Annotated in this window: 42 protein-coding genes, 1 tRNA gene, 2 rRNA genes and 1 pseudogene (1 of these 46 running past the window's edge); 25 read left to right on the forward strand and 21 right to left on the reverse strand. The window is 53.4% G+C overall.

Going from position 1 to position 49,167, the window contains the following annotated elements:
* The 3 genes from ACLHV9_RS24315 to ACLHV9_RS24325 form a co-directional block, all read right to left on the reverse strand.
* Positions 1-2,228 (reverse strand): 23S ribosomal RNA (locus ACLHV9_RS24315); it reaches 677 nt to the left of the window's first position.
* Positions 2,229-2,420: 192 nt separating this feature from the next.
* Positions 2,421-2,496, reverse strand: a tRNA-Glu gene (locus tag ACLHV9_RS24320).
* Positions 2,497-2,581: 85 nt separating this feature from the next.
* Positions 2,582-4,121 (reverse strand): 16S ribosomal RNA (locus tag ACLHV9_RS24325).
* The 16S and 23S rRNA genes sit together here with 1 tRNA gene alongside, the layout of an rRNA operon.
* A gap of 454 nt (positions 4,122-4,575) precedes the next feature.
* On the opposite strand from ACLHV9_RS24325, the gene ACLHV9_RS24330 reads away from it, so the two are divergent.
* Together ACLHV9_RS24330 and mdtD are read left to right on the forward strand one after the other, a co-directional pair.
* Positions 4,576-5,283: a FadR/GntR family transcriptional regulator gene (locus ACLHV9_RS24330; RefSeq protein ID WP_028017749.1), complete on the forward strand. Its 708-nt coding sequence runs from the start codon at positions 4,576-4,578 to the stop codon at positions 5,281-5,283.
* Positions 5,280-6,713: a multidrug transporter subunit MdtD gene (gene mdtD, locus ACLHV9_RS24335; protein ID WP_407221156.1), complete on the forward strand. Its 1,434-nt coding sequence runs from the start codon at positions 5,280-5,282 to the stop codon at positions 6,711-6,713. The genes ACLHV9_RS24330 and mdtD overlap by 4 nt, the downstream gene beginning before the upstream one ends.
* Here the strand turns inward: mdtD and rbsR are convergent.
* The 7 genes and pseudogenes from rbsR to kup all read right to left on the reverse strand — a co-directional run bounded on the left by rbsR (position 6,679) and on the right by kup (position 14,595).
* Positions 6,679-7,670: pseudogene (gene rbsR / locus ACLHV9_RS24340) on the reverse strand (ribose operon transcriptional repressor RbsR). The gene mdtD and the pseudogene rbsR overlap by 35 nt on opposite strands.
* A gap of 3 nt (positions 7,671-7,673) precedes the next feature.
* Positions 7,674-8,603 (reverse strand): ribokinase, encoded by a 930-nt coding sequence (gene rbsK, locus ACLHV9_RS24345; protein WP_028017752.1) that lies wholly within the window; start codon positions 8,601-8,603, stop codon positions 7,674-7,676.
* Between the two features lie 106 nt (positions 8,604-8,709).
* A complete protein-coding gene (gene rbsB, locus ACLHV9_RS24350; RefSeq protein WP_028017753.1) occupies positions 8,710-9,600 on the reverse strand; it encodes a ribose ABC transporter substrate-binding protein RbsB in 891 nt (296 codons plus the stop codon).
* Between the two features lie 27 nt (positions 9,601-9,627).
* Entirely contained in the window at positions 9,628-10,593 is a 966-nt protein-coding gene (rbsC, locus tag ACLHV9_RS24355) for a ribose ABC transporter permease (protein ID WP_028017754.1), read from the reverse strand.
* A gap of 4 nt (positions 10,594-10,597) precedes the next feature.
* A complete protein-coding gene (rbsA, locus tag ACLHV9_RS24360) occupies positions 10,598-12,103 on the reverse strand; it encodes a ribose ABC transporter ATP-binding protein RbsA (protein WP_128348491.1) in 1,506 nt (501 codons plus the stop codon).
* Between the two features lie 7 nt (positions 12,104-12,110).
* Positions 12,111-12,530 carry a D-ribose pyranase gene (gene rbsD, locus ACLHV9_RS24365; RefSeq protein WP_003862392.1) on the reverse strand — a complete coding sequence of 140 codons (420 nt, stop codon included), beginning with the start codon at positions 12,528-12,530 and terminating at the stop codon, positions 12,111-12,113.
* A 196-nt stretch (positions 12,531-12,726) separates the two neighbouring features.
* Positions 12,727-14,595: a low affinity potassium transporter Kup gene (kup, locus tag ACLHV9_RS24370; protein ID WP_028017756.1), complete on the reverse strand. Its 1,869-nt coding sequence runs from the start codon at positions 14,593-14,595 to the stop codon at positions 12,727-12,729.
* Between the two features lie 223 nt (positions 14,596-14,818).
* Here kup and ravA point away from each other — a divergent pair, with 223 nt between their 5' ends.
* Together ravA and viaA are read left to right on the forward strand one after the other, a co-directional pair.
* The gene (gene ravA, locus ACLHV9_RS24375) at positions 14,819-16,315 is read left to right on the forward strand and encodes an ATPase RavA (RefSeq protein ID WP_407221158.1); all 1,497 of its coding nucleotides are present in this window, start codon (positions 14,819-14,821) and stop codon (positions 16,313-16,315) included.
* A complete protein-coding gene (gene viaA, locus ACLHV9_RS24380) occupies positions 16,309-17,760 on the forward strand; it encodes an ATPase RavA stimulator ViaA (protein WP_407221159.1) in 1,452 nt (483 codons plus the stop codon). The genes ravA and viaA overlap by 7 nt, the downstream gene beginning before the upstream one ends.
* Here the strand turns inward: viaA and asnA are convergent, their stop codons facing one another.
* Positions 17,761-18,753 (reverse strand): aspartate--ammonia ligase, encoded by a 993-nt coding sequence (asnA, locus tag ACLHV9_RS24385; protein WP_407221160.1) that lies wholly within the window; start codon positions 18,751-18,753, stop codon positions 17,761-17,763.
* Positions 18,754-18,904: 151 nt separating this feature from the next.
* Here asnA and asnC point away from each other — a divergent pair, with 151 nt between their 5' ends.
* The 20 genes from asnC (at position 18,905) to phoU (ending at position 38,769) form a co-directional block, all read left to right on the forward strand.
* Positions 18,905-19,363, forward strand: a complete 459-nt coding sequence (gene asnC / locus ACLHV9_RS24390) for a transcriptional regulator AsnC (RefSeq protein WP_008500198.1) — start codon at positions 18,905-18,907, stop codon at positions 19,361-19,363.
* 90 nt (positions 19,364-19,453) lie between these two features.
* On the forward strand, positions 19,454-19,903 hold the full coding sequence (gene mioC / locus ACLHV9_RS24395) for an FMN-binding protein MioC (RefSeq protein ID WP_108089273.1): 450 nt from the start codon (positions 19,454-19,456) through the stop codon (positions 19,901-19,903).
* 374 nt (positions 19,904-20,277) lie between these two features.
* Positions 20,278-22,167, forward strand: coding sequence for a tRNA uridine-5-carboxymethylaminomethyl(34) synthesis enzyme MnmG (gene mnmG, locus ACLHV9_RS24400; protein ID WP_014072433.1), 1,890 nt, complete (start codon positions 20,278-20,280; stop codon positions 22,165-22,167).
* Positions 22,168-22,275: 108 nt separating this feature from the next.
* Positions 22,276-22,899, forward strand: coding sequence for a 16S rRNA (guanine(527)-N(7))-methyltransferase RsmG (gene rsmG / locus ACLHV9_RS24405; RefSeq protein WP_108089275.1), 624 nt, complete (start codon positions 22,276-22,278; stop codon positions 22,897-22,899).
* Positions 22,900-23,515: 616 nt separating this feature from the next.
* Entirely contained in the window at positions 23,516-23,896 is a 381-nt protein-coding gene (gene atpI, locus ACLHV9_RS24410; RefSeq protein WP_008500194.1) for a F0F1 ATP synthase subunit I, read from the forward strand.
* Between the two features lie 8 nt (positions 23,897-23,904).
* Positions 23,905-24,720 carry a F0F1 ATP synthase subunit A gene (gene atpB, locus ACLHV9_RS24415; RefSeq protein WP_023309789.1) on the forward strand — a complete coding sequence of 272 codons (816 nt, stop codon included), beginning with the start codon at positions 23,905-23,907 and terminating at the stop codon, positions 24,718-24,720.
* Positions 24,721-24,769: 49 nt separating this feature from the next.
* Positions 24,770-25,009, forward strand: coding sequence for a F0F1 ATP synthase subunit C (gene atpE / locus ACLHV9_RS24420; protein ID WP_000429386.1), 240 nt, complete (start codon positions 24,770-24,772; stop codon positions 25,007-25,009).
* A 48-nt stretch (positions 25,010-25,057) separates the two neighbouring features.
* A complete protein-coding gene (atpF, locus tag ACLHV9_RS24425) occupies positions 25,058-25,528 on the forward strand; it encodes a F0F1 ATP synthase subunit B (protein WP_003862370.1) in 471 nt (156 codons plus the stop codon).
* A 14-nt stretch (positions 25,529-25,542) separates the two neighbouring features.
* Positions 25,543-26,076, forward strand: a complete 534-nt coding sequence (gene atpH / locus ACLHV9_RS24430; protein ID WP_028017763.1) for a F0F1 ATP synthase subunit delta — start codon at positions 25,543-25,545, stop codon at positions 26,074-26,076.
* A gap of 12 nt (positions 26,077-26,088) precedes the next feature.
* On the forward strand, positions 26,089-27,630 hold the full coding sequence (gene atpA / locus ACLHV9_RS24435) for a F0F1 ATP synthase subunit alpha (RefSeq protein ID WP_028017764.1): 1,542 nt from the start codon (positions 26,089-26,091) through the stop codon (positions 27,628-27,630).
* A 51-nt stretch (positions 27,631-27,681) separates the two neighbouring features.
* On the forward strand, positions 27,682-28,545 hold the full coding sequence (gene atpG / locus ACLHV9_RS24440; RefSeq protein ID WP_023333921.1) for a F0F1 ATP synthase subunit gamma: 864 nt from the start codon (positions 27,682-27,684) through the stop codon (positions 28,543-28,545).
* A gap of 31 nt (positions 28,546-28,576) precedes the next feature.
* Positions 28,577-29,959: a F0F1 ATP synthase subunit beta gene (atpD, locus tag ACLHV9_RS24445; RefSeq protein ID WP_003862362.1), complete on the forward strand. Its 1,383-nt coding sequence runs from the start codon at positions 28,577-28,579 to the stop codon at positions 29,957-29,959.
* A 20-nt stretch (positions 29,960-29,979) separates the two neighbouring features.
* Complete coding sequence (locus ACLHV9_RS24450) at positions 29,980-30,399, forward strand: F0F1 ATP synthase subunit epsilon (RefSeq protein ID WP_006177560.1); 420 nt, start codon at positions 29,980-29,982, stop codon at positions 30,397-30,399.
* A 138-nt stretch (positions 30,400-30,537) separates the two neighbouring features.
* Positions 30,538-31,908: a bifunctional UDP-N-acetylglucosamine diphosphorylase/glucosamine-1-phosphate N-acetyltransferase GlmU gene (glmU, locus tag ACLHV9_RS24455; protein ID WP_108089276.1), complete on the forward strand. Its 1,371-nt coding sequence runs from the start codon at positions 30,538-30,540 to the stop codon at positions 31,906-31,908.
* Between the two features lie 178 nt (positions 31,909-32,086).
* Positions 32,087-33,916, forward strand: coding sequence for a glutamine--fructose-6-phosphate transaminase (isomerizing) (glmS, locus tag ACLHV9_RS24460; protein ID WP_410397565.1), 1,830 nt, complete (start codon positions 32,087-32,089; stop codon positions 33,914-33,916).
* Between the two features lie 321 nt (positions 33,917-34,237).
* Positions 34,238-35,278 (forward strand): phosphate ABC transporter substrate-binding protein PstS, encoded by a 1,041-nt coding sequence (pstS, locus tag ACLHV9_RS24465; RefSeq protein WP_028017767.1) that lies wholly within the window; start codon positions 34,238-34,240, stop codon positions 35,276-35,278.
* 81 nt (positions 35,279-35,359) lie between these two features.
* Complete coding sequence (gene pstC, locus ACLHV9_RS24470) at positions 35,360-36,319, forward strand: phosphate ABC transporter permease PstC (protein ID WP_028017768.1); 960 nt, start codon at positions 35,360-35,362, stop codon at positions 36,317-36,319.
* Positions 36,319-37,209, forward strand: coding sequence for a phosphate ABC transporter permease PstA (gene pstA, locus ACLHV9_RS24475; RefSeq protein WP_028017769.1), 891 nt, complete (start codon positions 36,319-36,321; stop codon positions 37,207-37,209). The genes pstC and pstA overlap by 1 nt, the downstream gene beginning before the upstream one ends.
* Before the next feature lie 47 nt (positions 37,210-37,256).
* On the forward strand, positions 37,257-38,030 hold the full coding sequence (gene pstB, locus ACLHV9_RS24480; protein WP_028017770.1) for a phosphate ABC transporter ATP-binding protein PstB: 774 nt from the start codon (positions 37,257-37,259) through the stop codon (positions 38,028-38,030).
* Positions 38,031-38,043: 13 nt separating this feature from the next.
* Complete coding sequence (phoU, locus tag ACLHV9_RS24485) at positions 38,044-38,769, forward strand: phosphate signaling complex protein PhoU (protein WP_008500182.1); 726 nt, start codon at positions 38,044-38,046, stop codon at positions 38,767-38,769.
* 44 nt (positions 38,770-38,813) lie between these two features.
* Here the strand turns inward: phoU and yieH are convergent, their stop codons facing one another.
* Entirely contained in the window at positions 38,814-39,479 is a 666-nt protein-coding gene (yieH, locus tag ACLHV9_RS24490; RefSeq protein WP_128348465.1) for a 6-phosphogluconate phosphatase, read from the reverse strand.
* A 166-nt stretch (positions 39,480-39,645) separates the two neighbouring features.
* Here yieH and adeP point away from each other — a divergent pair, with 166 nt between their 5' ends.
* Entirely contained in the window at positions 39,646-40,983 is a 1,338-nt protein-coding gene (gene adeP / locus ACLHV9_RS24495) for an adenine permease AdeP (protein WP_028017772.1), read from the forward strand.
* Between the two features lie 62 nt (positions 40,984-41,045).
* Here adeP and ACLHV9_RS24500 read toward each other — a convergent pair whose 3' ends face one another.
* The 9 genes from ACLHV9_RS24500 to rpmH form a co-directional block, all read right to left on the reverse strand.
* Positions 41,046-41,612 (reverse strand): NADPH-dependent FMN reductase, encoded by a 567-nt coding sequence (locus tag ACLHV9_RS24500; protein ID WP_028017773.1) that lies wholly within the window; start codon positions 41,610-41,612, stop codon positions 41,046-41,048.
* A gap of 36 nt (positions 41,613-41,648) precedes the next feature.
* Positions 41,649-42,395, reverse strand: a complete 747-nt coding sequence (locus tag ACLHV9_RS24505; RefSeq protein WP_407221162.1) for a 4'-phosphopantetheinyl transferase family protein — start codon at positions 42,393-42,395, stop codon at positions 41,649-41,651.
* A 122-nt stretch (positions 42,396-42,517) separates the two neighbouring features.
* Positions 42,518-43,489 carry an HTH-type transcriptional regulator YidZ gene (yidZ, locus tag ACLHV9_RS24510; protein ID WP_028017775.1) on the reverse strand — a complete coding sequence of 324 codons (972 nt, stop codon included), beginning with the start codon at positions 43,487-43,489 and terminating at the stop codon, positions 42,518-42,520.
* Complete coding sequence (locus tag ACLHV9_RS24515; RefSeq protein WP_129324383.1) at positions 43,458-44,633, reverse strand: MFS transporter; 1,176 nt, start codon at positions 44,631-44,633, stop codon at positions 43,458-43,460. Before ACLHV9_RS24515 ends, yidZ begins: the two co-directional genes overlap by 32 nt.
* Positions 44,634-44,744: 111 nt before the next feature.
* On the reverse strand, positions 44,745-46,109 hold the full coding sequence (mnmE, locus tag ACLHV9_RS24520) for a tRNA uridine-5-carboxymethylaminomethyl(34) synthesis GTPase MnmE (protein WP_407221163.1): 1,365 nt from the start codon (positions 46,107-46,109) through the stop codon (positions 44,745-44,747).
* 74 nt (positions 46,110-46,183) lie between these two features.
* The gene (gene yidC / locus ACLHV9_RS24525) at positions 46,184-47,827 is read right to left on the reverse strand and encodes a membrane protein insertase YidC (RefSeq protein ID WP_028017778.1); all 1,644 of its coding nucleotides are present in this window, start codon (positions 47,825-47,827) and stop codon (positions 46,184-46,186) included.
* 2 nt (positions 47,828-47,829) lie between these two features.
* Positions 47,830-48,087, reverse strand: a complete 258-nt coding sequence (yidD, locus tag ACLHV9_RS24530) for a membrane protein insertion efficiency factor YidD (RefSeq protein WP_001307474.1) — start codon at positions 48,085-48,087, stop codon at positions 47,830-47,832.
* A complete protein-coding gene (gene rnpA / locus ACLHV9_RS24535; protein ID WP_024907873.1) occupies positions 48,051-48,410 on the reverse strand; it encodes a ribonuclease P protein component in 360 nt (119 codons plus the stop codon). The genes yidD and rnpA overlap by 37 nt, the downstream gene beginning before the upstream one ends.
* Positions 48,411-48,426: 16 nt before the next feature.
* Positions 48,427-48,567: a 50S ribosomal protein L34 gene (rpmH, locus tag ACLHV9_RS24540; RefSeq protein ID WP_000831330.1), complete on the reverse strand. Its 141-nt coding sequence runs from the start codon at positions 48,565-48,567 to the stop codon at positions 48,427-48,429.
* Positions 48,568-49,167 lie beyond the last annotated feature (600 nt).

Genomic DNA, 49,167 nt, shown 5'->3' on the forward strand with positions numbered 1-49,167 from the left:
TGTCCGCAACCCGGATTACGGGTCTACGTTAGAACACCAGCCATTAAAGGGTGGTATTTCAAGGTCGGCTCCACGCAGACTGGCGTCCACGCTTCAAAGCCTCCCACCTATCCTACACATCAAGGACCAGTGTTCAGTGTCAAGCTATAGTAAAGGTTCACGGGGTCTTTCCGTCTTGCCGCGGGTACACTGCATCTTCACAGCGAGTTCAATTTCACTGAGTCTCGGGTGGAGACAGCCTGGCCATCATTACGCCATTCGTGCAGGTCGGAACTTACCCGACAAGGAATTTCGCTACCTTAGGACCGTTATAGTTACGGCCGCCGTTTACCGGGGCTTCGATCAAGAGCTTCGCGTTGCCGCTAACCCCATCAATTAACCTTCCGGCACCGGGCAGGCGTCACACCGTATACGTCCACTTTCGTGTTTGCACAGTGCTGTGTTTTTAATAAACAGTTGCAGCCAGCTGGTATCTTCGACTGATTTCAGCTCCACCCGCAGGGGCTTCACCTACATATCAGCGTGCCTTCTCCCGAAGTTACGGCACCATTTTGCCTAGTTCCTTCACCCGAGTTCTCTCAAGCGCCTTGGTATTCTCTACCTGACCACCTGTGTCGGTTTGGGGTACGATTTCGTGTTACCTGATGCTTAGAGGCTTTTCCTGGAAGCAGGGCATTTGTTACTTCAGCACCGTAGTGCCTCGTCATCACACCTCAGCGTTAATAAGGTACCGGATTTACCTGGAACCTCCGCCTACATGCTTAAACCGGGACAACCGTCGCCCGGCTAACATAGCCTTCTCCGTCCCCCCTTCGCAGTAACACCAAGTACAGGAATATTAACCTGTTTCCCATCGACTACGCCTTTCGGCCTCGCCTTAGGGGTCGACTCACCCTGCCCCGATTAACGTTGGACAGGAACCCTTGGTCTTCCGGCGTGCGGGCTTTTCACCCGCATTATCGTTACTTATGTCAGCATTCGCACTTCTGATACCTCCAGCACCCCTCACAGGACACCTTCAACGGCTTACAGAACGCTCCCCTACCCAACAACGCATAAGCGTCGCTGCCGCAGCTTCGGTGCATGGTTTAGCCCCGTTACATCTTCCGCGCAGGCCGACTCGACCAGTGAGCTATTACGCTTTCTTTAAATGATGGCTGCTTCTAAGCCAACATCCTGGCTGTCTGTGCCTTCCCACATCGTTTCCCACTTAACCATGACTTTGGGACCTTAGCTGGCGGTCTGGGTTGTTTCCTCTTCACGACGGACGTTAGCACCCGCCGTGTGTCTCCCGTGATAACATTCTTCGGTATTCGTAGTTTGCATCGGGTTGGTAAGCCGGGATGGCCCCTAGCCGAAACAGTGCTCTACCCCCGAAGATGAGTTCACGAGGCGCTACCTAAATAGCTTTCGGGGAGAACCAGCTATCTCCCGGTTTGATTGGCCTTTCACCCCCAGCCACAAGTCATCCGCTAATTTTTCAACATTAGTCGGTTCGGTCCTCCAGTTAGTGTTACCCAACCTTCAACCTGCCCATGGCTAGATCACCGGGTTTCGGGTCTATACCCTGCAACTTAACGCCCAGTTAAGACTCGGTTTCCCTTCGGCTCCCCTATACGGTTAACCTTGCTACAGAATATAAGTCGCTGACCCATTATACAAAAAGGTACGCAGTCACACCACGAAGGTGCTCCCACTGCTTGTACGTACACGGTTTCAGGTTCTTTTTCACTCCCCTCGCCGGGGTTCTTTTCGCCTTTCCCTCACGGTACTGGTTCACTATCGGTCAGTCAGGAGTATTTAGCCTTGGAGGATGGTCCCCCCATATTCAGACAGGATACCACGTGTCCCGCCCTACTCTTCGAGTTCACAACCTGTGCATTTTCGTGTACGGGACTATCACCCTGTACCGTCGGACTTTCCAGACCGTTCCACTAACACACAAGCTGATTCAGACTCTGGGCTGTTCCCCGTTCGCTCGCCGCTACTGGGGGAATCTCGGTTGATTTCTTTTCCTCGGGGTACTTAGATGTTTCAGTTCCCCCGGTTCGCCTCGTTAACCTATGTATTCAGTTAACGATAGTGCAACGAATTGCACTGGGTTTCCCCATTCGGACATCGCCGGGTCAAAGGTTCATATCACCTCGCCGGCGCTTTTCGCAGATTAGCACGTCCTTCATCGCCTCTGACTGCCAGGGCATCCACCGTGTACGCTTAGTCGCTTAACCTCACAACCCGAAGATGTTTCTTTCGATTCATCATCGACTTGCGAAAATTTGAGAGACTCGAACACACATAACATGTGTGTCGTTTCAATTTTCAGCTTGATCCAGATTTTTAAAGAGCAAATATCTCAAACATGACTCGCAAGTCAGTTTTGAGATATGACGGCAGGTGACTTTCACTCACGAACCAGCAAGTGGCGTCCCCTAGGGGATTCGAACCCCTGTTACCGCCGTGAAAGGGCGGTGTCCTGGGCCTCTAGACGAAGGGGACGTATAAGTCTCAATCGCAAGACGCCTTGCTATTTACTTTTCATCAGACAATCTGTGTGAGCACTACAAAGGCAGGTTCTTTAAGGTAAGGAGGTGATCCAACCGCAGGTTCCCCTACGGTTACCTTGTTACGACTTCACCCCAGTCATGAATCACAAAGTGGTAAGCGCCCTCCCGAAGGTTAAGCTACCTACTTCTTTTGCAACCCACTCCCATGGTGTGACGGGCGGTGTGTACAAGGCCCGGGAACGTATTCACCGTAGCATTCTGATCTACGATTACTAGCGATTCCGACTTCATGGAGTCGAGTTGCAGACTCCAATCCGGACTACGACGCACTTTATGAGGTCCGCTTGCTCTCGCGAGGTCGCTTCTCTTTGTATGCGCCATTGTAGCACGTGTGTAGCCCTACTCGTAAGGGCCATGATGACTTGACGTCATCCCCACCTTCCTCCAGTTTATCACTGGCAGTCTCCTTTGAGTTCCCGGCCGGACCGCTGGCAACAAAGGATAAGGGTTGCGCTCGTTGCGGGACTTAACCCAACATTTCACAACACGAGCTGACGACAGCCATGCAGCACCTGTCTCAGAGTTCCCGAAGGCACCAAAGCATCTCTGCTAAGTTCTCTGGATGTCAAGAGTAGGTAAGGTTCTTCGCGTTGCATCGAATTAAACCACATGCTCCACCGCTTGTGCGGGCCCCCGTCAATTCATTTGAGTTTTAACCTTGCGGCCGTACTCCCCAGGCGGTCGATTTAACGCGTTAGCTCCGGAAGCCACTCCTCAAGGGAACAACCTCCAAATCGACATCGTTTACGGCGTGGACTACCAGGGTATCTAATCCTGTTTGCTCCCCACGCTTTCGCACCTGAGCGTCAGTCTTTGTCCAGGGGGCCGCCTTCGCCACCGGTATTCCTCCAGATCTCTACGCATTTCACCGCTACACCTGGAATTCTACCCCCCTCTACAAGACTCTAGCCTGCCAGTTTCGAATGCAGTTCCCAGGTTGAGCCCGGGGATTTCACATCCGACTTGACAGACCGCCTGCGTGCGCTTTACGCCCAGTAATTCCGATTAACGCTTGCACCCTCCGTATTACCGCGGCTGCTGGCACGGAGTTAGCCGGTGCTTCTTCTGCGAGTAACGTCAATTGCTGAGGTTATTAACCTCAACACCTTCCTCCCCGCTGAAAGTACTTTACAACCCGAAGGCCTTCTTCATACACGCGGCATGGCTGCATCAGGCTTGCGCCCATTGTGCAATATTCCCCACTGCTGCCTCCCGTAGGAGTCTGGACCGTGTCTCAGTTCCAGTGTGGCTGGTCATCCTCTCAGACCAGCTAGGGATCGTCGCCTAGGTGAGCCGTTACCCCACCTACTAGCTAATCCCATCTGGGCACATCTGATGGCAAGAGGCCCGAAGGTCCCCCTCTTTGGTCTTGCGACGTTATGCGGTATTAGCTACCGTTTCCAGTAGTTATCCCCCTCCATCAGGCAGTTTCCCAGACATTACTCACCCGTCCGCCGCTCGTCACCCGAGAGCAAGCTCTCTGTGCTACCGCTCGACTTGCATGTGTTAGGCCTGCCGCCAGCGTTCAATCTGAGCCATGATCAAACTCTTCAATTTAAAAGTTTGATGCTCAATGAATTAAACTTCGTAATGAATTACGTGTTCACTCGTTGAGACTTGGTATTCATTTTTCGTCCGAGGACGTTAAGAATCCATGTCACTTTGAGTGCCCACACAGATTGTCTGATAAATTGTTAAAGAGCAGTGCCGCTTCGTTTTCGCTGCGGCGCGGGTGTGCATATTACGCTTTCCCGCTACAGAGTCAAGCGTTTATTTTGCTTTTCTCTGCTGACCCGGCGGCGTGTGTGCCGTTGTTCCGTGTCAGTGGAGGCGCATTATAGGGAGTTATTCCGACGTGACAAGAGGAAATTTAAAAAAAGTTTTCATCCGTGTCTTTTTTCACCAACAGCGATGAAATCAAGCTACAAATTGTTCTATTTGATGTATCTGCAACCACAATCACACTCGAGGTGGCATAATTATCAGCATGAATCTTTAAGGAATAAAAGCGATGCCATTAAGCGCACAACAGCTGGCCGCCCAAAAAAACCTGTCGTATGTGCTGGCAGAGAAGCTGGCTCAGCGGATTTTAGCGGGTAAATATGCCCCAGGCAGCATCCTGCCGGGTGAAATGGAGCTGGGTGAGCAGTTTGGAGTGAGTCGTACAGCAGTTCGTGAAGCGGTGAAAACCCTAACGGCAAAAGGTATGGTGCTTCCACGTCCCCGCATCGGCACACGTGTCATGCCACAGAGTAACTGGAATTTTCTCGATCAGGAGCTGCTCTCCTGGTGGATGACGGAAGATAACTTTCATCAGGTTGTCGATCACTTTCTGGTGATGCGCAGCAGTCTTGAACCACAGGCGTGCCTGCTTGCCGCAACGCTTGGTACAGCAGAACAGAAAGCACAGCTCAACGCGTTAATGGAAGAGATGGTGTTCCTGAAAAAGCACTTCAACCGGGAACGCTGGGTTGAGGTCGATATGGCCTGGCATGAACATATCTATATGATGAGTGCCAATCCGTTCCTCACCTCTTTTGCTTCTTTATTTCATTCGGTGTACCACACTTACTTTACCTCTATTACACAAGACGAAGTGGTTAAACTGGATTTGCATCAGGCGATAGTGGATGCCATTCAGGAAAGCGACGGGCAGCGAGCCCTGAGTGCGTGCCAGGCATTGCTGGCCGCGCCAACCCACCAGCAGGTAAATAAATGACAAAGAAAAAAGCGCGCAGCATGGCCGGATTACCGTGGATTGCAGCCATGGCGTTTTTTATGCAGGCACTGGATGCCACCATCCTCAACACAGCGCTTCCCGCTATTGCGCAAAGCCTTAACCGCTCCCCGCTGGCGATGCAGTCCGCCATCATCAGCTACACCCTGACGGTCGCGATGTTAATTCCGGTCAGTGGCTGGCTGGCCGACCGCTTCGGCACCCGCAGAGTTTTCATGTTGGCCGTAACGCTCTTTACGCTCGGCTCGCTGGCTTGTGCGCTCTCCTCATCCTTAACGGAGCTGGTTATCTTCCGCGTATTACAAGGTATTGGCGGAGCGATGATGATGCCCGTGGCACGCCTTGCCTTGCTGCGAGCCTATCCTCGAAGCGAACTGCTTCCCGTGCTCAACTTCGTCACCATGCCAGGCCTGGTTGGCCCGATACTTGGCCCGGTACTTGGTGGTGTGTTTGTCACCTGGGCAAGCTGGCACTGGATCTTCCTGATTAATATTCCTATTGGCGTTGCCGGGCTACTGTATGCCCGCAAATATATGCCGAACTTCACCACGCCAAGACGCAGCTTCGACATGGGAGGCTTTTTCCTGTTTGGACTGAGCCTGGTGCTCTTCTCAAGCGGGATGGAACTGTTTGGTGAGAAGATCGTAGCAACATGGATTGCGCTCTCCGTCATCCTCAGCGGTATTCTGCTGTTCCTTCTTTATATACGTCACGCGCGCCGTCACCCGACACCGTTAATCTCACTCGGACTCTTTAACACCCGAACGTTTTCCGTAGGGATTGCAGGCAACATTGCGTCACGTCTGGGGACGGGTTGCGTACCGTTTCTGATGCCATTGATGCTGCAGGTCGGTTTCGGCTACCCGGCACTGATTGCTGGCTGCATGATGGCACCCACGGCAATGGGCTCGATTCTGGCAAAATCAACGGTTACACAGGTGCTGCGCTGGTTTGGCTATCGTAAGACGCTGGTTGGCGTAACGGTCTTTATCGGTCTGATGATTGCGCAGTTCTCTCTGCAATCCGCCGCCCTTCCCGTATGGATGTTGATCCTGCCGTTATTTGTGCTGGGCATGGCGATGTCAACGCAGTTTACGTCGATGAATACCATCACGCTGGCAGATCTGACGGACGAGAACGCCAGCAGCGGCAACAGCGTGCTGGCGGTGACGCAACAGCTGTCGATCAGTCTTGGGGTGGCCGTAAGTGCGGCGGTACTGCGGTTTTATGAAGGTTTTGACAGCACGAATACCGTCGAGCAATTCCACTATACGTTTATCACGATGGGCGTTCTCACCGTCGTTTCAGCGCTGGTCTTTATGCTGTTAAAACCGAAAGACGGCCGAAACCTGATTAAAGAGCGTCACAAAGAGAAAGCTAAACCGAACCGCGTTCCATCAGAACAGGAGTAAGCTGCAGGCGTTGCTGTTGCAGCGTGGGCTGCGCCATACGGTGGATCAACACATCGATGGCCAGCTCGCCCAGTTCATCCTTCGGCTGATGAATCGTGGTCAGCGGTGGGGTCATGTAGCTAGCCAGTTCGATATCATCGTAACCAATTACCGCCATATCATCCGGAACGCGCAAGCCTGCCTGATATAACGCCTGATAGGCGCCAAATGCCATGGCATCGTTGCCGATAAAGACGGCCTGCGGACGCTGCGGCTGCGCCAGCAAGGTCTGCATCGCTTCAAAGCCACCGTGAAACTCAAAATCACCGGTAATACGGTAGCCTTCGGGCACAGAAAACCCCGCCCGGGCCATAGCAGAGAGATACCCTTCCAGACGCAAACGCGCCGGGGTTTTATCCAGCGGACCGGTAATACAGGCAATGCGGGTGTAACCTTTATCGATCAGATACTGGGTGGCCATGTCGCCCCCAGCAGGGAGTTATCCTGAATCAGATCGCTGGTACCGTCGAACGGTGCCCAGTCCATCATCACCGTGGGAATAGAGGGATAACGCTGGATAATCTCTTTCGAGGGCTGGTGTGTTTCGGTACAGAGCAGCAGTAGCCCGTCGACGCGTTTTTGCATCAGCGTCTCCAGGTTGCGGTTCATTCTCTGCTCGTCACCTTCGGTATTGCACAGCACCAGGCTGTAGCCACGCTCGAAGCAACTAAGCTCTACACCTCGCACAAGCTCAGAATAGAAAGGGTTGGTACTGGCCGTAATCAGCATACCAATAGTGCGCGTCTGGTTGAGCTTAAGACTACGCGCCAGCGCAGATGGCGCATAGTTGAGTTCTTTTACCGCAGCTTCGACTTTCTCCCGAATCGCCTCGCTGACGAAGCGATCGTTGTTTATAACGTGAGAGACCGTCGAGGTAGAAACACCCGCCATACGGGCGACATCTTTCATTGTTGCCAAGCGTTACCCCTGCTGACTTAAGAATTCATCGATCTCTTTACGCCACGGAACGGAAGGCTGGGCCCCTTTGCGCGTCACGGCAATCGCGGCAGCAGCATGTGCAAAACGGATCGCATCATCCATTCGCTTGCCTTCCAGTAGCGCGGTCACCAGCGCACCATTGAAGGTGTCTCCAGCAGCGATGGTGTCAATCGCTTTCACCTTAAAGCCCGGCACTCGACGGCCTTCGCCATTGACGCTTGCCCACACCCCACGGCTACCAAGGGTGATAATCACGGTACCGATGCCTTTATCATGCAATGCACGTGCAGCTCGCGCGGCATCGTCATCATTTTCGACACGAATGCCTGTCAGCTTTTCCGCTTCGGTTTCGTTTGGCGTAATGATGTCCACCAGCGCCAGCAGCTCGTCTGATAATACACGGGCAGGAGCGGGATTAAGTACGACAGTGGTATGATTTTCATGCGCAATTTTGGCGGCGGCCAGCACGCTTTCAACCGGTGACTCCAGTTGCATCAGCAACGCTTCGGCATTCGCAATGATCTCACGTTGCGCTTCTACGCGCTCTGTTGTCAGAGCAGCGTTGGCACCAGCATGAATACCGATGACATTCTCACCTTCTGCGTTGACGAAAATCAGCGCCACGCCGGTAGATTCCCCTGCAACCACGCTGACCGGTGCGATATCGATATTATCGCTCGCCAGCTGTTTGCGTACGCGCTCACCGGTATCGTCATCACCCGTGCAGGCGATAAACGCAATATTCGCCCCACTGCGACCGGCGGCGACGGCCTGGTTTGCACCTTTACCGCCAAATGCCACCTGATACTGGTTACCCGTGACCGTTTCGCCCGGTGTAGGGAATGATTCAAGGTTAAGAATGTGATCGGCATTGATACTGCCAAGGACGACGAGGTTGCCTGCGGTTTTCATGGTTGGGTTGTCCATCTGAGAGCGCCACCGGTGTTACCCGGTGGCGTATGCCACACTTTTCTTTATTGGTGTCCCTCAGGCAGCCGCTGGCTGCCTGATTCGCCTTTTACTGCTTGATGACCAGTTTCAGGTCAACAGGGTATTTGGCCTGAACTTTTTCGCCCTTCAGCACTTTGTCGGCAGTTTCAACGCCAGTCGCGCCAATCTGCTCCGGCAACTGAGCGATGGTCGCAGCCAGTTTGCCATCGTTTACTGCTTTTTCACCATCCGGCGTACCGTCAAATCCGACAACCATCACATCAGATTTACCTGCAGTCTGCAGGGCACGCAGCGCACCCAGTGCCATTTCGTCGTTCTGCGCGAATACTGCCTGCACGTCAGGATGTGCGGTCAGCAGGTTCTGCATCACGTTCAGACCTTTAGTACGGTCGAAATCGGCAGGCTGGCTGGCCAGGACGTTAAATTTGTGTGCAGCAACGGCCTGCTGGAAGCCTTCGCCACGTTCACGGGCAGCAGAGGTACCCGCGATACCCTGTAATTCGATAACTTTCGCGCCTTCACCGGCTTTCTTCGCGATGTAATCACCCGCGATTTTACCGCCCAGCACGTTATCAGACGCAATGTGGCTGACCACGTCACCTTTAGAGGCCTGACGGTCCAGGGTGATCACCGGGATCTTCGCCTGGTTTGCCATTTTAACGGCATTACCTACGGCATCAGAATCAGTTGGGTTGATCAGCAGAATTTTGGTACCACGAACGGTTAAGTCCTGAACGTTAGCCAGCTCTTTCGCCGGGTTGTTCTGGGAATCCAGCACCACCAGGTTGTAGCCCAGTTTGTCCGCTTCTTTCTGCGCGCCATCCTTCAGAGAGACGAAGAACGGGTTGTTCAGCGTGGAGATAACCAGCGCGATGGTGTCTTTCGCCATAGCGTTAGCACTTACGGTTGCGCTCAGCGCGACAGCAGAAACCAGGGTAGCCAGTTTTTTCATGTTCATATCTAAGATGTCCTGTAGTGTCGTCAGTTACTGTTTTTTGTTGTCTACCAGTACCGCCAGCAAAATCACCACTGCCTTAACGATCATCTGGTAATAGGAGGAAACACCTAACAAATTCAAACCATTATTCAGGAAACCGAGAATCAGTGCGCCGATCAATGTCCCAACAATGCGACCTTTACCACCCGCAAGACTCGTACCGCCCAGAACCACTGCCGCAATGGCATCCAGCTCATAACCCGTGCCCGCCGTTGGCTGCGCGGAGGAGAGGCGCGCCACTTCGATGATGCCTGCCAGAGAAGCCAGCAAGCCGCACAGGGAATAAACGATAATTTTAACTTTATTGACGCTAATCCCGGACAAACGCGTTGCCGCTTCGTTACCGCCCAGCGCATAGATATAACGACCCAGACGGGTGTGATGCAGCATGTACCACGCCGCCAGGAAGACGATAGCCATGATCCAGACCGGGGTCGGAATACCCAGCGGGCGGCCGATACCGAACCAGCCAAACAGATCGGCGTTATCGGTAAAGCCGGTGTTCACCGGGCTGCCGTTGGTGTAAACCATGGTCACACCGCGCAGCAACAGCATCATCACCAGCGTCGCGATGAACGCCTGAACACGCCCTTTCGCCACAATCACGCCGGTCACGGCACCGATTGCCGCCCCAGCAGCCAGCGCTGCAGCCACGGCCACCAGCGCGTTAACCTCAACACCGACAAGGGAAGCGGCGATCGCACCGGTGAGCGCCAGCAGGGAACCAACGGACAGATCGATCCCTGAGGTCAAAATCACCAGCGTCATCCCGACCGCCATAATGGCGTTTACAGAAGTCTGCTGAAGGATATTGAACAGGTTATTAACGGTGAAAAAGTTCGGACTCATGGTCGACACAATCGCGATCAGCACCAGCAGGGCAATCAGCGATTTTTGTTCCATCAGCCATGCCTTTGTGAAATAACGGCGACCAGAAACAGCCTGGGTAGTCATCTTCTTACTCCTGATTCACGCGATTAAGCTTGCCCACAGCGGCAGCCATCAGAACTTCCTGGGTGGCCTGCTCGCGAGTGAATTCACCGCCGAGATGCCCTTCATGCATGACGATAATGCGATCGCTCATGCCTAATACTTCTGGCATCTCGGAAGAGACCAGAATGATGCTCAGACCGTCGGCCTTGAACTGGTTGATCAGCTGATAAATCTCTTTCTTCGCGCCGACATCCACACCGCGGGTGGGTTCATCGAGGATTAGCACTTTCGGGCGCGTCATCAGACCACGCGCAATCGCCACCTTCTGCTGATTACCACCGGACAACAGGCCAATTGCCTGCTCCATCGACGGTGTTTTGACGTTAAACAGACGGATAAAATCGCTGACCGCCTGCTGTTCGTCTTTGTGTTTCAGCGTACCACCGCTGTGACTGAAATAGCGCAGTGCGGTAAGCGACATGTTCTCTTTAACCGACATGCCCAGCACTAAGCCATCGCGCTTACGGTCTTCAGAAATATAGACAATGCCATTCGCCAGACCATCTTGCGGAGAGCGGGTGACCACTTCATGACCGTCGAGGGTGACATAACCGCTGGTGCGCGGCAGTGCGCCGTACAACACTTTCATCAGCTCGGTACGCCCAGCGCCCATCAGGCCCGCCACACCGAGGATTTCCCCCTGACGCAGGGTAAAGGTCACATCGTTCACACCTGGACCGCAGAGGTTGTCCACCTTCAGGCGGATCTCACCCGGCGCTTTATCCAGATGCGGGTATTGATCTTCGAGCTTACGTCCCACCATCATTTCGATGAGCGTATCTTCGGTCAGCGTGGCGACTTCGCGCTCGGCAATAAACTGTCCGTCGCGGAAAACGGTGACGTCATCGCAGATTTCGAAGATCTCTTTCATGCGGTGAGAGATATAGACAATCCCGCGCCCCTGCGACTTCAGCTCGCGGATAACGCGGAACAGGGATTCGGTTTCGGTATCGGTCAGGGCGTCAGTCGGTTCATCCATAATGATGACCTTCGACTCAAAACTCAGCACTTTCGCGATTTCCACCATCTGCTGATCGCCAATGGAAAGTTCACCCACCAGTCGGTCGCTCTTAAAGCGCAGGTTCAGCTTCGCCAGCAGTTTATCCGCTTCGGCATACATGGTTTTCCAGTCGATTTTACCGAACCGGTTTACGAACTCGCGACCTAGGAAGATATTCTCCGCAATGGTCAGCTGCGGGATCAGGTTCAGCTCCTGGTGAATAATACCGATACCCGCTTCCTGAGAGGATTTCGGGCCATTGAAGGTGGTCTCTTTACCCAGCCAGACGAGTGAGCCGGCATCACGTTGGTAGATCCCGGTCAGCACTTTCATCATGGTGGATTTGCCAGCGCCGTTTTCGCCCACCAGCGCCATCACGCGCCCGGGGTAGACGTTCAGCGCCGCACCGGAGAGGGCTTTTACGCCCGGGAACGACTTATCGATCCCTTTGAGTTGCAGTAATGCGTCCATGATGGCCTCAGAAGGTGACGCCAGCACAGAGAATGATATTCGCATACGGGGAACACTCCCCGCTGCGAATCACCGCCTGACTGTCTGCGGTTTGTTGTTTGAACTGCTCGTGCGTTGTGTAACGAATTTCTATGGTGTTTCCCTGGTGTTGTTGCAGTTGCTCAATATGGCTGAGCAACGTTTCGTGGAGTTGCGGATTATGTTGTTTGATTTCCGCCGCGAGAATGGCCGCCTCAACCTGCATCTCCGCCGTCACGACTTCCAGTACCTGCATAAACGAAGGAACACCCTGCGTTAACGCCATATCAATACGGGTTGTGCTACGCGGAACCGGTAAGCCTGCATCGCAAACCACCAGCGTATCGGTATGCCCAAGACGGGAAATAACCGACGAGATTTCTGAGTTGAGTACAGTGCCTTTCTTCATTTTCTTGCTCCACTAGCGAAACGTTTCGCTAAAATCAGTTTAGTCTCAACGGTGTTCAGAAAACCACCATGACGTAACAGATTTGTGATCGACGTCGAAACGTTTCGCTAAGTGAAATGTAGAGACAATTATGGAGGGTAGGCAGGGGGGTTTGTAAGCCGGGTAAGCGCAGCGCCACCCGGCATTTAATGCAGGCTTAAATCTCGACCTGTGTACCCAGCTCAATCACTCGGTTAGGCGGGATCTCAAACTGGTCAGGCGCACGCAGGGCGTTACGTTGCAGGATAAGGTACAACTTGCCGCGCAGGCGCAGATACCACGGACGCTTGCCAATAATCAGTGACTCGTGTGACATGAAGAATGACGTCTCCATCATCCGGCAGCTCAGCCCTTCCAGGCCGCAGCGGTGGAAGACCTCTTCCACGTTTGGCGTTTCACGCCAGCCGTAGCTTGCCACCACGCGCCAGAAGGTAGGCGACAATTGCTCAATCTGAACACGACGCACATTGTGAACATACGGTGCATCTTCGGTGCGCAACGTCAACAGAATCACACGCTCGTGCAATACCTTGTTGTGCTTAAGATTATGCATCAACGCAAACGGGATCACGTTCAAGGCACGAGACATGTACACCGCAGTTCCCGGTACACGCACTGGCGGGGATTTCTCCAGCGACGCAATCATCGCCTCCAGAGAATTTCCGTGTTCGTGCATACGACGCAGCAGACGGAAGCGCTCGCTTTTCCATGTGGTCATGACAATAAACATCACCAGACCCAGCGTCAGCGGTAGCCAGCCACCGGAAACAATCTTGTCGAGGTTCGCGGAGAACAGCGGCACGTCGATACACAGGAAGCCCACCAAAATCATCGCCACGAGGAATTTATTCCAGTGCCAGTTTCGGTACGCGACCGTAGTGGAGAGGATCGACGTCAGCACCATGGTACCGGTGACCGCAATACCGTACGCCGCCGCCAGGTTGCTGGAATGCTCGAAGCTGACGATGACGATCACCACAGCGAAATAGAGCAGCCAGTTAACGAACGGGATGTAGATCTGGCCCGACTCCATCTCTGAGGTATGGATGATGCGCATAGGTGAGAGATACCCCAGACGCACGGCCTGGCGCGTCAGAGAAAACACGCCTGAAATCACCGCCTGAGAGGCAATGACGGTCGCCAGCGTCGCCAGAATCAGCATCGGTACCAGTGCCCAGTCAGGGGCCAGCAGGAAGAATGGGTTCTTTATCGCTTCCGGATTTTTGAGCAACAGCGCGCCCTGGCCGAAGTAGTTCAGCACCAGAGACGGCAGTACCACAATAAACCAGGCCACGCGGATAGGCAGTTTCCCGAAGTGTCCCATGTCAGCATACAGCGCTTCAACGCCGGTGATGGAGAGCACAACCGCCCCCAGCGCCACGAAGGAAACCACTTTGTATTCGAGGAAGAAATTCACGGCCCAGTAGGGGTTTAGCGCTTGCAGCACTTCCGGGTTAGCAATAATGCTGCGTAAACCAAGCGCCGCCAGGATCAGGAACCAGGCCAGCATAATCGGCGCGAACAGTTTCCCCACCAGCCCGGTACCGTGCTTCTGGATCATAAACAGCAGCGTCAGGACAATAATGGCCAGAGGAACAACCCAGGAATCAAGCTGCGGGGCAATAATCTCCAGCCCCTCTATCGCCGAAAGCACTGAGATAGCAGGCGTGATGACGACTTCCCCATAGAAGAAACTGCCGCCAATCAGGCCGATGATGACCAGCACCGACGTCATTCTGGCTGACGTGTTACGCCCGGCAAGGGACATCAGGGTCAGGATACCGCCTTCGCCTGCGTTATCAGCGCGCATAACAAAGGAGAGATATTTAACAGAAACCACCAGGATCAGCAGCCAGAAGATGAGGGACAGGAAGCCAAATACGGCATCGCGTTCAACACCAAAGCCAAACTGGCCGGACAGACATTCACGAAGCGTATAAAGCGGGCTGGTGCCGATATCACCGTAGACAACCCCGATCGCCGCAAGCGTAATTGCGGGTAATGATTGCTTATTATCAGTGCTCATAGACTAGTCTTTTCGTTTAAATAACAAATGTGTTCCTGGTCCCTTGGTCCACAAAAAGCGCACAGTATGCCTGATTCGTTGCAAAATCGTACCCCTAAATGCAACCGCATTAATGTAGCGCAAAGAAAATTGCGCCGCACTTCAGTCTATTACCAGCCCTGGCTGAAACGTCTATACTCGCTTCAATTGGCCGCCACGACGGCGAAAGGATGCAAAAACTATTATGGCTCACTCACATTTATTAGCAGAAAGAATTTCCCGCCTCAGCAGCGCGCTGGAAAAAGGCCTTTTCGAGCGTAGCCACGCCATCCGCCTCTGTTTACTGGCGGCGTTGAGCGGCGAAAGCGTATTTCTGCTGGGTCCACCGGGTATCGCCAAAAGCCTGATTGCCCGCCGACTGAAATTTGCCTTTCAGAACGCCCGCGCCTTCGAATACCTGATGACCCGCTTTTCCACCCCTGAAGAAGTTTTCGGCCCGCTGTCCATTCAGGCGCTGAAAGATGAGGGGCGTTACCAGCGTCTGACGGAGGGGTATCTACCTGAAGCGGAGATTGTTTTTCTCGATGAAATCTGGAAAGCGGGACCGGCCATTCTGAACACCCTGCTCACGGCGATAAACGAACGTCGGTTCCGCAACGGTGCCAGTGAAGAGAAAATCCCGATGCGTCTGCTGGTGGCCGCCTCCAACGAACTCCCCGAGGCCGACAGCAGCCTTGAAGCACTGTATGACCGCATGTTGATCCGCCTGTGGCTGGACAAAGTGCAGGATAAATCCAACTTCCGCTCTATGCTGGTGAGCCAGCAGGATGAGAATGAAAACCCGGTCTCCGCTTTGCTTCAGGTTACCGATGAGGAATATCAGCAGTGGCAGCAGGAGATCGGCAAAATCAAACTGCCAGATGCCGTCTTCGAGCTGATCTTCATGCTGCGCCAGCAGCTCGATTTACTCCCTTCAGCGCCCTATGTCTCCGATCGTCGCTGGAAAAAAGCAATCCGCCTGCTGCAGGCCAGTGCCCTGTTCAGCGGCCGTGATGCCGTTGCGCCAATCGATCTGATCCTGCTGAAAGATTGCCTCTGGCACGACGCAGAAGGCATGAACCTGATGCAGCAACAGCTTGAAATATTGATGACCGGACACGCCTGGGGACAACAGGCGATGCTCAACCAGCTTGGTGCTATTGCCCAACGACGCATCCAGTTACAGCAGCAACAAAGTGATAAAACAGCGCTGAAAGTGAACCGGCTGGGTGGAATGTTCGCCCGCAAACCTCACTACGAATTATCCGCCGAGCTGACCAGCCCGACGCTTACCCTGCTACTCCAGCAACCGCTAAAGCTCCATGATATGCAGGTTGTACACGTTACGATTGAGCGCGAGCCGCTATCGCAATGGCTGGATAAAGGTGGAGAAATCCGCGGAAAACTCAACGGCATCGGTTTCGCGCAGCCGCTAAATATGGAAGTGGACAGTAGCCAGCATCTGGTGATCCGCGATGTGAGCCTGCAGGGATCGCGTCTTGCACTGCCAGGCACCGCCTCTGACAGCGTTCCTGAAGAGATTAAGCAGCAGCTGGAAGCGCTGGATACCGAATGGCACCAGCAACACACCCGCTTTAGCGAGCAGCAAAAATGCCTCTTTATACATAGCGACTGGTTAGGTCGCATTGAAGCCAGCCTGCAGGATGTGAGCATACAGATTAAACAGGCGCGTCAATGCTAACGCTGGATACGCTTAACATCATGCTGGCCGTCAGCGAAGAAGGGTTGATCGAAGAGGTGGTCATTACCCTTCTGGCGTCGCCGCAGCTGGCCGCATTCTTTGAAAAATTTCCGAAGCTTAAAAAAGCGATGACGGACGATCTCCCACGCTGGCGTGAAAACTTGCGTCAGCGGTTCAAAGAGACCGAGGTCCCCCCTGAGTTAACGGAAGAGGTGGCCTGTTATCAGCAGTGCCAGCGGCTCTCAACGCCACAGTTTATCGTTCAGCTTCCGCAAACCCTGACATTGCTCGACAACGTCCACTCCCCGTTTGCCAGCCAGGCCCGGGCGCTGATCACGGATAACGCCACCTTCACGCCCGCGTTGCACACTCTCTTTTTACAGCGCTGGCGCCTCAGCCTTGTCGTTCAGGCCACAACATTGAACCAGCAACTGCTGGATGAGGAGCGTGAACAACTGCTCAGTGAAGTTCAGGAACGCATGACCTTAAGCGGTCAGCTCGAGCAGGTACTGGTGGAAAATGAAAACGCCGCCGGGCGTCTCTGGGATATGAGCGCCGGTCAGCTTCGGCGCGGGGATTATCAGCTGATCGTCAAGTACGGCGATTTTCTGGCACAGCAGCCCGAACTGATGAAACTCGCAGAACAGCTGGGCCGTTCAAGGGAGGCAAAGTCAGTCCCAAAGAAAGATGCCCCGATGGAAACCTTCCGCACCCTGGTACGCGAACCGGCAACCGTTCCCGAGCAGGTCGACGGGCTTCAGCAAAGCGATGATATTTTGCGCCTGCTGCCCACCGAACTCAGCACGCTGGGAATGACTGAACTAGAGTATGAGTTTTACCGTCGGCTGGTGGAAAAGCAGCTTCTTACTTACCGGCTACACGGCGAAGCCTGGCGCGAGAAGCTCAGCCAGAGGCCAGTCGTCCACCAGGATTTTGATGAACAGCCGCGCGGACCTTTTATTGTTTGCGTGGATACGTCCGGATCGATGGGCGGGTTTAATGAGCAATGTGCGAAGGCATTCTGTCTGGCTCTGATGCGCGTGGCGCTCGCCGATCGCCGTCGCTGCTTCATCATGCTCTTCTCCAGCGAGGTGGTGGGTTATGAGCTGACGAACCAGCAGGGTATCGAACAGGCGATCCGCTTTTTAAGCCAGCGTTTTCGCGGCGGCACGGATTTAGCCAGCTGTTTTCGTAGCATTGTGGAGAGAATGCAGGGTGGCGACTGGTACGACGCTGACGCGGTGGTAATTTCCGATTTTATTGCCCAGCGTCTGCCGGATGATGTGGTGAATAAAGTGAAGGAGTTACAGCGGGTGCATCAGCACCGTTTCCACGCGGTGGCGATGTCCGCCCATGGAAAACCCGGCATCATGCGCATCTTCGATCATATCTGGCGCTTCGATACCGGGTTGCGTAGCCGCCTGCTCAGACGCTGGCGGCGTTAATCACAGAAGGGAGCCAACGCTTTCGCGTACTTGCTGCGGCCAGACGCCACACTGAACCTGACCGATATGTGGCAACTGAAGCAGTAACATGGTCAGACGGGACTGGCCGATACCGCCACCGATGGTCTGCGGCATTTCCCCGCGTAGCAGCGACTGGTGCCACTCTAATTTGAGACGATCTTCGTCGCCAGTAACGGCCAGCTGACGCTTCAGCGCATCAGCATCCACGCGGATCCCCATAGAAGAAAGCTCAAACGCATCTTCCAGCACCGGGTTCCAGACCAGGATATCGCCGTTCAGACCCGCGTATTCGCTCTCACCACGGGTGCTCCAGTCATCATAATCCGGCGCACGAACGTCGTGGCGTTTGCCGTCAGACAGTTTGCCGCCGATCCCCATCAGAAACACAGCACCTAATTCTTTGGCGATTGCGCGTTCACGGCCTTTAGCATCCAGATCCGGGAAACGGCTCAGCAGCTCCTGGCTGTGCACAAAGTGGATCGTATCCGGCAGGAACGGTGCCAGACCAAACTCTTTGCTTACAGCCGCTTCGGTCGCTTTGATCCCAGCGTAGATCGCCTCAACGGTGGATTTCAGCGTACCGACATGGCGCTCGGCATCACCCATTACGCGCTCCCAGTCCCACTGATCAACGTAGACGGAGTGAATTGGAGTAAGGTGGTCTTCATCGGGGCGAAGGGCTTTCATGTGCGTGTAGAGCCCTTCGCCCGCGCTGAAGTCGTGTTGTCCCAGGGTTTGACGCTTCCATTTCGCAAGGGAGTGAACCACTTCGAACTGGGCATCTGGCAGTGTTTTCACTTTCACCTGCACCGCTTTTTCGCTTCCAGATAAGTTATCCTGCGTCCCGTCACCCACGCGGCTCAGAATGGGAGCCTGGACTTCAATCAGTCCAAGTTTATCTTCCAGCTGGCGTGAAAAATGGGATTTAACGAAACTGATCTGGCGTTGTTTTGCGATATAAGCGGTTTTCATTATTTATACTCCTGCGTCCTGTTGCTATTGATTAAGCAACAGAAATGGCACCTTATTCAATAACCAATCAACAAAAAGCCTCCTTCACTTTTGATTCGATAAAATAAACCGCTAGAATAGAGTGATTCATTAATCTTCATAAGAAAAAGCTATGGAAAATTATCAGATCGACAATCTCGACCGCGGCATCCTGGAGGCCTTAATGGCTAATGCCCGTACCGCCTACGCCGAACTGGCAAAACAGTTTGGTGTCAGCCCGGGAACAATCCATGTTCGCGTAGAGAAGATGAAACAGGCGGGGATCATTACCGGCGCACGCATTGACGTCAGCCCCAAACAGCTGGGTTATGACGTTTGCTGCTTTATCGGTATCATTCTTAAAAGCGCAAAAGACTACCCTTCTGCCCTGGCAAAGCTGAACGCACTCGATGAAGTCACAGAAGCCTATTACACCACCGGGCATTACAGCATCTTTATAAAAGTCATGTGTCGATCCATAGACGCCCTCCAGCAGGTACTTATCAACAAGATCCAAACAATCGATGAAATTCAGTCCACTGAGACCCTGATCTCTCTGCAAAACCCGATCATGCGTACCATCCGCCCGTGATCGGGCAAATTCATTCCCACATTTTCCACAGGTAGATCCCAGCTCGTTCACAGCGTACAATGGCCGCCTCTTTATCTGAGCGAGCGATCAATGGCTGACATTACTCTTATCAGTGGCAGCACCCTGGGCGGTGCGGAATACGTTGCGGAACATCTGGCTGAGAAGCTGGAAGAAGCAGGTTTTTCCACAGAGACACTGCACGGACCGCTGCTTGAAGATCTCCCGACTGATGGGATCTGGCTGCTGATCACCTCCACACATGGCGCAGGCGACCTGCCGGATAACCTGCAACCTTTATATGACGAACTGCAGGAACAACAACCAGACCTGTCCAACGTCCGTTTTGGCGCGGTAGGTATCGGAAGTCGTGAATATGACACCTTCTGTGGCGCAATAGAGAAAGTTGAGGCCGCTGTTACCGCCTGTGGTGCAAAACAGCTGGGTGAAACGCTGAAGATCAACATCCTCGATCATGATATTCCGGAAGATCCAGCCGAGATCTGGCTGGCAGAATGGAAAAATTTACTCAAAAACGATTAAAGATCGCGCGAACAGATGTGGATAACTCTGGTTAAAAGCTCGTATTAAGCCGTAGTTATCCAAATAACAACTCTGGTATGGTTTTTGACCTGTGCATAAAGTGGCGATCTGATCCCAGCTTATACGGTCCAGGATCACCGATCATTCACAGCAAACGATCCTTTCTAACCGCATGATCTTATTTGCCGGATCGGACTTATCCACAGAGGTCGGCGATCCTAATAAGAGATCACAATAGAACAGATCTCTAAATAAAAAGATCTTCTTTTTAATAGCCCAGGATCCCAATGCTTTCTCGAAAGACTAAAGTTGAGTAGAATCCACGGCCCGGGCTTCAATCCATTTTCATACCGCTTTACGCGAGGCAGACCACCATGTTTTATCAGGATCCTTTTGACGTCATTATCATTGGCGGGGGTCATGCAGGCACTGAGGCCGCAATGGCCGCAGCGCGAATGGGTCAGCAGACCCTGCTTTTGACACACAATATCGACACGCTTGGACAGATGTCCTGTAACCCGGCGATTGGCGGCATTGGGAAAGGACACCTGGTAAAAGAAGTGGATGCACTTGGCGGCCTGATGGCGAAAGCGATCGATCATGCTGGCATTCAGTTTAGGATACTAAACGCGAGTAAAGGCCCTGCGGTACGAGCAACCCGTGCCCAGGCTGACCGCGTGCTTTACCGTCAGGCGGTACGTACTGCACTGGAGAATCAGCCAAACCTGATGATCTTCCAGCAGGCAGTTGAAGATCTTATCGTTGAGAACGATCGTGTTGTGGGTGCCGTAACCCAGATGGGCCTCAAGTTCCGCGCGAAAGCCGTGGTGCTGACCGTGGGCACATTCCTCGACGGTAAAATTCATATTGGTCTGGATAACTACAGCGGTGGACGTGCTGGCGATCCGCCGTCGATTCCACTGTCTCGCCGTCTGCGTGAACTGCCGTTGCGCGTCAGCCGCCTGAAAACGGGCACACCTCCACGTATTGATGCGCGCACCATTGATTTCAGCGTGCTGGCGCAACAGCACGGTGATAACCCAATGCCCGTGTTTTCGTTCATGGGCAATGCGGCGCAACATCCGCAGCAGGTACCTTGCTACATCACGCATACCAACGAGAAAACCCATGACGTGATCCGCAATAACCTCGATCGCAGCCCAATGTACGCAGGCGTGATTGAAGGGATCGGCCCACGCTACTGCCCGTCGATCGAAGACAAAGTGATGCGTTTTGCCGATCGCAACCAGCACCAGATCTTCCTGGAGCCGGAAGGACTGACCTCAAACGAAATTTACCCGAATGGCATCTCCACCAGCCTGCCGTTCGATGTGCAGATGCAAATTGTTCGCTCAATGCAGGGGATGGAGAATGCGAAAATTGTTCGTCCTGGCTACGCTATTGAGTACGATTTCTTCGATCCTCGTGACCTGAAGCCAACCCTGGAAAGCAAATTCATCCACGGTCTGTTCTTCGCGGGGCAGATTAACGGCACCACCGGCTACGAAGAAGCGGCTGCACAGGGTCTGCTTGCCGGTCTGAACGCCGCGCGCTTCTCTGCTGAGAAAGAGGGCTGGGCACCAGGCCGTTCTCAGGCGTATCTGGGTGTGCTGGTCGACGATCTCTGCACGCTGGGCACAAAAGAACCGTACCGTATGTTTACCTCGCGCGCGGAATACCGCCTGATGTTGCGCGAAGACAACGCCGACCTGCGTCTGACCGAAATGGGTCGCGAGCTGGGTCTGGTCGATGACGAACGCTGGGCGCGTTTCAACGAGAAGCTGGAGCGTATTGAACAGGAACGTCAGCGGCTGAAAACCACCTGGGTGAATCCGCAGGCGGAAACTGCAGCCGAAGTGAACGCTCACTTGACTGCACCGCTGTCGCGCGAAGCCAGCGGCGAAGATTTGCTGCGCCGTCCTGAAGTCACCTATGAGAACCTGGTCAAACTGACCGCGTTCGCACCGGGCCTGGAAGACGCTGAAGCGGCAGAGCAGGTTGAAATCCAGGTTAAATACGAAGGTTATATCGCGCGCCAGCAGGATGAGATTGAAAAACAGCAGCGCAACGAAAACACGCTGCTGCCGGAGATGCTGGACTATCGTCAGGTCACTGGTCTTTCCAACGAAGTGATCGCCAAGCTGAACGATCATAAACCTGTGTCGATTGGCCAGGCATCCCGCATATCGGGCGTTACTCCGGCCGCGATTTCGATTCTGCTGGTGTGGTTAAAAAAACAGGGCATGCTGCGTCGCAGCGCGTAATGCTCTGAACATTGCCCGGTGGAGCTGCGCTTACCGGGCCTACAGAATTCCATAGGGCGGGTAAGCGAAGCGCCACCCGCCACTTAAGTTTCTCAACAGGTATTCACCGTGCTCAACAAACTCTCTCGTCTGCTGGATCAGGCAGGTATTTCGCTCACCGATCACCAGAAAAATCAGCTGGTGGCCTACGTCGATATGCTGAACAAATGGAACAAAGCGTACAACCTAACCTCAGTACGAGATCCTAACGAGATGCTGGTACGCCATATTCTCGATAGCATTGTGGTTGCGCCTTATCTGAAAGGTGAACGCTTTATTGATGTGGGGACAGGCCCTGGTCTACCAGGGGTTCCGCTGTCGATTGTTCGTCCTGAGAGCCAGTTCACGTTGCTGGATAGCCTTGGCAAGCGCGTACGCTTTTTACGTCAGGTACAGCATGAGCTGAAGCTTGAGAACATCACGCCCGTGCAGAGCAGGGTAGAGGAGTTCCCGGCGGAGCCACCGTTTGATGGTGTTATCAGCCGCGCGTTTGCTTCGCTCAATGATATGGTGAGCTGGTGTAAGCACTTGCCTGCAGATAATGGCCGTTTTTATGCGCTGAAAGGGCAGTTGCCTGGTGATGAGATTGAACAGCTTCCGGATGGTTTTGCTGTTGAATCCATCGAGAAATTAAATGTTCCTCAACTCGATGGGGAACGTCACCTGGTGATAATTAAGCCAAACAATTTTTAAAAAATTAATAAAAAATGTGGAATTTGTGCTGTTCTTACCATGTTAAAAAACAGCACAACTACTTGGGTTTTACCAGACAGCTTTTAACCTCGTTTTTACTAAGGTTTTTCTTACGTTTAACCTGACAGTTATTCTTCACTATGAAGATAGTCAATAGCGAAAATATAAGTCTGCTAAAAATGGAAGGCAGAAACCAGAACGCAATGTTAATTATTTATTAAGAATGTCAATGAAAGGTTTTTATTGTGTACGGGGCTGTTTTGAAAATAGTTACGACATTTTGTGTTTGATTTCATAAAGATATATTTAAGCGATTTGCGCCTTTGATTAATACAACCTTATCGCAAATGTGTGTTTTGTGATCTCGTGCACGCTTTGTTGTCAACGTTTTCGCGCTGTTTGCACTTTTGGTCGAAGGTCGATGCTTTCTGAGAAAGTTAAAAAATAGCGGTGGGGAAAAATATTTAAACATTTATTCACCTTTTCGCTACTTAATGTTTGAAATCACGGGTGCGCACCGTATAATTTGACCGCTTTTTGATGCTTGACTCTGAGCCTTAAAGGACGTTTTATACGACACGCGGCATACCTCGAAGGGAGCAGGAGTAAAAACGTGATGTCTGTGTCGCTCTTGAGTAGAAACGTTGCTCGTAAGCTTCTGTTCATTCAGTTTCTGGCTGTGATAGCAAGTGGACTGCTGTTTAGCCTCAAAGACCCCTTCTGGGGCATCTCCGCCGTGTGCGGGGGTTTGGCGGTTGTACTGCCAAACGTGTTGTTTATGATTTTTGCCTGGCGTCATCAGGCGCATACACCCGCCAAAGGCCGCGTGGCCTGGTCCTTCGCCCTCGGCGAAGTGTGTAAGGTGTTGCTGACCTTTGCTCTACTGGTGATGGCGCTGGCGGTTTTGAAAGTGGTCTTCATGCCGCTGATAGCTACGTGGGTTTTGGTGCTGGTGGTACAAGTTCTGGCTCCAGCTGTAATCAATAACAAAGGGTAAAAGGCATCATGGCTTCAGAAAATATGACGCCGCAGGATTACATAGGTCACCATCTGAATAACCTTCAGCTGGACCTGCGTACATTCTCGCTGGTGGATCCACATAACCCCCCGGCCACCTTCTGGACGATCAACATCGACTCCATGTTCTTCTCGGTGGTTTTGGGTCTTCTGTTCCTGGCCATGTTCCGCGGTGTTGCTAAAAGAGCGACCAGCGGTGTTCCAGGGAAATTCCAGACGTTCATCGAAATGATCATCGGCTTCGTCCATGGCAGCGTCAAAGACATGTACCATGGCAAGAGCAAGCTGATTGCTCCGCTGGCCCTGACCGTGTTCGTTTGGGTCTTCCTGATGAACCTGATGGACCTGCTGCCTATCGATCTGCTGCCGTTTATCGGCGAGCACATCTTCGGCCTGCCTGCACTGCGCGTGGTTCCGTCCGCAGACGTGAACATCACCCTGTCGATGGCGCTGGGCGTGTTTATCCTGATTCTTTTCTACAGCATCAAAATGAAAGGCGTAAGCGGCTTTGTGAAAGAGCTTACCTTGCAGCCGTTCAACCACTGGGCGTTTATTCCGGTCAACCTGATCCTGGAAGGCGTTAGCCTGCTGTCCAAACCTGTATCACTGGGTCTGCGACTGTTCGGCAACATGTATGCGGGTGAGCTGATTTTCATTCTGATCGCGGGTCTTCTGCCGTGGTGGTCACAGTGGATTCTTAATGTGCCATGGGCCATTTTCCACATCCTGATCATTACGCTGCAAGCCTTTATCTTCATGGTTCTGACGATCGTCTATCTGTCGATGGCGTCTGAAGAGCACTGATTTTTTACCAACACTACTACGTTTTAATTGAAACAAACTGGAGACTGTCATGGAAAACCTGAATATGGATCTGCTGTACATGGCTGCCGCTGTGATGATGGGTCTGGCGGCTATCGGTGCTGCGATCGGTATCGGCATCCTCGGGGGCAAATTCCTGGAAGGCGCTGCGCGTCAACCTGATCTGATTCCTCTGCTGCGTACTCAGTTCTTTATCGTTATGGGTCTGGTGGATGCTATCCCAATGATCGCTGTAGGTCTGGGTCTGTACGTGATGTTTGCTGTCGCGTAGTAGTAGTTTTAAAACCCTAAGCCACAGAAATTAAAGAGGTATTGTGCTGTGAACATGAACGCAACAATCCTCGGCCAGGCCATCGCGTTTATTCTCTTTGTCTGGTTCTGCATGAAGTATGTATGGCCGCCATTAATGGCTGCCATCGAAAAACGTCAGAAAGAAATTGCTGACGGTCTGGCTTCTGCAGAACGCGCTAAGAAAGATTTGGACCTTGCACAGGCCAACGCGACAGACCAGCTGAAAAAAGCGAAAGCGGAAGCTCAGGTTATCATCGAACAGGCTAACAAACGCCGTTCGCAGATCCTGGACGAAGCCAAAGCTGAAGCAGAACAGGAACGTACTAAGATCGTGACACAGGCTCAGGCTGAAATTGAAGCTGAGCGTAAACGTGCTCGTGAAGAACTGCGTAAGCAGGTTGCGATTCTGGCTGTTGCTGGCGCCGAGAAGATCATCGAACGTTCCGTGGATGAAGCTGCTAACAGCGACATCGTGGACAAACTTGTCGCTGAACTGTAAGGAGGGAGGGGCTGATGTCTGAATTTGTTACGGTAGCTCGCCCCTACGCCAAAGCAGCTTTTGACTTTGCTATCGAACACCAAAATGTCGATCGCTGGCAGAATATGCTGGCGTTTGCCGCTGAGGTGACGAAAAACGAACAAATGGCCGAGTTGCTTTCCGGTGCGTTAGCACCTGAAACTCTCGCCGCGTCGTTTATCGCCGTGTGCGGAGAGCAACTGGATGCCAACGGCCAGAACCTGATTAAGGTAATGGCAGAAAATGGTCGTCTCCGTGTGCTCCCGGATGTTCTCGAGCAGTTTGAGCACTTACGTGCCCTTAGTGAAGCTACTGCTGAAGTTGAAGTAACTTCTGCGACTGAACTGAGTAATGAACAGCTTGCGAAAATTACCGCCGCGATGGAAAAACGTCTGTCACGCAAAGTTAAGCTGAATTGCAAAATCGATAAGTCTGTAATGGCAGGCGTAATCATCCGTTCGGGTGATATGGTCATTGATGGCAGCGTACGCGGCCGTCTTGAGCGCCTTGCAGACGTCTTGCAGTCTTAAGGGGACTGGAGCATGCAACTGAATTCCACCGAAATCAGCGAACTGATCAAGCAGCGCATTGCTCAGTTCAATGTTGTGAGCGAAGCTCACAATGAAGGTACTATTGTTTCTGTAAGTGACGGTGTTATCCGCATTCACGGCCTGGCCGATTGTATGCAGGGTGAGATGATTTCCCTGCCGGGTAACCGTTACGCTATCGCACTGAACCTGGAGCGCGACTCCGTAGGTGCAGTTGTGATGGGTCCATACGCTGACCTCGCCGAAGGCATGAAGGTTAAGTGTACTGGCCGTATTCTGGAAGTGCCGGTTGGCCGTGGCCTGCTGGGTCGCGTAGTTAACACCCTGGGTGCACCAATCGACGGTAAAGGTCCGGTTGAGCACGATGGCTTCTCCCCAATCGAAGTTATCGCACCAGGCGTTATCGATCGTCAGTCCGTAGATCAGCCTGTTCAGACAGGTTATAAGTCCGTTGATGCCATGATCCCAATCGGTCGTGGTCAGCGTGAACTGATCATCGGTGACCGTCAGACCGGTAAAACCGCGATGGCTATCGACGCCATCATCAACCAGCGTGATTCCGGCATCAAATGCGTGTACGTGGCTATCGGCCAGAAAGCGTCCACCATTTCTAACGTGGTTCGTAAACTGGAAGAGCACGGCGCACTGGCTAACACCATTGTTGTTGTTGCTACCGCTTCTGAATCTGCTGCACTGCAATACCTGGCGCCATACGCGGGTTGTGCAATGGGCGAATACTTCCGTGACCGCGGTGAAGATGCACTGATCGTATACGATGACCTGTCTAAACAGGCTGTTGCTTATCGTCAGGTTTCCCTGCTGCTCCGTCGTCCACCTGGACGTGAAGCGTTCCCTGGCGACGTATTCTACCTCCACTCTCGTCTGCTGGAGCGTGCTTCCCGCGTTAACGCGGAATACGTCGAGAACTTCACCAAAGGTGAAGTGAAGGGTAAAACGGGCTCTCTGACCGCACTGCCGATCATTGAAACCCAGGCGGGTGACGTTTCTGCGTTCGTTCCGACCAACGTAATTTCCATTACCGATGGTCAGATCTTCCTGGAAACCAACCTGTTTAACTCCGGTATTCGTCCGGCGGTTAACCCGGGTATCTCCGTATCCCGTGTTGGTGGTGCTGCTCAGACCAAGATCATCAAGAAACTGTCCGGTGGTATCCGTACCGCGCTGGCACAGTATCGTGAACTGGCTGCGTTCTCTCAGTTCGCATCCGATCTGGACGAAGCAACCCGTAAACAGCTGAGCCACGGTCAGAAAGTGACCGAGCTGCTGAAGCAGAAACAGTACGCACCAATGTCTGTTGCTCAGCAGGGCCTGGTACTGTTCGCGGCTGAACGCGGTTACCTCGAAGATGTGGAACTGGCGAAAATCGGTAGCTTCGAAGCCGCTCTGCTGGCTTACGTCGACCGTGATCACGCTCCGCTGATGCAAGAGATCAACCAGACCGGTGGCTATAACGACGAAATCGAAGGCAAGCTGAAAGCTATCCTCGATTCCTTCAAAGCAACCCAATCCTGGTAATCGTCCGGCGGCTTGTCTCAGGACAAGCCGCCTGGCATTGAGGAGAAGCTCATGGCCGGCGCAAAAGAGATACGTAGTAAGATCGCAAGCGTCCAGAACACGCAAAAGATCACTAAAGCGATGGAGATGGTCGCCGCTTCCAAAATGCGTAAATCGCAGGATCGCATGGCGGCCAGCCGTCCTTATGCAGAAACCATGCGCAAAGTGATTGGTCACCTTGCAAACGGTAATCTGGAATATAAGCACCCTTACCTGGAAGAACGCGACGTTAAGCGCGTGGGCTACCTGGTGGTGTCGACCGACCGTGGTCTGTGTGGCGGCTTGAACATTAACCTGTTCAAAAAACTGCTGGCGGATATGAAAGCATGGTCTGAAAAAGGCGTTCAGTGCGATATCGCAATGATCGGCTCTAAAGGCGTCTCTTTCTTTAACTCCGTTGGTGGCAACATTGTCGCTCAGGTGACCGGTATGGGTGATAACCCGTCCCTGTCCGAACTGATCGGCCCGGTTAAAGTGATGTTGCAGGCCTACGATGAAGGCCGTCTGGACAGACTGTACGTTGTCAGCAACAAATTCATTAACACCATGTCTCAGGTTCCAACGCTCACTCAGATGCTGCCTTTACCGGCATCAGAAGATGATGAGCTGAAGCACAAAGCCTGGGATTACCTGTATGAACCCGATCCGAAACCGCTGCTGGATACCCTGCTGCGTCGTTACGTTGAATCTCAGGTTTATCAGGGCGTTGTAGAAAACCTGGCCAGCGAGCAGGCCGCACGAATGGTGGCGATGAAAGCCGCGACCGATAATGGCGGCAGCCTGATTAAAGAGCTGCAGTTGGTTTACAACAAAGCTCGTCAGGCCAGCATTACTCAGGAACTCACCGAGATCGTCTCGGGGGCCGCCGCGGTTTAACCAGGTTTACGAATTACGTAGAGGATTCAAGATGGCTACTGGAAAGATTGTCCAGGTAATCGGCGCCGTGGTGGACGTCGAGTTCCCTCAGGACGCCGTACCACGCGTGTACGACGCGCTTGAGGTACAGAATGGTAACGAGAGCCTGGTGCTGGAAGTTCAGCAGCAGCTCGGCGGCGGTATCGTGCGTACCATCGCGATGGGTTCTTCCGACGGTCTGCGTCGTGGTCTGGAAGTTAAAGACCTTGAGCACCCGATCGAAGTCCCGGTAGGTAAAGCAACGCTGGGTCGTATCATGAACGTATTGGGTCAACCAATCGACATGAAAGGCGACATCGGTGAAGAAGAGCGTTGGGCTATCCACCGCGCGGCACCTTCCTACGAAGAGCTGTCTAGCTCTCAGGAACTGCTGGAAACCGGCATCAAAGTTATCGACCTGATGTGTCCATTTGCGAAGGGCGGTAAAGTTGGTCTGTTCGGTGGTGCGGGTGTAGGTAAAACCGTAAACATGATGGAGCTGATCCGTAACATCGCGATCGAGCACTCCGGTTACTCCGTATTTGCGGGCGTAGGTGAACGTACTCGTGAGGGTAACGACTTCTACCACGAAATGACCGACTCCAACGTTCTGGACAAAGTATCCCTGGTTTACGGCCAGATGAACGAGCCACCTGGAAACCGTCTGCGCGTTGCGCTGACCGGTCTGACGATGGCTGAGAAATTCCGTGATGAAGGTCGTGACGTTCTGCTGTTCGTCGATAACATCTACCGTTACACCCTGGCCGGTACGGAAGTATCTGCACTGCTGGGTCGTATGCCTTCAGCGGTAGGTTATCAGCCGACTCTGGCGGAAGAGATGGGTGTTCTTCAGGAACGTATCACCTCTACCAAAACCGGTTCTATCACCTCCGTTCAGGCGGTATACGTACCTGCGGATGACTTGACTGACCCATCACCAGCAACCACCTTTGCGCACCTTGATGCAACCGTGGTACTGAGCCGTCAGATCGCGTCTCTGGGTATCTACCCAGCCGTTGACCCGCTGGACTCCACCAGCCGTCAGCTGGATCCACTGGTTGTTGGTCAGGAACACTACGACACCGCGCGTGGCGTACAGTCCCTGCTGCAACGTTACCAAGAACTGAAAGACATCATCGCCATCCTGGGTATGGATGAACTGTCTGAAGAAGACAAACTGGTGGTAGCACGTGCGCGTAAGATCCAGCGCTTCCTGTCCCAGCCGTTCTTCGTTGCGGAAGTATTCACCGGTTCTCCAGGTAAATACGTTTCCCTGAAAGACACCATCCGTGGCTTTAAAGGCATCATGGAAGGCGAATACGATCACCTGCCAGAGCAGGCGTTCTACATGGTTGGTTCCATCGAAGAAGCAGTGGAAAAAGCCAAAAAACTTTAACGCCTTAATCGGAGGGTGATATGGCAATGACTTACCACCTGGACGTCGTCAGCGCAGAGCAACAAATGTTCTCTGGTCTGGTCGAGAAAATCCAGGTAACGGGTAGTGAAGGTGAGCTGGGTATTTTCCCGGGTCACGCACCGCTGCTCACCGCCATTAAGCCTGGTATGATCCGCATCGTTAAACAGTTCGGTCATGAAGAGTTTATCTATCTGTCCGGCGGCATTCTCGAAGTGCAGCCAGGCAGTGTGACCGTTCTGGCCGATACCGCTATTCGTGGCCAGGATCTCGACGAAGCGCGAGCCCTGGAATCGAAGCGTAAGGCTGAAGAGCACATTAGCAGCTCTCATGGTGACGTGGATTACGCTCAGGCGTCTGCGGAGCTGGCCAAAGCGATCGCGAAACTGCGCGTTATCGAGTTGACCAAAAAAGCGATGTAACACCGGCTTGAAAAGCACAAAAGCCAGTCTGGGTTCCAGGCTGGCTTTTTTTTTCGGCCTTAATTCATGATGAAAAAGATGTAGAATTTTAGGCATCAAACGTTTTTACTTCTCACTCAAACTACCGTCAGGATGCGTATGTCAAACAGTGCGATGAGCGTGGTGATCCTTGCCGCTGGCAAAGGTACCCGCATGTATTCCGATCTGCCTAAAGTGCTTCACACGCTGGCAGGAAAGCCGATGGTGCAGCATGTCATTGATGCAGCAAATGAACTGGGTGCCCGTCAGGTTCACCTGGTCTACGGCCACGGCGGCGATCTGCTTAAAAAGACGCTGAGCGATGACAAGCTCAACTGGGTGCTTCAGGCTGAACAGCTGGGAACCGGTCACGCAATGCAGCAGGCAGCACCGTTCTTTGCCGATGACGAAGACATTCTGATGCTCTATGGCGATGTTCCGCTGATCTCCGTTGAAACACTAACTCGCCTGCGTGAAGCCAAACCGCAGGGCGGCATCGGTTTGTTAACCGTCGTGCTGGATGATCCAACCGGTTATGGCCGCATCACCCGTGAAAACGGCAACGTAACGGGGATTGTTGAACATAAAGACGCCAGCGACGAACAGCGCCAGATTCAGGAGATCAACACCGGTATCCTGATTGCCAATGGCGCGGATATGAAGCGCTGGTTGTCGAAGCTCAACAACAACAATGCGCAGGGTGAATACTACATCACCGACATCATTGCGATGGCATATCAGGAAGGACGTGAGATTGCGGCGGTACATCCGGCACGCATTAGCGAAACCGAAGGGGTGAATAACCGCCTTCAGCTTTCCCGTCTGGAGCGCGTTTATCAGTCCGAACAGGCCGAAAAACTGCTGCTGGCAGGCGTGATGCTGCGTGACCCGGCGCGTTTCGATCTGCGTGGTTCCCTGTCCCACGGTCGTGACGTTGAAATTGATACTAACGTTATCTTTGAAGGCAAAGTCACTCTGGGCAATCGCGTCAAAATTGGCGCTGGCTGCGTGATCAAAAACAGCGTCATCGGTGACGATTGCGAAATCAGCCCTTACAGCGTGGTGGAAGATGCGCATCTTGAAGCGGCGTGCACCATTGGACCGTTTGCGCGTCTGCGTCCTGGCGCTGAGCTGCTGGAAGGTGCCCATGTTGGCAACTTCGTTGAGATGAAAAAAGCGCGTCTGGGTAAAGGCTCTAAAGCCGGTCATTTGACCTATCTGGGCGATGCGGAAATTGGCGATAACGTCAATATTGGTGCAGGCACAATCACCTGCAACTATGACGGTGCCAACAAGTTTAAAACCATTATCGGTGATGATGTGTTTGTCGGTTCCGATACACAGCTGGTGGCACCGGTTACCGTGGGCAACGGGGTAACGATTGCCGCCGGGACAACCGTTACGCGCGATATCGCCGATAACGAGCTGGTATTAAGCCGTGTGCCACAGGTGCACAAGCAGGGCTGGAAACGCCCGGTGAAGAAAAAGTAACGGATTTACCCTCGCCCCTTTGGGGAGAGGGTCGGGGTGAGGGGATAACATAATCCTCCCCCCACAAGCAGTACCCATAAAAATAACCCCACTCTCTACAAGGCTCGGGGTGCCCGGAAAGGGCAAATACAGGTCAGCGACAACGCAGGCGTTATGCCTAAATTCGGAATCTAAAACTATGTGTGGAATTGTTGGCGCAGTTGCGCAGCGTGATATTGCTGAAATCCTTCTCGAAGGTTTACGTCGTCTGGAATACCGTGGCTATGACTCTGCTGGTCTGGCCGTGGTCGATGCAGAAGGTCATATGACCCGTCTGCGTCGTCTCGGTAAAGTGCAGATGCTGGCCCAGGCCGCGGAAGAACATCCGCTGCATGGTGGTACCGGTATTGCGCACACCCGCTGGGCGACGCACGGCGAACCGTCTGAAGGCAACGCGCACCCGCATGTGTCTGAACACATCGTGGTCGTGCACAACGGCATTATCGAAAACCACGAACCGCTGCGCGAAGAACTGAAAGCGCGCGGCTATACCTTCGTCTCTGAAACTGACACCGAAGTGATTGCTCACCTGGTGCACTGGGAGCTGGAGCAGGGCGGTACACTGCGTGACGCAGTTCTGCGTGCTATCCCTCAGCTGCGCGGTGCATACGGCACGGTGATCATGGACTCACGCGATTCGTCCACGCTGCTGGCCGCACGTTCCGGTAGCCCGATGGTTATCGGTCTGGGCATGGGTGAAAACTTTATCGCCTCTGACCAGCTTGCGCTCCTGCCAGTTACTCGTCGCTTTATCTTCCTGGAAGAGGGTGATATTGCGGAAGTGACTCGTCGCAGCGTGACCGTATTCGATACCAAAGGCGAGCAGGTGAAACGCCAGGAGATCGAATCTAACCTGCAGTACGACGCGGGCGACAAAGGCGCTTACCGTCACTACATGCAGAAAGAGATTTACGAGCAGCCAAACGCCATCAAAAACACCCTTACCGGGCGTATTAGCCACGGCGAGGTGGATCTGAGCGAGTTGGGTGCAAACGCGAACGAACTGCTCAGCAAGGTTGAGCATATTCAGATCGTGGCCTGCGGTACCTCCTACAACTCCGGTATGGTTTCTCGTTACTGGTTTGAATCCCTGGCGGGCGTGCCGTGTGATGTGGAAATCGCGTCTGAATTCCGCTACCGCAAATCCGCTGTACGTCGTAATAGCCTGATGATCACCCTTTCCCAGTCTGGTGAAACGGCGGATACGCTGGCGGCGCTGCGTTTGTCTAAAGAGCTGGGCTACCTTGGCTCTCTGGCCATCTGTAACGTCCCTGGCTCATCGCTGGTGCGTGAATCCGATCTGGCGCTGATGACCAAAGCGGGTACCGAAATTGGCGTGGCTTCCACTAAAGCGTTTACCACTCAGCTGACCGTTCTGTTGATGCTGGTGGCGAAACTGGCACGTCTGAAAGGCGAAGATGCCTCTGTTGAGCATGATATCGTTCATGGCCTGCAGGCACTGCCGAGCCGCATTGAGCAGATGCTGTCCCAGGACAAACGCATTGAAGCACTGGCAGAAGATTTCTCAGACAAGCATCACGCCCTGTTCCTGGGTCGTGGCGATCAGTATCCGATTGCGCTGGAAGGCGCGCTGAAGCTGAAAGAGATCTCCTACATTCACGCGGAAGCCTATGCGGCAGGCGAGCTGAAACACGGCCCACTGGCGCTGATTGACGCCGATATGCCGGTCATCGTTGTGGCTCCTAACAACGAACTGCTGGAAAAACTGAAATCTAACATTGAAGAAGTGCGCGCCCGCGGTGGTGTTCTGTACGTATTCGCCGACAAAGATGCCGGTTTTGTCAGCAATGACAACATGCACATCATCGAGATGCCGCATGTGGAAGAGGTGATTGCACCGATCTTCTACACCGTTCCGCTGCAGTTGCTGGCTTATCACGTTGCGCTGATCAAAGGCACCGACGTTGACCAGCCGCGTAACCTGGCGAGGTCTGTCACCGTAGAATAATCCCTTCAGGCTCCACCTTCGGGTGGAGCTTTTCTATCCCGCCTGGTTTGTTTTCAATCAACTCTTTTGCGTTTTTATTTATGACAATCTGTCATCTTCAGCTACTTTTTTCAGTGTCACATAAAGAAAATATTTCTGAAAACGTCTTGTCATAAAAGTGGCTAATACGATGAAAATTAAGCTTTCTTCTGCTGGTTTTTAAGTGAAATTTCCATTGTCATAAAACTGTCATAATTCGTACATTTATCTGTCACCTGTTTGTCCTATTTTGCTCATCGTAGCCACTAAACAACGATTTACGAAAATCTTGCAGGAGACATTATGAAAGTTATGCGTACCACTGTCGCAACTGTTGTCGCCGCGACCTTATCTCTGAGCGCGTTCTCTGTATTTGCAGAAGCAAGCCTGACTGGCGCTGGTGCAACCTTCCCTGCGCCGGTGTATGCCAAATGGGCGGATACCTACCAGAAAGAAACCGGTAACAAGGTTAACTATCAGGGTATCGGCTCCTCCGGTGGCGTTAAACAAATTACCGCTAATACCGTTGATTTCGGCGCATCAGACGCTCCGCTGTCTGATGACAAACTGGCTCAGGAAGGTCTGTTCCAGTTCCCGACCGTGATCGGCGGTGTGGTTCTGGCCATCAACCTGCCAGGCGTGAAGTCTGGTGAACTGGTGCTGGACGGCAAAACCCTGGGTGACATCTACCTGGGTAAAATCAAAAAATGGGATGACGAGGCGATTGCCAAACTCAACCCTGGCCTGAAACTGCCATCTCAGAACATCGCTGTGGTTCGCCGCGCTGATGGTTCTGGTACCTCTTTCGTGTTCACCAGCTATCTGGCGAAAGTGAACGAAGAGTGGAAATCTAAAGTCGGTTCTGGCTCTACCGTTAACTGGCCAACCGGTCTGGGTGGTAAAGGCAACGACGGCATCGCCGCTTTCGTACAGCGTCTGCCGGGCTCTATCGGTTACGTAGAATACGCCTACGCTAAACAGAACAATCTGTCCTACACCAAACTGGTTTCTGCTGATGGTAAACCTGTCAGCCCGACCGAAGAGAACTTTGCCAACGCGGCAAAAGGCGCTGACTGGAGCAAATCTTTCGCTCAGGATCTGACTAACCAGAAAGGCGAAGGTGCATGGCCAATCACCTCTACCACCTTCATCCTGGTTCACAAAGAGCAGAAGAAACCTGAGCAGGGCGCCGAAGTGCTGAAGTTCTTCGACTGGGCGTACAAAAACGGCGGCAAACAGGCTAATGCCCTGGATTACGCTACCCTGCCAGAAAACGTGGTTGAGCAGATTCGTGCTGCATGGAAAACCAACGTAAAAGACAGCAGCGGTAAAGCATTGTATTAATTTAGCATTCTGACGAAAATGGCGGGTGGCGCTTGCGCTTACCCGCCGATTTCGTAAACGCGTTTAACAGAAGAGTGATTTATGGCTGCAACCAAGCCTGCATTTAACCCTCCGGGTAAAAAAGGTGACATGATTTTCAGCGCGCTGGTTAAACTGGCTGCGCTGATTGTGCTATTGCTGCTGGGCGGCATTATCGTGTCTCTGATTTTCTCCTCCTGGCCGAGCATCCAGAAATTCGGTTTCTCCTTCCTGTGGACCAAAGAGTGGGACGCGCCGAACGATATCTACGGTGCACTGGTGCCGATTTACGGCACGCTGGTGACCTCGTTCATCGCCCTGCTGATTGCGGTTCCCGTCAGTTTTGGTATTGCTCTGTTCCTGACGGAACTGGCGCCGGGCTGGCTGCGTCGCCCACTGGGTATTGCCATCGAGCTGCTGGCGGCCATTCCGAGTATCGTTTACGGCATGTGGGGCCTGTTTATCTTTGCGCCGCTGTTCGCAACGTACTTCCAGGAACCCGTGGGTAATGTACTTTCTGCCATCCCGTTTGTGGGTGCCCTGTTCTCTGGCCCGGCTTTCGGTATCGGTATTCTGGCTGCAGGTGTGATCCTCGCCATCATGATTATTCCGTACATTGCGGCGGTCATGCGCGATGTCTTCGAACAAACGCCGGTGATGATGAAAGAGTCGGCCTACGGTATCGGCTGTACCACCTGGGAAGTTATCTGGCGCATTGTCCTTCCGTTCACCAAAAATGGGGTGATTGGCGGCGTGATGCTGGGTCTGGGACGTGCGCTGGGTGAAACCATGGCGGTGACCTTTATCATCGGTAACACCTACCAGCTCGACAGCGCATCACTCTTCATGCCGGGTAACAGTATTACCTCTGCACTGGCGAATGAATTTGCTGAGGCGGAATCCGGTCTGCACGTCGCGGCGTTGATGGAGCTGGGGCTGATTCTGTTCGTGATCACCTTCATTGTTCTGGCGATCTCCAAGCTGATGATTATGCGCCTCGCTAAAAATGAGGGGGCACGCTAATGGCGACTCTCGAAATGCAAGCTACCGCTGAACTGGCGGAATCCCGCCGCAAAATGCAGGCCCGACGCCGTTTTAAAAACCGTATCGCGCTGACGCTCTCAATGGGAACCATGGCATTTGGCCTGTTCTGGCTGGTCTGGATCCTCTTCTCGACGGTTGTGCGCGGGATTGACGGGATGTCGCTGGCGCTGTTTACCGAAATGACGCCACCGCCAAATACGGCGGGTGGTGGTCTGGCGAATGCCCTGGCGGGCAGCGGGTTGCTGATCCTGTGGGCAACGGTATTTGGTACGCCGCTGGGCATCATGGCAGGCATCTATCTTGCGGAGTACGGTCGTAAATCCTGGCTGGCGGAAGTCATTCGTTTCATCAATGACATCCTGCTTTCAGCCCCGTCTATCGTGGTGGGTCTGTTTGTTTACACCGTCGTGGTGGCACAGATGGAACACTTCTCCGGCTGGGCGGGTGTGATTGCGCTGGCGCTGTTGCAGGTGCCTATCGTCATTCGTACTACCGAGAACATGCTGAAACTGGTGCCGGACAGCCTGCGTGAAGCGGCTTACGCACTGGGAACACCGAAATGGAAGATGATCTCTGCGATTACGCTGAAAGCGTCAGTCTCAGGGATCATGACCGGTATTTTGCTGGCGGTTGCGCGTATCGCGGGTGAAACGGCCCCGCTGCTGTTTACCTCCCTCTCCAACCAGTTCTGGAGCACGGACATGATGCAGCCGATCGCCAACCTGCCGGTGACGATCTTTAAATTTGCGATGAGCCCATTCGCGGAATGGCAGCAGCTGGCCTGGGCCGGGGTGCTGATCATTACCCTTTGCGTACTGTTGCTGAACATTCTGGCGCGCGTCATTTTCGCGAAGAAGAAACACGGTTAATTTTTTACGGCGCGGCAGCTCGCGGCGCCGAATGAGGAAATGAGTCAATGAGTATGGTTGATACTGCCCCGGGTAAGATTCAGGTTCGTGATTTGAACTTCTACTACGGCAAATTCCATGCCCTGAAGAATATCAACCTGGATATCGCGAAGAACCAGGTTACGGCATTCATCGGTCCGTCTGGCTGTGGTAAATCTACGCTGCTGCGTACCTTTAATAAAATGTATTCGCTCTATCCGGAGCAGCGCGCTGAAGGTGAAATCATCCTGGACGGCGAAAACATTCTGACCCAGGCTCAGGATATTGCTCTGCTGCGCGCAAAAGTGGGGATGGTGTTCCAGAAACCCACGCCGTTCCCGATGTCCATTTATGACAACATTGCGTTTGGTGTTCGCCTGTTTGAAAAACTCTCCCGTACCGATATGGACGAGCGCGTGCAGTGGGCTTTGACCAAGGCCGCATTATGGAACGAAACCAAAGATAAGTTGCACCAGAGCGGGTACTCTCTCTCCGGTGGTCAGCAGCAGCGTCTGTGCATTGCGCGTGGTATCGCCATTCGCCCGGAAGTGTTGCTGTTGGATGAACCGTGTTCAGCGCTGGACCCGATCTCAACCGGTCGTATTGAAGAGTTGATCACCGAGCTGAAGCAGGATTACACCGTGGTTATCGTGACCCACAACATGCAGCAGGCTGCACGTTGTTCCGATTACACGGCGTTTATGTACCTGGGCGAGTTGATTGAGTTCAGCGATACGGATGCGCTGTTCACCAGACCCGCTAAAAAGCAAACTGAAGATTATATTACTGGCCGCTACGGTTGATTTGGAGTGAACCATGGACAACCTTAATCTTAATAAACACATTTCAGGCCAGTTCAACGCAGAGCTGGAAAGCATTCGCACGCAGGTCATGACCATGGGTGGCATGGTTGAGCAGCAGCTTTCCGATGCGATCACGGCAATGCACAACCAGGACAGCGAGCTGGCGAAGCGCGTCATTGAAGGCGACAAAAACGTCAACATGATGGAAGTCGCTATTGATGAAGCTTGCGTTCGTATTATCGCTAAGCGTCAGCCAACAGCGAGCGACCTGCGTCTGGTGATGGCGATTATCAAAACCATCGCCGAGCTGGAACGTATTGGTGACGTGGCGGATAAAATCTGCCGCACCGCGCTGGAGAAATTCTCTCAGCAGCACCAGCCACTGCTGGTGAGCCTGGAGTCGCTGGGTCGCCACACCGTGCAGATGCTGCATGACGTGCTGGATGCCTTTGCGCGTATGGATCTGGACGAAGCGGTACGTATCTACCGTGAAGACAAGAAAGTCGACCAGGAATACGAAGGCATCGTGCGTCAGCTGATGACCTATATGATGGAAGATTCACGTACGATCCCAAGCGTACTGACTGCCCTGTTCTGCGCGCGCTCCATTGAGCGTATCGGTGACCGTTGCCAGAACATTTGCGAATACATCTTCTACTTCGTGAAAGGTCAGGACTTCCGTCACGTGGGCGGTGATGAGCTGGACAAGCTGCTGGCGGGTAAAGATCCGAAAGAGTAATACCTGAGGCGGGTGGCGCTAGCGCTTACCCGCCCTACGTTAACTTAACGCGTAATATCCCACCCGCGCGCCTTCCACAATGCTGGCAACTGCGCCAGATCGGTAAAGGTCGTCACTTTTGGATGATCGATCGGTTTGTTGTGCGGATCGGCGCAGAAGTAAAACACTTCCATTCCCGCATCAATCCCTGACTGCGCGCCCGCAGACGAGTCATCCACCAGAATGCAGTTTTCTACGTTAACGTTCATTGCGTTGGCCGCATGGAACATCAGCGCCGGATCGGGCTTCCAGCGTTGAATATCGTAGCCGCTGAACAGTTTTTCCGGGAAATGATGCAACATCTCCAGTTTCCCCAGCGAGTGCTGCATTTTGCTGACCGGACCATTAGAGACCACACAGATTGGCACCGTCATCGCATCCAGAAGCGTATTCGCCCCGGCGATGACCTCCAGCTCGGAATCGAACAGGCGTGCAACCTCAGCGCGGTAAACCGGCTCGAGATCTCCTTTCGGCAGATCCACACCGTGCTCGTCGTTAATGATGTCGATGATCTCGTACAGTTTCACGCCCTTAAAGCGTTTGAACACCTCTTCGAGATCGAGCGTAATACCAAATTCCTGGAACATGGCGACATACGCACGGGAACAAATGACCTCACTGTCGACAAGCGTACCGTCGCAGTCGAAAAATACCGCCTCAATTCCGGACATGTCTTTCCCTTTTAACAAGTTTAACGTTTACGTGGTGTGGTTTTACGACACGCAATCGTTGCCGTATAAGCAAATTCAATGAAAAAAAGTACCCTATAACCGCCCTTATTGTCGCATTTTGGTATAGGATAGCGACGAATTTTCCCTCCTTGTTCGGAAATTGATGATGAGTCAACAACACACTACCCAGGCATCTGGTCAGGGTCTGCTTGAGCGCGTGTTTAAACTGCGCGAGCACGGCACAACGGCACGCACCGAAGTGATCGCCGGTTTCACCACCTTCCTGACGATGGTCTATATCGTTTTTGTTAACCCACAAATTCTGGGCGTTGCTGGCATGGATACCAGCGCCGTCTTCGTGACTACCTGTCTGATCGCGGCTCTCGGCAGCATCCTGATGGGCGTGTTCGCTAACCTGCCGGTTGCGCTGGCACCGGCGATGGGTCTGAACGCATTCTTTGCGTTCGTGGTTGTTCAGGCGATGGGCCTGCCGTGGCAAGTGGGCATGGGCGCTATCTTCTGGGGCGCTATTGGTCTGCTGTTGCTGACTATTTTCCGCGTACGTTACTGGATGATTGCCAACATTCCTGTGAGCCTGCGCGTGGGCATTACCAGCGGTATTGGTCTGTTCATCGGTATGATGGGGCTGAAAAACGCCGGCGTTATCGTGGCTAACCCGGATACGCTGGTAAGCATCGGTCACCTGACCTCTCACAACGTGCTGCTGGGCGTGCTGGGCTTCTTTATCATCGCGATCCTGGCTTCCCGCAATATTCATGCGGCGGTGCTGGTATCCATCGTGGTGACCACGCTGCTGGGCTGGCTGCTGGGTGACGTTCACTACAACGGTATCGTTTCTGCGCCACCGAGTGTTTCCACCGTTATTGGTCATGTTGATTTGGCGGGTTCCCTGAACCTGGGTCTGGCGGGCGTAATTTTCTCCTTTATGCTGGTCAACCTGTTCGACTCCTCCGGTACCCTGATTGGCGTGACCGACAAAGCAGGTCTGGCCGATGAGAAAGGGAAGTTCCCACGCATGAAGCAGGCGCTGTTCGTTGACAGCATCTCGTCTGTTGCTGGCTCCTTTATCGGTACCTCTTCTGTTACCGCTTATATTGAATCCTCTTCCGGTGTTTCTGTGGGAGGCCGTACTGGTCTGACGGCGGTCGTGGTGGGTATCCTGTTCCTGCTGGTGATCTTCCTTTCGCCGCTGGCGGGAATGGTTCCACCGTATGCGGCAGCCGGCGCGCTGATCTACGTAGGTGTGCTGATGACCTCCAGCCTGTCACGCGTGAAGTGGGATGACTTAACCGAAGCGGTGCCAGCGTTTATTACCGCCGTGATGATGCCGTTCAGCTTCTCGATTACCGAAGGTATCGCGCTGGGCTTTATCTCTTACTGCGTAATGAAAATTGGTACCGGTCGCTTCCGTGATCTCAGCCCGTGCGTCATCGTTGTCGCGCTGCTGTTTGTGCTGAAGATTGTGTTTATTGACGCGAAATAAACATGTTTGTTCCCTCTCCCTGCGGGAGAGGGTCAGGGTGAGGGCATCAGGCCGCAATAAGCTTAAGCCTTCACCCGCTTAATATAATCGCCAAACGCAGTCAGCTGACCAGACAGATGGTCACGCGTGCTCTGATCCACCACTTCACCCGTCTGCGGGTCGACCTTGTTCTGAATCACTCCGCCCATAAACTCCGGCTTGTTCATCACCATCGCATCCAGGAACACCAGAATCTGGCGCAGGTGATACTGACAGCGCGCGCCGCCAATGGCACCCATAGAACTGGTCTGGATCAGCACGGGTTTACCTGAAAGAGGCTGCTCAGGGAGGCGGGATAACCAGTCAATGGCGTTTTTCAGACCGCCAGGAACGGAGTAGTTATATTCTGGTGTGACAATAACCACACCATCGGCCTGACGGATTTGCGCCGCCAGCGCCTCAACGCTCTGCGGGAACCCTTCTTCCTGCTGGACATCTGCATCATAGAGCGGGATGTCACCAATAGATGGAAGGGCACTAATCTCCATACCTGCCGGTGCCAGCTGTGGCAGCGTGCGGGCAACCATCCCATTAAATGAACCTTTGCGCAGGCTTCCCAGTAACGTAACGACTTTTAACGTATCAGACATGATTACTCCTGTTTCATCATGATGACCCTGAATGGATCAGCTAAGGGTGTATGCTTTTTCTGCCGGTAAACTGGTTAAACGCATCAGGCGTGCGGCGGGCTCGTTGGCGCGTTCGGGCACATCGGGAAGGCTACGCCATCCCTGTTGACTGTCAAATTCCCAGATTTTCATGCGTTCGATAGCGGGGGTAACCGCAATGGACCAAATGAGGACATCCTCTGCGTCACTGAGCGCTTCTACCAGCGTAGCTTGGGTGGCTCGAAGACGTCCGGAACCTGGCAGCAGCTGCAGCATACTGGCGTCGTCTGAGGCGCATCCACAGAGCTTTCGAATGCTCTGGCGTAGGGTGATGAGCTGAGCTCTGGCCTCGTTGGGATCGTTCTGGTTACGCACCCACAGCTTTTCATTGCTGGAGAGCGGGTAATCATCGTGTGGGTTCGCGCCGTGGATGCCCCGGGTTGCGCGCTGAAGTTCCATATCCAGCCCACAATTCCCTTCGGTGGTGAGTGCTACCCCAATGATATTGCCCGTATAGGCAATGGAAAAACGGGGGAGATCCGGGTTAGCAAAAACCGGGCGGCCTTCAGGTTGGGTGATGATATCCGGCAGTTCACTGGTGCCGTACAACATAAACAACAGCTCTGCGAGAAGCGCTCTGGACGCTAAAAAACGCGTCCTGCGGTGTTCCGGGAGTTTGCGTGCTTCACTGTGACAGGCTGAAGAAATTCGTGCCGATACGAGGCGTCCATCTGTAAGTATCCCTCTTGCAAAGTGCGTTGCCATTTTTCGCTCCTTGATAATGGTCGTAATCGGTTAAACGGTTACATGATTATCGCTTAACTTCACTCCTGTTTTAATCAGTAAATGGGAGTAAGAGAAGCCTGAGGACCGAACTTTACATTTTCTTAGGTAAAAATTGGATCGCTGCCACCGTACAACGCCTTGATAGTCTCTCTCAACCAGAGAATTTTCGGATTATGGCTGTTCCGTTTATGCCAGATCAGGGTGAAGGGGACGGTCAACTTTTCAGCCTGCGCTTCGTCAATCGGAATAGGAAGCGCGATCAGCTTCCGCTGGTGGAGTTCATTGTAGTGGTGGCAGTAGTGGGGAGCCGTAGCGATATAATTATGGCCGGGCTGCGCCGCCATAAACATCGCCTGTTCGAAACCCGGCAGGCACATTGCGATATTACGCTCACGTCCCATCTCCTTTAGCACCTCATCAAGCGCCCAGGTGTCGCTGCGCTCCCAGAAGATACTGATATGTGGGTAGCGCAGGAAGGTCTCCAGGTTCCACTCTTCCTGCAGTGCCGGGTGATCCTCGCGCAGATAAACACACGGACGGTCACTAAACAGGATTTCGTAGTCGATAAACCACGGCAACAGCTTCAGCAGTTCGCGGGAACGTGGATGTGTTTCGCGACCGGTGAAACCAAGATCCACTTCCCCACGCGTAATGGCGTCCAGAGAGTCGTAATCCCAGTGACGCATCTTCACCGTAGCCTGCGGATAGCGCTGGTTCACCTGCTCCAGCAGGGCGTTAAAGCGGATCAGCATCAACGGCGTTTCGGCGGCCAGCACGAACGTCAGCCCGCCTGGCGCGTCATGGTGGAATTTATCGAGGATCTGGTTGCCGATTTGCATCCAGTCTGCCAGATCCTGCTCCAGGCTTACCGTCAGTGGCGTCGGCAGTAACCCTAACGGTGTTTTGACAAACAGCGGGTCGTCGAACCAGTCGCGCAGCTTGGCCAGTGATTTACTCACCGCAGACGGCGTCACGTTCATCCGCTTCGCCGCTTTGGTGACGCTACGCTCCTGCAGCAACAGCTGCAGGCACAGCAACAGGTTAAGATCGAGACTGCTGATGGGCTTCTTCATAATTTGCCGCGGGCTGGATGAGCATAAGTAAGGTAATACAGACCATGCTACAGCCAATCAGAATCCCGATCAGCATATTGAGCGCATTAAGTCCGATTACCGCTGCCAGCCAAATCCACAGGGACGAGCCACAGACCTGAGCGATACCCAGCACGGAGCTTGCCACGCCTGCCCGTAGTGAGAACGGGCCGAGCGCCTGGCTCATCGCCACGCCAAAGCCAACCGAGAATCCGGCGCAAATGAGGGTAATGCCTACCAGCATCACCACATGTGAGCTGGTGGTTGCCAGAATCACGCCTGCTGCGAGAAATAACACCTGTGAGGTCAGCATCAACGTGCGCTGGCTGAAAATATTTAGCGCAAAGGGGGTGGAAAACGAGACGGCCATACTGACCATCGCGGTTAATGCCATCACTGTTGAATACTCACCCCGATCGAAGCCCATGGTCTCCATCAGTAAAACCGGGGAAACGTTTACATAGGTCAGGATCACCGCCACGCTTAACGTGGTTACGGCCAGACGACTGAGGAAAAAACGGTTAAGCAGCTTCTCTGCTGGGTGAATCGTTGCTGAGTGTGCCGTACTTTGCGAACCTGGGTGAGTTTCTCTTAGCACGGAAATGGACAACACAAAGACCAGCCCCCCCATTGCTGCCATCGTCCAGAAAAGGCTCTGCCACGGGAATTTCAACATGATCAGATAACCAACAACCGGAGCCAACACCGGAATAATACAGGTGATGCCGTTGAGCATAGAGAGCACTTTGGCGCGGCGTTGGGCGCTTAATGTGTCGCGTAAAATTGCGAAAGCCACCACGTAGCAGCCGCCCGCCCCGATGCCCTGGATAAAACGGCCTGCCAGGAACAGGGCACTATCCTGCGCCAGTGAACAGAGCACGGAAGCCAACGCAAAGATGATGGCTCCCGTTATGGCGACGGGTTGGCGACCAGCCTTATCTGCGACCTTCCCGGCAAACACCATTGATGACGCCATTCCCGCGAGGTAGGCCGAAAACGCGATGTGCAGCTGAGCTTCACTGGCACCCAGATCGCGGGCGATGTGCGGTAATCCCACCAGATACATATCAATGCCAGACGGATAAAGCAGAACCAGCGCAAAACTACAAAACAGAAAACGAGCCATAACCCCCCCATAAATGCAGGAAAGCAGAATAGGGGGTGAAAGGGGATTAAGCGAGTTGCCATTTGGACAATGGTGATTTCCTGACAGGAAAACACCATTGGTTAGCGGAAATTATTTTCCAATACAGAAGCTTGAGAAGATTCTTCCCAGCAGATCGTCCGACGTAAACTCCCCGGTGATCTCACTCAGATTCTGCTGTGCCAGACGCAGCTCTTCCGCCAGCAGTTCACCCGCCCACGCACCAATCAGCTGCGCTTTGCCCTGGTCAAGATGGCGTGCCGCCTCTTCCAGCGCCTGCAGGTGACGACGACGCGCCAGGAAGCCACCTTCCATGCTGGTGTCAAAGCCCATGCTCTGCTTGAGATGGTTACGCAGGTCGTCAACACCTTCACCGGTACGTGCCGACAGGCGGATCAGTGAGTGACCATTCACATCGCTGATGCCCAGCGTTTCGCCAGTCACGTCTGCTTTATTTCGCACCACGGTGATAGGCAGCTTCGCCGGCAGACGGGCAATAAAGTCTGGCCAGATCTCCGCCGGGTCTACAGCGTCGGTGGTTGTGCCATCCACCATAAACAGCACGCGGTCGGCTTGCTCGATCTCCTGCCAGGCGCGTTCGATACCGATGCGCTCGACTTCGTCGCTGGCATCGCGCAGACCGGCGGTATCAATGATGTGCAGCGGCATCCCGTCGATATGGATATGCTCGCGCAGTACGTCGCGGGTGGTGCCGGCAATGTCGGTCACGATCGCCGCTTCACGGCCCGCCAGAGCGTTCAAAAGGCTCGATTTCCCGGCATTAGGACGTCCGGCTATCACCACCTTCATCCCTTCCCGCAGCAGGCTACCCTGACGCGCTTCGGCACGAACCGCGTCGAGATCGTTCATCACCTCTTTGAGCTGGGCTTCGATTTTACCGTCAGAGAGGAAGTCGATCTCCTCATCCGGGAAGTCGATAGCCGCTTCCACGTAGATCCTGAGGTGAGTAAGTGCTTCCACAAGGTGATTCACGCGCGCGGAGAATGCCCCTTGCAGCGAGTTCAGGGCGGAGCGAGCAGCCTGTTCAGAACTGGCGTCGATCAGGTCCGCTATCGCCTCGGCTTGAGCCAGATCGAGCTTGTCGTTCAGGAACGCGCGCTCGGAAAACTCACCCGGTTTTGCGATACGCAGGCCAGGCAGGGTCAGAATGCGTTTTAACAGCAAATCGAGGATAACTGGGCCACCGTGACCCTGTAGTTCCAGCACGTCTTCACCGGTAAAAGAGTTTGGGCCAGGAAACCACAGCGCAATGCCCTGGTCCAGCGGCGTGCCGTCGGTATCTTTAAACGGCAGGTAATCAGCGTAGCGGGGTTTTGGCAGTTTACCCAGTACCGCTTCGGCGACCTCGCGCGCCTTCAGGCCGGAGATACGCAGAATGCCTACACCACCGCGTCCCGGTGGGGTTGCCTGGGCGACGATAGTGTCGTTATGGCTCATGGTTGGTCTCTACTGTGTTGCAATAAAAAAAGGCGGTCAATCGACCGCCCTTATTTTAGCGTTAACTTACCGAATCAGGACTTTTTCTTTTCGCGGCTATGCAGGCCACGTTTTTCCAGACCACGGTAAATCAGCTGCTGCTGGATGATGGTCACCAGGTTGCTGACGATATAGTACAGCACCAGACCTGACGGGAACCACAGGAAGAACACGGTGAAGATGACCGGCATAAAGGTCATGATCTTCTGCTGCATCGGGTCGGTTACCGTGGTCGGCGACATCTTCTGGATGAAGAACATCGTCACGCCCATCAGGATCGGCAGGATGTAGTACGGGTCCTGTGCAGACAGGTCATGGATCCACAGCGCGAACGGCGCATGGCGCAGCTCAACGGAACCCATCAGCATGTAGTACAGCGCAAGGAAGATTGGCATCTGAATCAGCAGTGGGAAGCAACCACCCAGTGGGTTTACTTTCTCTGCTTTATACAGGGCCATCATCTCCTGGCTCTGACGCTGTTTGTCATCGCCCAGACGCTCACGCATGGCCTGAATCTTCGGCTGCAGCATGCGCATCTTCGCCATGGAAGTGTACTGCGCTTTAGTCAGCGGGTACATGATGCCACGAACGATGAAGGTGATAACGATGATGGAGAAGCCCCAGTTACCCAGGAAGCTGTGGATGAACTTCAGCAGCTTAAACAGCGGCTGGGAGATGAACCACAACCAACCGTAATCTACGGTCAGGTCCAGGTGTGGCGCAACGGCGGCCATTTTGTCCTGGATTTCCGGGCCGACCCACAGGGTGCTTGCCATTTTACCGGTTTGACCTGGCTGAACCAGAACTGGCTGAGATTTGTAGCCGATAGCTGCAAGACCGTTACCCAGGTTCGCGGTGTAGAAGTTGTTGGTACCGTCGTTATTAGGCACCCATGCAGTGGCGAAATACTGCTGCAGCATTGCCACCCAACCGCCTTTAGCGCTGACGTTCAGGTTTTCGTTATCGGCAATGGTGTCGAATTTGTATTTCTCATACTTCGCGTCAGGCGTGGAGTACGCCGCGCCACGGAAGGTATGCAGCGCAAAGTTGCTGCTTCCGGTGTCACGGTGAGACGGCAGATTGATGGACTGCTTCAGCTGGCCAAAGGTCGACAGTTCCAGTGGTTTCGCACTGGCGTTCTGTACGGTGTAGCCCACGTTCACCGCATACTCACCGCGTTTCAGGGTGAAGGTTTTCGTGAAGGTGTTGCCTGCGGCGTCGGTATACGTCATCGGGATAACGAGTTCGTTCTGACCATCAGCCAGTACAAAGGTGTCGTTCTCGACGTTATACAGTGGACGCGCACCGTTAGCCGGGTTATCAGGGCCATCACGACCTGTCAGGCCGCTCTGCGCCTGGTAGATAAACTCAGGCGTGGTTTCCAGTAACTGGAACGGTTCGTTAGACTTCAGCTCTTTCGGGTAGGTCAACAGCAGCGCCTGCTCAACATCACCACCACGGGTGTTAATAGTCAGCTCAAGCACATCGGTCTTAACCGTAATCTGTTTCCCCTGGCCACTGGCCGGTACGCCCTGGTCGGCGGCGCTACCCGCTGCGGTGGTCGTGGTCTGCGTGGTCTGCTGCTGGGGTTGAGGATTTTTATCCTGCTCCCATGCCTGCCAGATCATGAAAGACACGAACAACAAAGCGATGATAAGAAGATTGCGTTGCGAATCCATCGTTAGTGTTCTCTGGTATCAAAGGGTCCTGGAGGGACGGGGTCGTCTCCACCGGGGTGTAAAGGGTGGCATTTTAATACGCGTTTCACCGTCAACCAACTGCCTTTTATCACTCCAAACCTGCGCAATGCCTCAATTCCGTAGCTTGAGCACGTTGGTGTGAAACGGCAATGTGGCCCGAGTAGCGGACTAATCAGGCGTTGATAGACCCGAATGAGGGCTATCAGGACCCGTGAGCCAGGCGACAGTGGCGGCGCCATAATTTTTCCAACGCTTCCGAGAGAGCACGGTTATCGAGGTCGGCAACCCCCTTTTTAGCCACCACCACGAAATCCATCGAAGGCAGTTCGTGCTGACGTAAACGGAAGCTTTCACGCGTCAGACGTTTAATCCGATTGCGTTCATGCGCTCGCTTAACATTTTTCTTGGCGACTGTGAGACCGATGCGGGGATGCCCCAGCGAATTTTGGCGGCCGAGGATGGTGATTTGCGGCGTGCCAGCCCGTTGTGGCTGCTGGAAGACGAAAGTGAAATGAGCGGGAGTTAACAAACGTAACTCCCTGGGAAATGCTAGCTTAACCACTCAGGGGTTAGCTTTATTACTTGGAAACGGTCAGACGAGCGCGGCCTTTAGCACGACGACGTGCCAGAACCTGACGACCATTTTTAGTAGCCATACGAGCACGGAAGCCGTGAGAACGGTTGCGCTTCAGTACAGACGGTTGAAAAGTGCGTTTCATGGCGATTTCTACCTAAACTTGAATAAATTCACTGACTTTTGCGTATACCCGAACGAATTTCGAACGACTAACGCCTCAGCGTGGGTGATTAAAGAGGCCGGATTGTAATAATTGTACACTCCGGAGTCAATTCTCTTTCCTTATTTCCCGCGTATTTCCGCACGTTTTCGCGTGGAAAATGAGCAACGGACGACGCAGGAAGATGAGCATCACGCGCCGGGTCGAGGATTATACGGGCTCGTCGACAAAGCGCAAGGATCGTCCCGGATCTTCGTTAGATCATTTAAGCAATAAATTGTCTGTGCTCATTAATTTTTCCAATATGCGGGCTAAATCGTGGGGCACTTGTGCCAGGATCGTTTACACTTACCCGGTTTCGGATCGTCCTGTGGATAAATCGGGAAGAATCTGTGAGAAACAGAAGATCTCTGGCTCAGTTTAGGCTATGATCCGCGGTCCCGATCGGGATCCCAGGATCCTGGTCAGGATTAAATTGCAGATAGCAATTCGCACATCCCCCTATGCACAGGGTCATGTCGATGTGCGCCAACAATCATGAATATTCAATAGTTTTCTTTTATTGTTCGAGTGGAGTCCGCC

Origin of the sequence: Enterobacter sp. CPE_E890 (assembly GCF_046521475.1) — a bacterium.
GTDB lineage: Bacteria > Pseudomonadota > Gammaproteobacteria > Enterobacterales > Enterobacteriaceae > Enterobacter > Enterobacter adelaidei.

Bases quoted from the DNA above. Each gene is read 5' to 3' on its own strand.
- ACLHV9_RS24330 (WP_028017749.1), top strand. From the start codon at position 4,576: ATGCCATTAAGCGCACAACAGCTGGCCGCCCAAAAAAACCTGTCGTAT.
- mdtD (WP_407221156.1), top strand. From the start codon at position 5,280: ATGACAAAGAAAAAAGCGCGCAGCATGGCCGGATTACCGTGGATTGCA.
- rbsK (WP_028017752.1), bottom strand. From the start codon at position 8,603: ATGAAAACCGCAGGCAACCTCGTCGTCCTTGGCAGTATCAATGCCGAT.
- rbsB (WP_028017753.1), bottom strand. From the start codon at position 9,600: ATGAACATGAAAAAACTGGCTACCCTGGTTTCTGCTGTCGCGCTGAGC.
- rbsC (WP_028017754.1), bottom strand. From the start codon at position 10,593: ATGACTACCCAGGCTGTTTCTGGTCGCCGTTATTTCACAAAGGCATGG.
- rbsA (WP_128348491.1), bottom strand. From the start codon at position 12,103: ATGGACGCATTACTGCAACTCAAAGGGATCGATAAGTCGTTCCCGGGC.
- rbsD (WP_003862392.1), bottom strand. From the start codon at position 12,530: ATGAAGAAAGGCACTGTACTCAACTCAGAAATCTCGTCGGTTATTTCC.
- kup (WP_028017756.1), bottom strand. From the start codon at position 14,595: ATGAGCACTGATAATAAGCAATCATTACCCGCAATTACGCTTGCGGCG.
- ravA (WP_407221158.1), top strand. From the start codon at position 14,819: ATGGCTCACTCACATTTATTAGCAGAAAGAATTTCCCGCCTCAGCAGC.
- viaA (WP_407221159.1), top strand. From the start codon at position 16,309: ATGCTAACGCTGGATACGCTTAACATCATGCTGGCCGTCAGCGAAGAA.
- asnA (WP_407221160.1), bottom strand. From the start codon at position 18,753: ATGAAAACCGCTTATATCGCAAAACAACGCCAGATCAGTTTCGTTAAA.
- asnC (WP_008500198.1), top strand. From the start codon at position 18,905: ATGGAAAATTATCAGATCGACAATCTCGACCGCGGCATCCTGGAGGCC.
- mioC (WP_108089273.1), top strand. From the start codon at position 19,454: ATGGCTGACATTACTCTTATCAGTGGCAGCACCCTGGGCGGTGCGGAA.
- mnmG (WP_014072433.1), top strand. From the start codon at position 20,278: ATGTTTTATCAGGATCCTTTTGACGTCATTATCATTGGCGGGGGTCAT.
- atpI (WP_008500194.1), top strand. From the start codon at position 23,516: ATGTCTGTGTCGCTCTTGAGTAGAAACGTTGCTCGTAAGCTTCTGTTC.
- atpB (WP_023309789.1), top strand. From the start codon at position 23,905: ATGGCTTCAGAAAATATGACGCCGCAGGATTACATAGGTCACCATCTG.
- atpE (WP_000429386.1), top strand. From the start codon at position 24,770: ATGGAAAACCTGAATATGGATCTGCTGTACATGGCTGCCGCTGTGATG.
- atpH (WP_028017763.1), top strand. From the start codon at position 25,543: ATGTCTGAATTTGTTACGGTAGCTCGCCCCTACGCCAAAGCAGCTTTT.
- atpA (WP_028017764.1), top strand. From the start codon at position 26,089: ATGCAACTGAATTCCACCGAAATCAGCGAACTGATCAAGCAGCGCATT.
- atpG (WP_023333921.1), top strand. From the start codon at position 27,682: ATGGCCGGCGCAAAAGAGATACGTAGTAAGATCGCAAGCGTCCAGAAC.
- atpD (WP_003862362.1), top strand. From the start codon at position 28,577: ATGGCTACTGGAAAGATTGTCCAGGTAATCGGCGCCGTGGTGGACGTC.
- ACLHV9_RS24450 (WP_006177560.1), top strand. From the start codon at position 29,980: ATGGCAATGACTTACCACCTGGACGTCGTCAGCGCAGAGCAACAAATG.
- glmU (WP_108089276.1), top strand. From the start codon at position 30,538: ATGTCAAACAGTGCGATGAGCGTGGTGATCCTTGCCGCTGGCAAAGGT.
- glmS (WP_410397565.1), top strand. From the start codon at position 32,087: ATGTGTGGAATTGTTGGCGCAGTTGCGCAGCGTGATATTGCTGAAATC.
- pstS (WP_028017767.1), top strand. From the start codon at position 34,238: ATGAAAGTTATGCGTACCACTGTCGCAACTGTTGTCGCCGCGACCTTA.
- pstC (WP_028017768.1), top strand. From the start codon at position 35,360: ATGGCTGCAACCAAGCCTGCATTTAACCCTCCGGGTAAAAAAGGTGAC.
- pstA (WP_028017769.1), top strand. From the start codon at position 36,319: ATGGCGACTCTCGAAATGCAAGCTACCGCTGAACTGGCGGAATCCCGC.
- pstB (WP_028017770.1), top strand. From the start codon at position 37,257: ATGAGTATGGTTGATACTGCCCCGGGTAAGATTCAGGTTCGTGATTTG.
- phoU (WP_008500182.1), top strand. From the start codon at position 38,044: ATGGACAACCTTAATCTTAATAAACACATTTCAGGCCAGTTCAACGCA.
- yieH (WP_128348465.1), bottom strand. From the start codon at position 39,479: ATGTCCGGAATTGAGGCGGTATTTTTCGACTGCGACGGTACGCTTGTC.
- adeP (WP_028017772.1), top strand. From the start codon at position 39,646: ATGAGTCAACAACACACTACCCAGGCATCTGGTCAGGGTCTGCTTGAG.
- ACLHV9_RS24500 (WP_028017773.1), bottom strand. From the start codon at position 41,612: ATGTCTGATACGTTAAAAGTCGTTACGTTACTGGGAAGCCTGCGCAAA.
- ACLHV9_RS24505 (WP_407221162.1), bottom strand. From the start codon at position 42,395: ATGGCAACGCACTTTGCAAGAGGGATACTTACAGATGGACGCCTCGTA.
- yidZ (WP_028017775.1), bottom strand. From the start codon at position 43,489: ATGAAGAAGCCCATCAGCAGTCTCGATCTTAACCTGTTGCTGTGCCTG.
- ACLHV9_RS24515 (WP_129324383.1), bottom strand. From the start codon at position 44,633: ATGGCTCGTTTTCTGTTTTGTAGTTTTGCGCTGGTTCTGCTTTATCCG.
- mnmE (WP_407221163.1), bottom strand. From the start codon at position 46,109: ATGAGCCATAACGACACTATCGTCGCCCAGGCAACCCCACCGGGACGC.
- yidC (WP_028017778.1), bottom strand. From the start codon at position 47,827: ATGGATTCGCAACGCAATCTTCTTATCATCGCTTTGTTGTTCGTGTCT.
- yidD (WP_001307474.1), bottom strand. From the start codon at position 48,087: ATGGCGCCGCCACTGTCGCCTGGCTCACGGGTCCTGATAGCCCTCATT.
- rpmH (WP_000831330.1), bottom strand. From the start codon at position 48,567: ATGAAACGCACTTTTCAACCGTCTGTACTGAAGCGCAACCGTTCTCAC.